This window comes from Streptomyces sp. NPDC048496 (assembly GCF_043200055.1).
Classification (GTDB): domain Bacteria; phylum Actinomycetota; class Actinomycetes; order Streptomycetales; family Streptomycetaceae; genus Streptomyces.
This window is the reverse complement of the sequence record NZ_JBICXB010000012.1, coordinates 1-55,120: the sequence shown is the minus strand read 5'-3', so window position 1 is coordinate 55,120 and position 55,120 is coordinate 1. Positions and strand designations below refer to the sequence as shown.

General features: G+C 70.2%; 52 protein-coding genes and 7 pseudogenes. 40 read left to right on the top strand and 19 right to left on the bottom strand.

Annotated features, from left to right (window positions below):
• Positions 1-195 precede the first annotated feature (195 nt).
• A complete protein-coding gene (locus ACGFSA_RS14875; RefSeq protein WP_393304136.1) occupies positions 196-912 on the top strand; it encodes a cupin domain-containing protein in 717 nt (238 codons plus the stop codon).
• 298 nt (positions 913-1,210) lie between these two features.
• On the opposite strand, the gene ACGFSA_RS14870 is transcribed toward ACGFSA_RS14875, so the two are convergent.
• A complete protein-coding gene (locus tag ACGFSA_RS14870) occupies positions 1,211-3,946 on the bottom strand; it encodes a SpoIIE family protein phosphatase (protein ID WP_393304134.1) in 2,736 nt (911 codons plus the stop codon).
• Positions 3,947-4,187: 241 nt separating this feature from the next.
• On the opposite strand from ACGFSA_RS14870, the pseudogene ACGFSA_RS14865 reads away from it, so the two are divergent.
• The 3 genes and pseudogenes from ACGFSA_RS14865 to ACGFSA_RS14855 all read left to right on the top strand — a co-directional run.
• Positions 4,188-4,538: pseudogene (locus ACGFSA_RS14865) on the top strand (glycosyl hydrolase); the annotation flags it as partial.
• Between the two features lie 31 nt (positions 4,539-4,569).
• Entirely contained in the window at positions 4,570-4,950 is a 381-nt protein-coding gene (locus ACGFSA_RS14860; RefSeq protein ID WP_393304132.1) for a hypothetical protein, read from the top strand.
• Positions 4,951-5,115: 165 nt separating this feature from the next.
• On the top strand, positions 5,116-6,186 hold the full coding sequence (locus tag ACGFSA_RS14855; protein ID WP_393304130.1) for an NADH:flavin oxidoreductase/NADH oxidase: 1,071 nt from the start codon (positions 5,116-5,118) through the stop codon (positions 6,184-6,186).
• 66 nt (positions 6,187-6,252) lie between these two features.
• On the opposite strand, the gene paaK is transcribed toward ACGFSA_RS14855, so the two are convergent.
• Together paaK and paaI are read right to left on the bottom strand one after the other, a co-directional pair.
• A complete protein-coding gene (gene paaK, locus ACGFSA_RS14850; RefSeq protein WP_393304128.1) occupies positions 6,253-7,599 on the bottom strand; it encodes a phenylacetate--CoA ligase PaaK in 1,347 nt (448 codons plus the stop codon).
• Complete coding sequence (gene paaI / locus ACGFSA_RS14845; RefSeq protein WP_393304126.1) at positions 7,596-8,078, bottom strand: hydroxyphenylacetyl-CoA thioesterase PaaI; 483 nt, start codon at positions 8,076-8,078, stop codon at positions 7,596-7,598. The genes paaK and paaI overlap by 4 nt, the downstream gene beginning before the upstream one ends.
• Positions 8,079-8,173: 95 nt before the next feature.
• On the opposite strand from paaI, the gene paaN reads away from it, so the two are divergent.
• From paaN to ACGFSA_RS14785, 12 genes and pseudogenes are all read left to right on the top strand, one after another.
• Positions 8,174-9,886 (top strand): phenylacetic acid degradation protein PaaN, encoded by a 1,713-nt coding sequence (gene paaN, locus ACGFSA_RS14840; RefSeq protein WP_393304124.1) that lies wholly within the window; start codon positions 8,174-8,176, stop codon positions 9,884-9,886.
• Positions 9,879-11,102, top strand: coding sequence for a thiolase family protein (locus ACGFSA_RS14835; RefSeq protein WP_393304122.1), 1,224 nt, complete (start codon positions 9,879-9,881; stop codon positions 11,100-11,102). Before paaN ends, ACGFSA_RS14835 begins: the two co-directional genes overlap by 8 nt.
• Positions 11,099-11,854 carry an enoyl-CoA hydratase/isomerase family protein gene (locus ACGFSA_RS14830; protein WP_393304120.1) on the top strand — a complete coding sequence of 252 codons (756 nt, stop codon included), beginning with the start codon at positions 11,099-11,101 and terminating at the stop codon, positions 11,852-11,854. The genes ACGFSA_RS14835 and ACGFSA_RS14830 overlap by 4 nt, the downstream gene beginning before the upstream one ends.
• On the top strand, positions 11,851-12,711 hold the full coding sequence (locus ACGFSA_RS14825; RefSeq protein WP_393304118.1) for a 3-hydroxyacyl-CoA dehydrogenase family protein: 861 nt from the start codon (positions 11,851-11,853) through the stop codon (positions 12,709-12,711). The genes ACGFSA_RS14830 and ACGFSA_RS14825 overlap by 4 nt, the downstream gene beginning before the upstream one ends.
• A complete protein-coding gene (locus tag ACGFSA_RS14820) occupies positions 12,702-12,926 on the top strand; it encodes a hypothetical protein (RefSeq protein WP_393304116.1) in 225 nt (74 codons plus the stop codon). Before ACGFSA_RS14825 ends, ACGFSA_RS14820 begins: the two co-directional genes overlap by 10 nt.
• Positions 12,927-13,054: 128 nt before the next feature.
• Positions 13,055-14,050, top strand: a complete 996-nt coding sequence (gene paaA / locus ACGFSA_RS14815) for a 1,2-phenylacetyl-CoA epoxidase subunit PaaA (RefSeq protein WP_393304114.1) — start codon at positions 13,055-13,057, stop codon at positions 14,048-14,050.
• Positions 14,047-14,349, top strand: coding sequence for a 1,2-phenylacetyl-CoA epoxidase subunit PaaB (gene paaB / locus ACGFSA_RS14810; RefSeq protein ID WP_358860600.1), 303 nt, complete (start codon positions 14,047-14,049; stop codon positions 14,347-14,349). The genes paaA and paaB overlap by 4 nt, the downstream gene beginning before the upstream one ends.
• A gap of 12 nt (positions 14,350-14,361) precedes the next feature.
• Positions 14,362-15,228, top strand: coding sequence for a 1,2-phenylacetyl-CoA epoxidase subunit PaaC (paaC, locus tag ACGFSA_RS14805; RefSeq protein ID WP_393304111.1), 867 nt, complete (start codon positions 14,362-14,364; stop codon positions 15,226-15,228).
• The gene (gene paaD, locus ACGFSA_RS14800) at positions 15,222-15,734 is read left to right on the top strand and encodes a 1,2-phenylacetyl-CoA epoxidase subunit PaaD (protein ID WP_393304109.1); all 513 of its coding nucleotides are present in this window, start codon (positions 15,222-15,224) and stop codon (positions 15,732-15,734) included. Before paaC ends, paaD begins: the two co-directional genes overlap by 7 nt.
• Positions 15,734-16,852 carry a 1,2-phenylacetyl-CoA epoxidase subunit PaaE gene (gene paaE / locus ACGFSA_RS14795; RefSeq protein ID WP_393304107.1) on the top strand — a complete coding sequence of 373 codons (1,119 nt, stop codon included), beginning with the start codon at positions 15,734-15,736 and terminating at the stop codon, positions 16,850-16,852. The genes paaD and paaE overlap by 1 nt, the downstream gene beginning before the upstream one ends.
• Positions 16,853-17,215: 363 nt before the next feature.
• On the top strand, positions 17,216-17,575 hold the full coding sequence (locus ACGFSA_RS14790) for a zinc ribbon domain-containing protein YjdM (RefSeq protein WP_393304105.1): 360 nt from the start codon (positions 17,216-17,218) through the stop codon (positions 17,573-17,575).
• Between the two features lie 229 nt (positions 17,576-17,804).
• Positions 17,805-18,212: pseudogene (locus tag ACGFSA_RS14785) on the top strand (helix-turn-helix domain-containing protein); the annotation flags it as partial.
• On the opposite strand, the gene ACGFSA_RS14780 reads toward ACGFSA_RS14785, so the two are convergent.
• The gene (locus tag ACGFSA_RS14780; protein WP_393304103.1) at positions 18,192-19,166 is read right to left on the bottom strand and encodes a LysR family transcriptional regulator; all 975 of its coding nucleotides are present in this window, start codon (positions 19,164-19,166) and stop codon (positions 18,192-18,194) included. The pseudogene ACGFSA_RS14785 and the gene ACGFSA_RS14780 sit on opposite strands and share 21 nt — an antisense overlap.
• Positions 19,167-19,512: 346 nt before the next feature.
• Between ACGFSA_RS14780 and ACGFSA_RS14775 the strand changes: the two genes are divergently transcribed.
• The 3 genes and pseudogenes from ACGFSA_RS14775 to ACGFSA_RS14765 all read left to right on the top strand — a co-directional run.
• Positions 19,513-19,686, top strand: coding sequence for a hypothetical protein (locus ACGFSA_RS14775; protein ID WP_393304101.1), 174 nt, complete (start codon positions 19,513-19,515; stop codon positions 19,684-19,686).
• 26 nt (positions 19,687-19,712) lie between these two features.
• Positions 19,713-20,735 carry an alpha/beta hydrolase family protein gene (locus ACGFSA_RS14770; protein ID WP_393304099.1) on the top strand — a complete coding sequence of 341 codons (1,023 nt, stop codon included), beginning with the start codon at positions 19,713-19,715 and terminating at the stop codon, positions 20,733-20,735.
• Between the two features lie 181 nt (positions 20,736-20,916).
• A pseudogene (locus tag ACGFSA_RS14765) lies at positions 20,917-21,033 on the top strand (SDR family oxidoreductase); the annotation flags it as partial.
• Here the strand turns inward: ACGFSA_RS14765 and ACGFSA_RS14760 are convergent.
• Entirely contained in the window at positions 20,980-21,720 is a 741-nt protein-coding gene (locus ACGFSA_RS14760) for a DUF6308 family protein (RefSeq protein ID WP_393304097.1), read from the bottom strand. The pseudogene ACGFSA_RS14765 and the gene ACGFSA_RS14760 sit on opposite strands and share 54 nt — an antisense overlap.
• A 619-nt stretch (positions 21,721-22,339) precedes the next feature.
• Between ACGFSA_RS14760 and ACGFSA_RS14755 the strand changes: the two genes are divergently transcribed.
• Positions 22,340-23,764 carry a hypothetical protein gene (locus ACGFSA_RS14755; protein ID WP_393304095.1) on the top strand — a complete coding sequence of 475 codons (1,425 nt, stop codon included), beginning with the start codon at positions 22,340-22,342 and terminating at the stop codon, positions 23,762-23,764.
• Positions 23,761-24,165 carry a hypothetical protein gene (locus ACGFSA_RS14750; RefSeq protein WP_393304093.1) on the top strand — a complete coding sequence of 135 codons (405 nt, stop codon included), beginning with the start codon at positions 23,761-23,763 and terminating at the stop codon, positions 24,163-24,165. Before ACGFSA_RS14755 ends, ACGFSA_RS14750 begins: the two co-directional genes overlap by 4 nt.
• 21 nt (positions 24,166-24,186) lie before the next feature.
• On the opposite strand, the gene ACGFSA_RS14745 is transcribed toward ACGFSA_RS14750, so the two are convergent.
• Together ACGFSA_RS14745 and ACGFSA_RS14740 are read right to left on the bottom strand one after the other, a co-directional pair.
• Positions 24,187-25,488: a hypothetical protein gene (locus ACGFSA_RS14745; RefSeq protein WP_393304091.1), complete on the bottom strand. Its 1,302-nt coding sequence runs from the start codon at positions 25,486-25,488 to the stop codon at positions 24,187-24,189.
• Positions 25,489-26,454: 966 nt separating this feature from the next.
• Positions 26,455-26,868: pseudogene (locus tag ACGFSA_RS14740) on the bottom strand (UvrD-helicase domain-containing protein); the annotation flags it as partial.
• 38 nt (positions 26,869-26,906) lie between these two features.
• On the opposite strand from ACGFSA_RS14740, the gene ACGFSA_RS14735 reads away from it, so the two are divergent.
• The 7 genes from ACGFSA_RS14735 (at position 26,907) to ACGFSA_RS14705 (ending at position 35,526) form a co-directional block, all read left to right on the top strand.
• Positions 26,907-27,062, top strand: coding sequence for a hypothetical protein (locus tag ACGFSA_RS14735; protein ID WP_393304089.1), 156 nt, complete (start codon positions 26,907-26,909; stop codon positions 27,060-27,062).
• 91 nt (positions 27,063-27,153) lie between these two features.
• Positions 27,154-29,682, top strand: coding sequence for a hypothetical protein (locus ACGFSA_RS14730; RefSeq protein WP_393304087.1), 2,529 nt, complete (start codon positions 27,154-27,156; stop codon positions 29,680-29,682).
• Positions 29,679-30,686: a phosphotransferase family protein gene (locus tag ACGFSA_RS14725; RefSeq protein WP_393304086.1), complete on the top strand. Its 1,008-nt coding sequence runs from the start codon at positions 29,679-29,681 to the stop codon at positions 30,684-30,686. Before ACGFSA_RS14730 ends, ACGFSA_RS14725 begins: the two co-directional genes overlap by 4 nt.
• On the top strand, positions 30,674-31,723 hold the full coding sequence (locus ACGFSA_RS14720; protein WP_393304084.1) for a phosphotransferase: 1,050 nt from the start codon (positions 30,674-30,676) through the stop codon (positions 31,721-31,723). The genes ACGFSA_RS14725 and ACGFSA_RS14720 overlap by 13 nt, the downstream gene beginning before the upstream one ends.
• Positions 31,724-31,773: 50 nt before the next feature.
• On the top strand, positions 31,774-32,124 hold the full coding sequence (locus tag ACGFSA_RS14715; RefSeq protein WP_393304082.1) for an acyl-CoA thioesterase domain-containing protein: 351 nt from the start codon (positions 31,774-31,776) through the stop codon (positions 32,122-32,124).
• A 44-nt stretch (positions 32,125-32,168) separates the two neighbouring features.
• On the top strand, positions 32,169-34,277 hold the full coding sequence (locus ACGFSA_RS14710) for a hypothetical protein (RefSeq protein ID WP_393304080.1): 2,109 nt from the start codon (positions 32,169-32,171) through the stop codon (positions 34,275-34,277).
• A 76-nt stretch (positions 34,278-34,353) separates the two neighbouring features.
• On the top strand, positions 34,354-35,526 hold the full coding sequence (locus tag ACGFSA_RS14705) for a hypothetical protein (RefSeq protein WP_393304078.1): 1,173 nt from the start codon (positions 34,354-34,356) through the stop codon (positions 35,524-35,526).
• Positions 35,527-35,702: 176 nt separating this feature from the next.
• On the opposite strand, the gene ACGFSA_RS14700 is transcribed toward ACGFSA_RS14705, so the two are convergent.
• Positions 35,703-36,440 (bottom strand): class I SAM-dependent methyltransferase, encoded by a 738-nt coding sequence (locus ACGFSA_RS14700; protein WP_393304076.1) that lies wholly within the window; start codon positions 36,438-36,440, stop codon positions 35,703-35,705.
• Between the two features lie 153 nt (positions 36,441-36,593).
• On the opposite strand from ACGFSA_RS14700, the pseudogene ACGFSA_RS14695 reads away from it, so the two are divergent.
• Positions 36,594-37,040 (top strand): annotated as a pseudogene (locus ACGFSA_RS14695) (DJ-1/PfpI family protein); the annotation flags it as partial.
• A gap of 76 nt (positions 37,041-37,116) precedes the next feature.
• Here ACGFSA_RS14695 and ACGFSA_RS14690 read toward each other — a convergent pair.
• On the bottom strand, positions 37,117-37,737 hold the full coding sequence (locus tag ACGFSA_RS14690) for a DinB family protein (protein ID WP_393304074.1): 621 nt from the start codon (positions 37,735-37,737) through the stop codon (positions 37,117-37,119).
• Positions 37,738-38,237: 500 nt separating this feature from the next.
• On the opposite strand from ACGFSA_RS14690, the gene ACGFSA_RS14685 reads away from it, so the two are divergent.
• Together ACGFSA_RS14685 and ACGFSA_RS14680 are read left to right on the top strand one after the other, a co-directional pair.
• The gene (locus ACGFSA_RS14685; protein ID WP_393304072.1) at positions 38,238-38,654 is read left to right on the top strand and encodes an acyl-CoA thioesterase; all 417 of its coding nucleotides are present in this window, start codon (positions 38,238-38,240) and stop codon (positions 38,652-38,654) included.
• Between the two features lie 174 nt (positions 38,655-38,828).
• On the top strand, positions 38,829-39,215 hold the full coding sequence (locus ACGFSA_RS14680; RefSeq protein WP_393304070.1) for an ArsR/SmtB family transcription factor: 387 nt from the start codon (positions 38,829-38,831) through the stop codon (positions 39,213-39,215).
• Between the two features lie 16 nt (positions 39,216-39,231).
• Here the strand turns inward: ACGFSA_RS14680 and ACGFSA_RS14675 are convergent, their stop codons facing one another.
• Both ACGFSA_RS14675 and ACGFSA_RS14670 read right to left on the bottom strand, forming a co-directional pair.
• The gene (locus ACGFSA_RS14675) at positions 39,232-40,614 is read right to left on the bottom strand and encodes an FAD-dependent oxidoreductase (RefSeq protein ID WP_393304068.1); all 1,383 of its coding nucleotides are present in this window, start codon (positions 40,612-40,614) and stop codon (positions 39,232-39,234) included.
• 78 nt (positions 40,615-40,692) lie between these two features.
• Positions 40,693-41,334, bottom strand: a complete 642-nt coding sequence (locus tag ACGFSA_RS14670) for a DUF305 domain-containing protein (protein WP_393304066.1) — start codon at positions 41,332-41,334, stop codon at positions 40,693-40,695.
• A 203-nt stretch (positions 41,335-41,537) separates the two neighbouring features.
• On the opposite strand from ACGFSA_RS14670, the gene ACGFSA_RS14665 reads away from it, so the two are divergent.
• On the top strand, positions 41,538-43,028 hold the full coding sequence (locus tag ACGFSA_RS14665) for an LVIVD repeat-containing protein (RefSeq protein ID WP_393304064.1): 1,491 nt from the start codon (positions 41,538-41,540) through the stop codon (positions 43,026-43,028).
• A 354-nt stretch (positions 43,029-43,382) separates the two neighbouring features.
• Here ACGFSA_RS14665 and ACGFSA_RS14660 read toward each other — a convergent pair whose 3' ends face one another.
• The 6 genes from ACGFSA_RS14660 to ACGFSA_RS14635 form a co-directional block, all read right to left on the bottom strand.
• A complete protein-coding gene (locus tag ACGFSA_RS14660; protein WP_358860614.1) occupies positions 43,383-43,562 on the bottom strand; it encodes a hypothetical protein in 180 nt (59 codons plus the stop codon).
• A gap of 78 nt (positions 43,563-43,640) precedes the next feature.
• Complete coding sequence (locus tag ACGFSA_RS14655) at positions 43,641-44,333, bottom strand: HAD family hydrolase (RefSeq protein ID WP_393304062.1); 693 nt, start codon at positions 44,331-44,333, stop codon at positions 43,641-43,643.
• A gap of 19 nt (positions 44,334-44,352) precedes the next feature.
• Positions 44,353-45,051: a phosphatase PAP2 family protein gene (locus tag ACGFSA_RS14650; protein WP_393304060.1), complete on the bottom strand. Its 699-nt coding sequence runs from the start codon at positions 45,049-45,051 to the stop codon at positions 44,353-44,355.
• 33 nt (positions 45,052-45,084) lie between these two features.
• Entirely contained in the window at positions 45,085-46,020 is a 936-nt protein-coding gene (locus ACGFSA_RS14645) for a M56 family metallopeptidase (RefSeq protein WP_393304058.1), read from the bottom strand.
• A gap of 86 nt (positions 46,021-46,106) precedes the next feature.
• Positions 46,107-46,706, bottom strand: coding sequence for a DUF5134 domain-containing protein (locus ACGFSA_RS14640; protein WP_393304056.1), 600 nt, complete (start codon positions 46,704-46,706; stop codon positions 46,107-46,109).
• Between the two features lie 152 nt (positions 46,707-46,858).
• Positions 46,859-47,245: a VOC family protein gene (locus tag ACGFSA_RS14635; protein WP_366693664.1), complete on the bottom strand. Its 387-nt coding sequence runs from the start codon at positions 47,243-47,245 to the stop codon at positions 46,859-46,861.
• 75 nt (positions 47,246-47,320) lie between these two features.
• Between ACGFSA_RS14635 and ACGFSA_RS14630 the strand changes: the two genes are divergently transcribed.
• On the top strand, positions 47,321-47,878 hold the full coding sequence (locus ACGFSA_RS14630; protein WP_393304053.1) for a GNAT family N-acetyltransferase: 558 nt from the start codon (positions 47,321-47,323) through the stop codon (positions 47,876-47,878).
• A 12-nt stretch (positions 47,879-47,890) separates the two neighbouring features.
• Here ACGFSA_RS14630 and ACGFSA_RS14625 read toward each other — a convergent pair whose 3' ends face one another.
• Positions 47,891-48,541, bottom strand: coding sequence for a glycerophosphodiester phosphodiesterase (locus tag ACGFSA_RS14625; RefSeq protein ID WP_393304293.1), 651 nt, complete (start codon positions 48,539-48,541; stop codon positions 47,891-47,893).
• Positions 48,542-49,096: 555 nt separating this feature from the next.
• Here ACGFSA_RS14625 and ACGFSA_RS14620 point away from each other — a divergent pair.
• From ACGFSA_RS14620 to ACGFSA_RS14605, 4 genes and pseudogenes are all read left to right on the top strand, one after another.
• A complete protein-coding gene (locus tag ACGFSA_RS14620) occupies positions 49,097-50,494 on the top strand; it encodes a DUF6421 family protein (RefSeq protein WP_393304051.1) in 1,398 nt (465 codons plus the stop codon).
• A gap of 26 nt (positions 50,495-50,520) precedes the next feature.
• Positions 50,521-51,288 carry an SDR family NAD(P)-dependent oxidoreductase gene (locus ACGFSA_RS14615; protein WP_393304049.1) on the top strand — a complete coding sequence of 256 codons (768 nt, stop codon included), beginning with the start codon at positions 50,521-50,523 and terminating at the stop codon, positions 51,286-51,288.
• Positions 51,285-52,346, top strand: coding sequence for a threonine aldolase family protein (locus tag ACGFSA_RS14610; RefSeq protein WP_393304047.1), 1,062 nt, complete (start codon positions 51,285-51,287; stop codon positions 52,344-52,346). The genes ACGFSA_RS14615 and ACGFSA_RS14610 overlap by 4 nt, the downstream gene beginning before the upstream one ends.
• A gap of 110 nt (positions 52,347-52,456) precedes the next feature.
• Positions 52,457-52,837, top strand: a pseudogene (locus ACGFSA_RS14605) (B3/4 domain-containing protein); the annotation flags it as partial.
• Positions 52,838-52,867: 30 nt separating this feature from the next.
• Here ACGFSA_RS14605 and ACGFSA_RS14600 read toward each other — a convergent pair.
• A complete protein-coding gene (locus ACGFSA_RS14600; RefSeq protein WP_393304045.1) occupies positions 52,868-53,590 on the bottom strand; it encodes a lysophospholipid acyltransferase family protein in 723 nt (240 codons plus the stop codon).
• 215 nt (positions 53,591-53,805) lie between these two features.
• On the opposite strand from ACGFSA_RS14600, the gene ACGFSA_RS14595 reads away from it, so the two are divergent.
• The 3 genes and pseudogenes from ACGFSA_RS14595 to ACGFSA_RS14585 form a co-directional block, all read left to right on the top strand.
• Positions 53,806-54,135, top strand: a complete 330-nt coding sequence (locus ACGFSA_RS14595) for a TlpA family protein disulfide reductase (RefSeq protein ID WP_393304043.1) — start codon at positions 53,806-53,808, stop codon at positions 54,133-54,135.
• Positions 54,136-54,331: 196 nt separating this feature from the next.
• A complete protein-coding gene (locus ACGFSA_RS14590; protein ID WP_393304041.1) occupies positions 54,332-54,838 on the top strand; it encodes a flavin reductase family protein in 507 nt (168 codons plus the stop codon).
• 201 nt (positions 54,839-55,039) lie between these two features.
• Positions 55,040-55,120, top strand: a pseudogene (locus tag ACGFSA_RS14585) (electron transfer flavoprotein subunit beta); the annotation flags it as partial.

Sequence of the window (55,120 nt, the reverse complement as noted above, 5' to 3'; positions counted from 1 at the left end):
AGGCATTTACGCAGGTCGGATGGCGAGTGCGGGGGCGGGCGGCGATCCGGCACCCGGGTCGCGGCCGACGCTGTCCGGCACCCTTGACCGCCGTCCCGGGCAGGCCGTAACTTCCTTGTAGAAAGCGCTTGCCCAATCGGTGGGCCCTCGATCGGCCCCCGAGGAACAGCCGACGAACCGGACCGAGGAGCGCCCGTGGTGACCTTCGAAGGACTGCCCGGCGCCGTAGCCGTCTCCCACCTCAGGGTCTACGACTGGCCCACTGAGGACGGACTGCGCGGCGGCACGCCCCACCTCCATCTCACCTGTTCCGAGGGGTATGTGGTGGTCGGGGGCACGGGCTCGGTGCAGACGCTCACCGTGTCCGGCTTCCGGCAGACGTCCCTGGCCGCCGGCTCGCTGGTGTGGTTCACCCCCGGTGCGATCCACCGGCTCGTCAACGACGACGACCTGCGTATCGTCGTTCTCATGCAGAACAGCGGACTGCCCGAGGCGGGCGACGCCGTGCTCACCCTCCCGCCCCGCTTCCTGACGGACCCCGACACGTATCGCGCGGCCGTTGCTCTGCCCGTCGACGGCTCCGAGCCGGAACAGGAAGGCGCCGCCCGTGCCCGCCGCGACCTCGCCGTCCAGGGGTTTCTGGCGCTGCGCCGGGCCACGGAGGCGGGCGACACCGAGGCGCTCGCCGCCTTCCACCGGGCGGCCGCCGCGCTCGTGAGGCATCGGACGCACGACTGGCGGGGGCGCTGGGAACAGGGTGCCGCAGCCGCGTCCCGGGCGACCGGCGACCAGCTGGCGGCCTTGGCGCAGGGGGACGGCGGCCATCTTGCGGCTGCCTGCGTGCATGCCCAACAGCCTTCGGCGTACGGAAAGTTCGGGATGTGCGGCCGTCTCGATGTCTACCGCGGCTGAGAGCCTGTCGGGTGACCTCTGATCGGGCGGCCACGCCCTGGCACGCACGCTTCCCGCGTTGCCGAAATGCCCTAGTAGCTCCTTCCCCAAGCTCTCAGCTTCGTTCGAGCAGGGGAGACCCCATCCGAGGACCTTCCAGCGCCTTGGAATCGCACGCACCAGACCGCGTCCGCTTTCCGATCGAAGGTCACCCGACAGGCTCTGAGTGTCCGTGGCCGCGGTCGCGGCAAGTGGACAGCGTTCCGTCCTCGCCGAGTTCGTGCCCCACGGCGTGGCGACAGCGCTCCTGGTGGCGCGCTCAGAGGCTCAGGGCCTCATCGGTCCACTCGAATGTCGGCGCGCCACTCGTGCCCGGTGTCTGTTCGGACCAGATGACCTTGCCCTCGGCTGTATAGCGGGTGCCCCAGCGATCGGCGAACTGGGCGACGAGATACAGTCCGCGGCCACCCTCGTCCGTCGTCGACGCATAGCGCAGATGCGGTGCGGTGCTGCTGGAGTCGGACACCTCGCAGATCAGGGCGCGGTCGTGCAGCATCCGGACCCGGATGGGAGGGACGCCGTAGCGGATGGCGTTGGTGACCAGCTCACTGAGGATCAGCTCGGTGGCGAAGGTCTCTTCCGCCAGCCCCCGGTCGATGAGCCACTGGGACACGTCCTTGCGGACCCCGGCGACGGCCGATGGGTCGGGCTCGACGTCCCATTCGCCGACACGGGAGGGGGCGAGGATGTGGGTGGCGGCCACCAGGAGGACGGCGTCGTCGCCCGGAGGTGTGGGCAGGAGCGCAGAGATCAGGTCGTCGCAGGTCTCTTCCGGAGTCCGGTGCTGTCCGGCCAGCGTTTCGCGCATCGTCTCAAGTCCGGTGTCGAAGTCCCGCTCGCGCGACTCGACGAGACCGTCGGTGTAGAACACCATACGGCTCCCCTCCGGCAGGGACAGCTCCACCGCCTCGAAGGGCAGTCCGCCGATGCCCAGGGGCAGGCCTGCGGGGACGTGGGGGAACTGCACCGTGCCGTCGGGCAGCACCAGGACGGGACCGGGATGACCGGCTCGGGCGGTGGAGCAGGTGCCGGCCACCGGGTCGTAGACGGCGTACAGGCAGGTGGCCCCCGTGATCTCCGCGCGCCCGCCGTCGGCGTTCTCCGTCCGGTCGATGCGCGCGATCACTTCGTCGATGCGAGCGAGGAGCTCGTCGGCCGGAAGGTCCAGCGTGGAGAAGTTGTGGACCGCGGTGCGCAGGCGACCCATCGTCGCGGCGGCGTGCAGACCGTGCCCGACGACGTCACCGACGACCAGCGCGACGCGGGCACCGGGCAGCGGAATGACGTCGAACCAGTCACCGCCCACCCCCGCCTGAGCCGGCAGATAGCGGTAGGCGACGTCGAGAGCAGCTTGTTCGGGCAGGCCGCGGGGCAGCAGGCTGCGCTGCAGCGTCACCGCCATCTCGTGCTCGCGGGTGTAGCGGCGGGCGTTGTCGATACAGACGGCCGCCCGGGCGACCAGTTCTTCGGCGAACGTCAGATCGTCCTCGTCGAAGGGGTCCGGATTCTCCGAGCGCCAGAAGTTCGCCATACCCAGGACCGCACCGCGTGCGTGCAGCGGAACGGAGATCAGGGAGTGGACACCGTACGCGATGATCCTCGCCGCCCGTTCGGGGTCGGCCCCCAGCCAGCCCGGTTCGGCGGACAGGTCCGGCACCAGCTTGGTGTGCCCACGGATCGGTCCCAGGACCGCCGGGCTGGTGGGAACGAACCCGACGACCCGTCCGATCGGGTAGAAGGGGTGGTCTGCGCGCATGCCTGCCGCAGCTGTACGCCGCATGTCCAGCACGGTGCCGAGTGGCACCGACGGTTCCTCACCGCGCAGCACGGGCTCGGCGAGGTCGACCGAGGCGAAGTCGGCGAAGCGGGGGACCACCACTTCCGTCAGCTCCTCCGCGGTCCGGGTCATATCCAGCGTCGTACCGATGCGCGCACCGGCCGTGTGCAGCAGAAGCAGCCGCTCCCGTACCTCTGCGGCCCGGTCGGCAAGTGCGGCCAGTTCCGTCGTGTCCCGCAGGGTCGCGACCGTCCCGGCAGGTCCGCCATGTTCGTCGGTGGGCCGCAGATTGACGGCCAGCAGCCGGTCGCCGGCCATGCGCACCTCGTCGGAGGCGCTGCGGCCGGAGGCGAGCAGTTCCGCGAGGGGAGGAGGCAGACCGATGTCTGTCACCGGAAGCCCCTCGACGTTCGCGGGCAGGCCCAGCAGCCGCCGGGCCTCGTCGTTGGCCAGGAGCAGCCGCCTGTCGCCGTCGATGATGAGAACACCTTCGCGCACGGAGTGCAGCACCGCGTCGTGATGCTCGTACAGCCGCGTCATCTCGGCAGGGCCGAGGCCTCGCGTCTGCCGCCGCAGACGCCGGCTGATCAGTGCCGTACCGCCGGAGGTGAGGGCAAGTGCGGCCACGGCGGCGCCGACCAGCACCGGCAGTTCGCGGTCGGCCATTTTGTTCACGTCATTGATCGTGATGCCCACGGACACCAGGCCGGCGGTCGAGCCGTCGGCCCTCGGTATGGGCACCACCGAGTTCACGGCCGGCCCCCGGCTCCCCACGAAGGTACGGGTGAAGCCATGCCCCTGAAGCGCCTCCTTGTACGGGCCGACGAGGTGCTTGCCGATCAGCGCGGGATCGCGGTGGGTGACGCGGATACCGTGCATGTCGGCCACGACGACGCTGTCGACGTGGGTGGTTTTCCGGATTTCGTCAGTGAGCGGCTGCAGCACTGCGGTGGGATCAGGGCTGTTCAGCGCCGCCACGATGCCGGGGGAGTGAGCGAACGTCTGGGCGACGGCGTACGAACCTCTCTCGGCTTCGTGAACGGCGGCGCGCCGGCCCTGCACCACGAGCGAGAACGCCGCCGTGGCGACGAGCAGCACCACGAGCACCAGCTCCAGCAGCAGGACTTCCCCGGCCACGGTGCGCACGCCGAGCAGGGTGCGGGAGCGCCCAGTGTTCGACCGTCGGAGTCTTGAAATAAATCCGCCAAAGCCTCCCATAGCTCCTGTTTACCCGCTATGTACATACAAAATGTCGCACGTGTGGTGCCGGTGCGGGGTCAGGCTGCGGCCTCCTCACCTGCCACGGCCCGTCGCCGGAAGCGGTGGGGCAACCCGCTGGCCGGTCTGGGCTCGCTGGTTTGACTCGACCTCGTGGTCGTGCCGCTCTGCACGCTGATCTCCGCGTCCCTGATGCATCAGGACGAGGCGCTCAACGGCGATCCGCCGGCGTTCCCCACGCCTGTTCACCGCCGGGCCGGTTACCGTGCACGCGTACCTGTCGCCCCGCAACAACACGCCGGCGTCCGACCGCCTCACGTACGCCGTCTCCTTCGACGACGACGTACCGCAGACTGTGAACGCCACGGCGGTGACGGGATCCGACGACGGCACCGTGAACGTCCAGTGGGCGCGCAACACCTCCGACAACGTCAATCGCACCCGTGCGGTGCACCACATCGGCCGGGCAGGTGTGCATGTGCTGAAATTCTGGATGGTCGACCCGACGGTGGTGCTGCAGAACCTGGTGGTCGACACCGGCGGCCTCACGCCCAGCTACCTGGGCCCGTCGGAGAGCCTCCGGCTGAAGTGAGCCGTGGGACGGGCAAGGAGAGAGCAGAGCGATGAAGAGTGAGACCGAGGACAGCGACGGACGCGGTGCGATCCTGGGCGTGACCCCCGTTGCGGCGGGGGTCGAGGTCCGGGCAGCGGGTCCGTCGGGGGAGCTCTCGCTGATCTGCACCCCTGCCCGGGCCCGGGAGCTGGCTGCGGCTCTCGCCCGTGCGGCGGACGAAGTGGAGAGCGCGCAGTCGGCTGAGCCCGTGACGGTCAAGGCGGGGGAGCTGCGTCGCGGCGATGTGCGGGACGGCGACCGGGCCATGACCGTGGAAGCGGTCAGGGTCGACGGGGCCACGGCCCACATCACCTGGAAGTCGGGCGCCGGCCGCAGCTGGACCCAGGGTTACGACGCCGATGCGGAGATCACGCTGCGGCGCCGCGGCTGAATCCTGAAGGACCGGCCCACACATGCATGGGGCCCCTCCCGGCTTCGGGAGGGGCCCCATGCATGTGTGGGCCGTTGTACGAGAACTTTCGTAATTTGACGAAGCTCGTACTACGAGATGTATCGTACTAGCGATCCTGTCGTTCCCGGTGAAACGGAGTCTGCCGTGAGTGTCCTGTTCGAGCCCTGCACCCTGAGATCGCTCGTCGTACCCAACCGGATATGGATGGCGCCCATGTGCCAATACTCCGCCGCCCCCGAAGGCCCCGAGGCCGGTGTCGCGCACGACTGGCACTTCGCCCACTATGCAGCCCGCGCCACCGGCGGCACCGGACTCATCCTCCTCGAGGCGACCGCGGTCAGCCCCGAGGGCCGGATCTCCCCCTACGACCTGGGCATCTGGAACGACCACCAGGCCGAGACCCTGCGCCGAATCACCGACTTCCTCAAGACCCAGGGCACCATCCCGGGAATCCAGATCGCTCACAGCGGACGCAAGGGCAGCACCGACCGCCCCTGGAAGGGCGGCGCCCCGGTCGGGCCCGACGCGCACGGGTGGCAGCCGCTGGGCCCCAGCCCCGTGGCCTTCGCCGATGGCCACCCGGTACCCATCGAGCTGACCACCGATGAAATCCAGGAAATCGTCGGGCAGTTCGCGGAAGCCGCACGCCGCGCGCTGGACGCCGGCTTCGAGGTCGTCGAGGTCCACGGCGCCCACGGCTACCTCGTCGGAGAGTTCCTCTCCCCCCATTCCAACAGGCGCACCGACGCCTACGGCGGCTCCTTCGAGAACCGCACCCGCTTCGCCCTCGAAGTCGTCGACGCCGTGCGTGCCGTCTGGCCCGACCACCTCCCGCTGTTCTTCCGAATCTCCGCCACCGACTGGCTCGAGGACAATGGCTGGACCGCCGACGACACCGTCCGCTTCGCCGCCCTGCTGAAGGAGCACGGCGTGGACCTCCTCGACGTCTCCACCGGTGGCAACGTCTCCGGCGTCCGCATCCCCACCGCCCCCGGCTACCAGGTCCCTTTCGCCGCCCGCGTCAAGAACGAGACCACCCTCCCCGTCGCCGCCGTCGGCCTCATCACCGAACCCGAGCACGCCGAGAAGGTCCTCGCCAACGACGAAGCCGACGCGATCCTCCTCGGCCGCGAACTGCTGCGGAACCCATACTGGGCCAGGCACGCCGCCCGCGGCCTCGGCGGCGACGTCCACGTCCCGGACCAGTACACCTAGCCACCGAACAGGAGAAGCCCCCCGGATCTATCCGGGGGGAGGAGTCACTGTGGCAAGGGCCGAGGGTCACCCCCGGCGCAGATCCTTGACCCGGCGGATCTTGCCGACCGAGCGTTCCAGGGACTCCGGCTCGACCACGCACACGTCGACGCTGAGGCCCACTCCGTCCTTCACACCCTTGGCGATCGTCTTGGCGGCCGCCTCGCGCTGCTCCGGGCCGGCGCCGGGACGGGCCTCGACGTGGACCGTCATGTGATCCATGCGGCCGCGCTGCGTCAGCTCGATCTGGAAGTGCGGGGCGACATCGGGCACACGCAGCACGATCTCCTCGATCTGGCTCGGGAAGACGTTCACACCCCGCAGGATGATCATGTCGTCGCAGCGGCCGGTGATCTTCTCGATACGGCGGAAGGCGGGCCGTGCGGTGCCGGGCAGCAGGCGCGTGAGGTCGCGCGTGCGGTAGCGGATGATCGGCAGGGCTTCCTTGGTGAGCGAGGTGAAGACCAGCTCGCCGCTGTCCCCCTCGGGCAGGACGGCGTCCATGAGCGGATCGACGATCTCTGGGTAGAAGTGGTCCTCCCAGACGTGCAGTCCGTCCTTGGTCTCCACGCACTCCTGCGCCACACCTGGGCCCATGACCTCGGACAGGCCGTAGATGTCGACGGCGTGGATGTCCATCCGCTCTTCGATCTCGCGGCGCATCGCCTCCGTCCACGGCTCGGCGCCGAAAATACCGATCTTCAGGGAGCTGGTCCGCGGGTCCACGCCCTGCCGCTCGAACTCGTCGAGCAGCGTCAGCATGTAGGAGGGCGTGACCATGATGATCTCGGGCTTGAAGTCCTGGATGATCTGCACCTGGCGCGCGGTCATACCGCCCGACGCGGGGATCACGGTGCACCCGGCCCGCTCGGCGCCGTAGTGCGCGCCGAGGCCGCCGGTGAACAGGCCGTAGCCGTACGAGACGTGGACCTTGTGGCCCGGACGGCCGCCCGCGGCGCGTATGGAGCGGGCGACGACGTCGGCCCACATCGACAGGTCGTTCTCGGTGTAGCCGACCACGGTGGGGCGGCCGGTGGTGCCGCTGGAGGCGTGGATGCGCCGGATCTCGGACATGGGGACGGCGAACATGCCGAAGGGATAGGTGTCCCGCAGATCGGCCTTGGTGGTGAAGGGGAACCGGGCCAAGTCGTCGAGGGAGCGGCAGTCATCGGGCTTCACGCCGGCCGCGTCGAACTTCTTGCGGTACAGCTCGACGTTGTCGTAGGCGTGTCGCAGAGTCGCCTGGAGGCGTTCGAGCTGAAGCTGCCGGAGCTGCTCGCGTGTCATGCGCTCGGCGCTGTCCAGCAGCTCGTCCGGGAGCGGCTCTCCCAGGCGGGGCCCCTGGTCCGCCGGGGCCGTCAGTTCGCTGCTCATTGCGACTCCTTCGTCTTCGTGCTTCGAATGCTGCGGCTGCGCCCGCGGAACTCCGCGATGACCTCGCCCGCCGCTGTCCCGCCGCCCTCGGTCGCCCGCGCTTCGCACGGACCGCCATGGATGCGCCGAACGGTCACGTCGTAGATCCCGCTGCGGCCGAACCGGGTGCGCTCGTCGGCCGTCGCCTCGAGGACGTCGCCCTCGTGGGCCGGGGCGATGAAGACGATGTCGGCCGCGGCCGCGACGGTCACGGGTCCGTGGCTGTTGCAGGCGCAGGCGAAGGCGGTGTCGGCGAGCATGAAGAGATAACCGCCGTGGGCGATCCTGTGCCCGTTGACCATCGCCGGCGTCACGGTCATGCGCAGCACGGCGGTCCCCTCACCATGCTGCACCAGCTCGATGCCGAGATTCCGGGAAGCCTGGTCCGCGGCGAACATCGTCTCCACCGGACCGCGAGCCACGTCAGTGGCCTGCGTCACGTTTTCCACCACCTTGTGTACCGACCGAACATTCGGTTAGCGTCGGAATCGCCAAGTAATCAAGCATCACCACTGCCTGTCAAGAGGTGGACCGCATGCCCCGCAACACTCCCGAGCCCATTGACTTCTTCGCTCGCCACCGTGAGCTGCTGGAAAAGGCCGTCGCCGCCACCGCGAGCCGGGACCATTGGACGCCGTATCCGGAGACTCCCAGCAAGTCGGTGTACGGCGAGGAGGCCGCGAAGCTCGGCGAGGCCGCCTTCCGGAATCAGCTGGGCAAGCCGTTCGAGCTGCCCGGACACCCCGGCGACGGGACCGTGCAGGCCACCGAGACCTCCCCCTACGGCTTCGCGCTCGGGATCACCTACCCCCGCGTCGCTCCGGAGGAGGCGGTGGCCGCCGCCAAGGCGGCCACCGGCCCCTGGCGCGAGGCGGGACCCGATGTGCGCGCGGGAGTCGCCGTCGAGATCCTGGCCCGGCTGAACGCGGCCAGTTTCGAGAACGCGCACGCCGTGCAGCACACCACCGGCCAGGCCTTCGTGATGGCGTTCCAGGCGGGCGGCCCGCACGCGCAGGACCGCGGCCTGGAGGCCGTCGCCTACGCCTGGGCCGAGCAGAAGCGGCACCCGGAGTCGGCCCGCTGGACCAAGCCCCAGCGCAAGGGCGCTGCGCTGGCGATGGACAAGAAGTTCACGCCCGTCGGACGCGGTGTCTCGTTGCTGATCGCCTGCAACACCTTTCCGACGTGGAACAGCTACCCGGGCCTGTTCGCCAGCCTGGTCACCGGCAACCCGGTCGTGATCAAGCCGCATCCGGGCGCCGTGCTGCCGCTGGCGCTCGCCGTGCGCACGGCCCGCGAGGTCCTGGGCGAGGCGGGCTTCGACCCCGATCTCGTCGTCCTCGCCGCCGAGGGGCCGGGCGAGCGGACCGCGGGCTTCCTCGCGCTCCACCCGGACGTCCGGATCATCGACTTCACCGGCTCCACCGAGTTCGGCGACTGGCTGGAGACCAACGCGCGCCAGGCCGCCGTGTACACGGAGAAGGCGGGCCTCAACACGGTCGTCCTCGACTCCACCGACGACTACCGCGGGCTGCTGGGCAATCTGGCGTTCTCGCTGTCCCTCTACAGCGGGCAGATGTGCACCACCCCGCAGAACCTGCTGATCCCCCGCGAGGGCATCGCCACCGACCAGGGGGTCAAGACGGCCGACGCGTTCGCCGCGGATCTGGGCGCCGCGCTGGACAAGCTGCTCGTCGACCCGGACAGGGCGGCCGGTACGCTCGGCGCCCTCGTCAACGACGGCGTGCGCGAGCGTCTGGAGAAGGCCTCGGCACTGGGCAGCACGGTCCACCCCTCGCAGCCGGTCGAGCACCCCGAATACCCGGAGGCCACCGTCCGTACGCCGTTGGTCGCGCGCCTCGACGCGGCGTCGGACGACGAGACGTACACCCGCGAGTGGTTCGGACCCGTCTCCTTCGTCATCGCCACCGACTCCACCGAGCACAGCCTGCGGATCTTCCGTGAGACGGTGCGCGCCCACGGCGCGCTCACCGCCGCCGTGCACTCCACGAGCGAAGAGGTCCTGGCCGCGGCCGAGTCGGCGGCCCTGGACACGGGAGTGCACCTGTCGGAGAACCTCACGGGCGGCGTCTTCGTCAACCAGTCCGCGGCGTTCAGCGACTTCCACGGCAGCGCCGCCAACCCCGCGGCCAGCGCCACCCTGTCCGATCCCGCATTCGTCACGGGCCGCTTCGCGACGCTGCAGTCGCGCCGCCCCGTCACCATCCAGGAGGGCACCCATGCCTGACGAGGTCTACCTGATCGACGGGGCCCGCACCCCGCAGGGCCGCTACGGCGGTGCCCTGGCCTCCGTACGCCCCGACGATCTGGCGGCGCTGGTGGTCGGTGAGGCCGTCCGCCGTGCCGCGATCCCGGCCGAGGCCGTGGACGAGGTCATTCTGGGCGCGGCGAACCAGGCCGGCGAGGACAACCGCGACGTGGCGCGCATGGCCGTGCTCCTTGCCGGACTTCCGCACACCGTGCCCGGCTACACGGTCAACCGGCTGTGCGCCTCGGGCCTGACCGCGGTCGCCTCGGCGGCCCAGGCGATCCGGTCCGGCGAGGCCGATCTGGTCGTGGCGGGCGGTGTGGAGTCCATGACCCGGGCCCCGTGGGTCATGGAGAAGCCGGGCACCCCCTGGTCCAAGCCGGGCGAACTGCACGACACGTCTCTGGGCTGGCGCTTCACCAACCCGCGCTTCGCCGCCGCCGATCGCGCGGTGCCGGCCGGGGCGGGGCCGGAGACGGTGAAGGTGACCTTGCCGATGGGCGAGACGGCCGAGGAGGTCGCCGCGCTCGACGGCATCACCCGCGCCGACTCCGACGCCTTCGCGCTGCGCAGCCACCGGCGTGCCATCGCCGCGCAGGAGGCCGGACACTTCGACCGCGAGATCGTGCCGGTCCCGGTGAAGGGCGGCCTCGTGGAGTGCGACGAGGGGCCGCGTCCGTCGACGACGCTGGAGAAGCTGGGCTCCCTGCGCACGATCTTCCGCAAGGACGGCATCGTCACCGCGGGCTCCTCCTCGCCGCTGTCCGACGGGGCCGCGGCCCTGGTGGTGGCGAGCGCGGCGGCCGTCGAGCGGTACGGGCTCACCCCGCGCGCCCGGGTCGTCACCTCCGCCTCCGCCGGTGTCCAGCCCCACATCATGGGACTCGGGCCGGTTCCCGCCACGGAGAAGGCACTCGCCCGCGCCGGCTGGCAGACCGCCGATCTGGACGCCATCGAGCTCAACGAGGCCTTCGCCGCGCAGGCGCTGGCCGTCATCCGCCGTCTCAAGCTCGACGAGGACAAGGTCAACGCCGACGGCGGCGCCATCGCGCTCGGCCATCCGCTGGGCTGCTCAGGTGCCCGTATCCTCCTCACGCTGCTGGGCCGCCTGGAGCGTGAGGACGCTCGCCGGGGCCTGGCCACGCTGTGCGTGGGCGTGGGGCAGGGCATGGCGATGCTGGTGGAGCGGGTGTGAGCGGGACGACGTACGAGACGCTTCTCGTCGAGGAGCGCGAGGACCGGGTCGTGGTCACCCTGCACCGCCCCGAGGCGCGCAACGCCATCAGCGGGCTGATGATCCGCGAACTGCACATGGTCTGTGACCTGCTGGAACGCGACCCGAAGCTGCTGCTGCTCACCGGCCACGGCGGAGTCTTCGCGGGCGGCGCCGACATCGCGGAGCTGCTGCGGCGCGGCCGGGAGGAAGCGCTGCAGGGGATCAACAGCCGTCTGTTCGAGCGGGTGCGCAGGCTGCCCATGCCGACGGTCGCCGCCGTCGACGGCTGGGCCTTGGGCGGCGGCGCCGAGCTGTCGTACGCCTGCGACATCCGGATCGCGGGGCCCGACGCCGTCTTCGGCAATCCGGAGCCGGGGCTCGGCATACTCGCGGCGGCCGGCGCCTGCTGGCGGCTTCCGGAGCTGGTGGGCGAGTCCGTCGCCAAGCAGGTGTTGCTCGCCGGGCGGAATCTGGACGCTCGGGCGGCCCTGGCCGCAGGGCTCGTCATCGACGTGGTGCCTGCGGAGAAGCTGCTGGACGAGGCGCACGCGCTGCTCGACCGCATGGCGCGCTCCTCGGCCGCGGCGCTGCGCCTGACGAAGCTCGTCGTCGATGCGCCGGGCGCGCACCCGGTCGCCGACGACCTGGCGCAGGCCGTGCTCTTCGAAGGCCAGGACAAGCAGGACCGTATGACGCGCTTCTTGGAGAAGAAGAACAGGAGCAAGGCATGAGCAGTTCGACCGTGCCCACCGTCGTGGGCGTGATCGGCGGCGGCCGGATGGGGGCCGGTATCGCGCAATCGTTCGCGGCCATCGGCTCGTCCGTGACCGTCGTGGAGGGCGGCACGGAGGCTGCGGCCGCCGCCCTGGACCGGATCGCCGCCGGGCTGCAGCGGGCCGCCGAGCGCGGCAAGCTCGCCGAGCCCGCCGAACAGGTGCTCGCCCGGGTCACGACCGTGGAATCGGTCGACAGGCTGCCTTCGGGCACCCAGCTGGTCGTCGAGGCCGTTCCGGAGAACGCCGCCCTCAAGGCCCGGCTGCTCGCCGCGGCCGAACAGGCGGTGGACAAGTCGACCGTGCTGGCCACCAATACGAGCTCCCTCTCGGTCACCGAACTGGCCTCGGCGCTGAAGGAGCCGGGCCGCTTCCTTGGCATGCACTTCTTCAACCCCGTGCCCGCCTCCGAGCTGGTCGAGATCGTCGTCGCACCGGACACCTCGCCCGAGGTCGTGCGGGCCGCCCTGGCCTGGACCCATGCGCTCGGCAAGAAGGACGTCGTCGTCAGGGACTCCCCGGGCTTCGCCAGCAGCCGCCTCGGCCTGGCGCTCGGCCTGGAGGCGATCCGCATGGTCGAGGACGGGGTCGCGGAGCCGGAGGCGATCGACGACGCGATGAGCCTCGGCTACAAGCACCCGATGGGTCCGCTGCGCCTCACCGACCTGGTCGGACTCGATGTCCGCCTGGCCATCGCCGAGTACCTGCACGCGACGCTCGGGGAGCGCTTCGCCCCGCCGCAGTTGCTGCGCGACAAGGTCGCCCGGGGCGAACTGGGCCGCAAGTCGGGGCAGGGGTTCTACACATGGCGGTGACCACAACGGGAGCGGCCGAATCCGAGGGGGCCGGGCCCACTGCGGCGTACGGCGAGGTCAAGGGACTGCTGCGGGACGCGGCGGCCGGGGCCGACCTCCGCGCCGTACTGGAGCGCGAGGCGGCAGTGCAGGAGCGCCTCGGTGCCACGCGGGACCACCGCGCCGCGGTGCGGTCGTTCCTCGCCAAGGAGAAGCCGTCCTTCGAGGGCCACTGAGCGTGGCGGCGGCCGTCGGCACCGACGGCCGCCCGTCGGTTCATTGATCCCGGTCCAGGGGTTGCTGGAGCTGGGAAAATTCGTCAGACTATGTACCGAACGAATGGTCGGTAGGGAAGCTGGTATCGATGACCACGTCACACGGCGCAGCGCCGGGCGGCTGCGGGGAGCCTGAGCTCCAGGAGCGGTTCGACGCGACGATCGCGAGGGACCAGCGGGTCGAGCCCCGGGACTGGATGCCCGAGGGCTACCGCAAGACGCTGATCCGGCAGATCGCGCAACACGCCCACTCGGAGATCATCGGCATGCAGCCCGAGGGCGAGTGGATCACCCGGGCCCCGTCGCTGCGACGCAAGGCCATCCTCTTCGCGAAGGTCCAGGACGAGGCCGGACACGGCCTGTACCTGTACTCGGCGGCCGAGACCCTGGGCGCCGACCGCGCGGACCTCACCGAGCGCCTGATCGAGGGTCGCCAGAAGTACTCGTCGATCTTCAACTACCCGACGCCGACCTTCGCCGACGTCGGCGTGATCGGGTGGTTCGTGGACGGCGCGGCGATCTGCAACCAGGTGCCGCTGTGCCGCAGTTCCTACGGTCCGTACGCCCGCTCGATGGTGCGGATCTGCAAGGAGGAGTCCTTCCACCAGCGTCAGGGCTACGAGCTGCTGATGACGATGATGCGGGGCACCGACGCCCAGCGCGAGATGGTGCAGGACGCGGTGGACCGCTGGTGGTGGCCGTCCCTGATGATGTTCGGCCCGCCCGACGGCGATTCCCCCAACTCCGCCGCCTCGATGGCCTGGAAGATCAAGCGGCACAGTAATGACGAGCTGCGCCGGCGCTTCGTCGACATGACCGTCCCGCAGGCCGCCAAGCTGGGCGTGACCCTGCCCGACCCCGAGCTGCGCTGGAACGAGGAGCGCGGCCACCACGACTTCGGCACCCCCGACTGGTCCGAGCTCCAGCGCGTGATCACCGGTGACGGGCCCTGCAACAAGGAGCGCGTCGCGCGGCGGCGGGCCGCCCACGAGGAAGGCGCCTGGGTGCGCGAGGCGGCCTCCGCCCACGCGGCCAAGCGGGCAGCCATGCAAGCCCGGAACATTCAGGAAGGAACGGTGGCATGAGCAACACCGAAGGCACGAAGGACAGCTGGCCGCTCTACGAGGTGTTCATCCGCGGCAAGCGCGGCCTGAACCACGTCCACGTCGGCTCGCTGCACGCCGCCGACGACGCCATGGCGCTCAGCCACGCCCGCGACCTGTACACCCGGCGCAACGAGGGCGTGAGCATATGGGCGGTGCGCTCGGAGGACATAGCCGCCTCCACGCGCGACGAGAAAGACCCCTTCTTCAAGCCCAGTGCCGACAAGGTCTACCGCCACCCCACCTTCTACGACATCCCCGACGATGTCCCCCACATCTAGGAGCAGGACGGCATGAGCGACGTCACTGACGACCACGTCTACCTGTCCCTGGGCGAGGAGCACGGGGACTCGGACGCCCGCTGGGCCTTCGGCACCGGTTTCGAGGACCCGCTGCACGGCGTCGACACGACCGTGCCCGCCGCGGTCGACCCCGCCGAGCTGGCCGCCTGCTGCCTGGCCCTCGGGGACGACGCCCTGGTCGGGGCCCAGCGCCTGGCCCAGTGGTGCACCCGCGCCCCCGAGCTGGAGGAGGAGGTGGCCCTGGCCAACATCGGTCTCGATCTGCTCGGCCAGGCGCGCCTGTTGTACGCGCGGGCCGGCCAGGTGGACGGCACCGGCCGGGGCGAGGACGCCTACGCCTACTTCCGTGGCGCGGAGGACTTCCGCAATGTCCGGCTCGCCGAACTCCCCAACGGGGACTTCGCGTTCTCCATCACCCGGCTGCTGGTCATGTCCAGCTGGCGCCTGGCCGTCTGCGAGCGGCTTGCGGCCACCGCGCAGGACCCGGTCCTGAAGGCCATCGCTGGCAAGGGGGTCAACGAACTCGCGTACCACCGCCAGTTCGCGGCCGACTGGACGCTACGGCTGGGCGACGGCACGGAGGAGTCCCTCCGGCGGATGCGGCAGGCGCTCGCCGATGTCGCCCCGTACCTGGGCGAACTCTTCACGCCCCGGCAGGACTTCGGCGTCGACCCGGCGCAGGTGCGGGAGGAAACGACGGCCGTGCTCCAGCAGGTCCTCGACGCCGCCGGGCTGCGCCTGCCGGAGGCAGGGGCCCTGCCCGGACAGGGCAGGGAAGGCGACCACACCGAGCACCTGGCCCCGCTGCTCGCCGAGTTGCAGAGCGTGGCCCGCGCCCACCCGGACGCGACATGGTGACCGCCCTGGACGAGCGCCGGGCGCGGCACGTGGCCGAGCAGGTCCCGGACCCGGAGCTGCCCATGCTCACCCTGGCCGATCTCGGCGTCCTGCGCGGGGTCGAGGTGCGACCGGACGGCACGGTCGTCGCGGGACTGACGCCCACCTACTCCGGCTGTCCGGCGATGGCGGAGATGCGCGCCGACGTGGCCGCACGGCTGCGCGCGGCCGGCTTTGCTCAGGTGGAGATCCGCACCGTCCTCGACCCGCCGTGGACGACGGACTGGATCACCGCCGAGGGTCGGCGCAAGCTCACCGAAGCCGGCATCGCGCCTCCTGGCAGCGCGCCCCGGCGCGCCGGCGGGCCCGTGCCGCTGGAGCTGTCGGTCACGCGCCGCGCGGTGGCGTGCCCCCGCTGCGGGTCGTCGGACACCGAGGAGACGTCCCGCTTCGCCGCCACCTCCTGCAAGGCGCTGTGGCGCTGCCGCAGCTGTCTTGAGCCGTTCGAGTACGTCAAGGAGATCTGATGGCCCCGACCACCACGACGGACACCCCCGCGTCCGCCGCCCCCGCGCGCACGCGCCGTCGCCCGGCCTTCCACCCCCTGCGGGTCGCCGCGGTGCAGCCGCTGTGTGCGGACGCCGCCGCCATCAGCTTCGACATACCCGATGAGCTGGCGGAGGAGTTCGCCTACCGGCCCGGCCAGTCGCTCACGCTGCGCCGCGAGGTCGACGGGCGCGACGAGCGACGCTCGTACTCCATCTGCTCTCCCGTCGGCGCCCGCCCCCGCATCGGCGTGCGGGTCGTGCCCGGCGGACTCTTCTCCTCCTGGCTGGTCAATGACGTACGCCCCGGGGACACGATCGAGGTGATGGCCCCCACCGGCGCCTTCACCCCCGACCTCACCGAACCGGGCCACCACGTCCTGATCGCCGCCGGCTCCGGCATCACCCCGATGCTGTCCATAGCCGAGTCCGTCCTGGCCGCGGACCCCCGCTCCCGGGTCACGCTCTTCTACGGCAACCGCCGCACCGACACGGTGATGTTCGCAGACGAACTCGCGGAGCTGAAGGACCTCTACCGCACCCGTTTCCAGCTCGGGCACGTCCTCTCCCGTGAACCGCGCGAGGCCGAACTGCTGTCGGGGCGCCTGGATGCCGAGCGCCTCGCCGCGCTCATCGACGGGCTCGTCGACGTCCGTGGCGCGGACCACTGGTGGCTGTGCGGTCCGCACGGCATGGTCCGGGACGCGCAGAAGCTCCTCGGGAACCTCGGTGTCCCCGCGGACCGCGTGCACCAGGAACTGTTCTTCGCCGATGACGCGCCGATCCGCACCGTTCGCCACGAGGACGCCACGGCCGACGGCCCGGTCAGCCACGTCACCATCACGCTCGACGGCCGCTCCACCACGTCCCCGCTCTCCCGTGAGACGACGATCCTGGACGGAGCGACGCGGGTACGCCCCGACATGCCCTTTGCCTGCAAGGGCGGCGTGTGCGGCACCTGCCGTGCTCTGGTCACCGACGGCGAGGCCGACATGCGCCGCAACTACGCGCTCGAACCTTCCGAGGTCGACGCCGGCTACGTACTCACCTGCCAGACGTTCCCCGTGTCCGACACCCTGACCGTCGACTTCGACAGCTGAAAGAGCGTCTTGTCCCGGCAGTCGCGTTCGGTTCCTGGTTCAGGTGTCGCGCCAGTTCGGGGTGGATCCGCGGGCGAGGCCCGCGGATCCACCCCTCGGCGAGGGGCGGCCGAGGTACGGGTGCTTCCCGACGTACATCGCGCTCGCCGTGGTCGACGGCCTCCGGCAGCCCGCGCGGCCGTACGACGGCGAAGGCCAGCACACCCAGCAACAGGACAAGCCACAGCGACTCGGCTGCGACGGTACTCAGCGCGCACTCCAGGCGACGGAAACCTCCCGGCCGGACGGCCACGGACCACCACAGGCCCGGGGCACCTGTGGACGCGGCAGGGGATCGTGCAGGAGTTCGGATATTCTGGCCGAATGCTTGAGAACCTCCCCCCGTGCCCGAAGTGCTCCAGCGAGTACACCTACGAGATGAACGCTCTGGTGGTCTGCCCGGAGTGCGGCAATGAGTGGGTTCCCGCCGCGGGCGGCGCGGACGACACGAGTGTCTCCGCGGAGCGGGTCGTCAGGGACTCCGTCGGGAATGTGCTGAGCGACGGCGACACGGTGACCGTCGTCAAGGCCCTCAAGGTCAAGGGCAGCCCCTCGGGGATCAAGGCGGGCACGAAGGTGCGCAACATCCGCCTCGTCGACGGAGTCGACGGCCACGACATCGACTGCAAGATCGACGGATTCGGCGCCATGCAGCTCAAGTCGAGCGTGGTCAAGAAGGCCTGACCCAGGACCGACTCGCGGCCGCCCGCGAGTACGGCCGACTCGCGGGCCGGATGGATGCGCGGCCAAAGGCGCGGCGCTGCGTAGGTGACTGGGCCTCGGCCTGGCTGCCCGGAGGCAACTCCTGGAGTACGTAACCCGGTTGGCCTGCGCCTTCGCTCAGCTCGGCGTGGCCGGCGGTGGCGGCGAAGCCGAGGCGGAGGTGGGCCACCGGGGGCTGGTGGCGAAGTACCTGGCCCTGCACCTGATCGCCACCCGTCACGGCCCCGTCGTCGCCGCGCGGGTGGCCCGCGACATGGTCGTCTAGTCTCGCCGCAACGGCCACGAACCGCAGGCCGGCGCGATGCTCCGGTACCGCTCCCACCTTGACGACACCGTGCACCGGGCCCAGGACCTGCTCGACGCCCGCTTCGATCAGCCACTGCCCCTGTCCGCCCTGGCCGCGGCCGTGGGTGTCAGCGAATGTACCCTCACCCGCCTCTTCGCCGGAGGCCTCACCCCACTGCGCTACCAGCAGACCCTCCGCCTCGAACGTGCCGAGCACCTCATCAGCCATGGCTCCACGGTCGACGCCGCCGCCCGCTCGGTCGGCTTCGAGGACCCGTGCATGCTGCGCCGCCTATGGGCGCACAACGTCTGAGCCTGGTCGCACCCCGCTCGTGCCCGGCAACCAGTCACGGGCGGGGTCGAACTCCAACCACCGTTTCTGGCGGGCTGCTTGGGCAAAGGCCTGCAGCAGATCACCGAGCACCGGATGCTCGTGTGCCGCGGCCACGGACCAGACCAGCGACCAGGCGTACAGCGGGGTGGGGGCGATGAGCGGGATGAACCGCACACCGGGCACGTCCCCGGAGACCGCGTCCGCGGGGAAGAGGGAGAAGCACGAAGGGTCGTCCCGGATGTGCGCCAGGAAGGGCGCGAGCCCGAGATTCGGGCCCCCGGTCCACCGTGAGACGCCGAACTGCTCGGCGAAGTGTGTGAGGAAGTCGAGGCGGTCCCCATCCGCCGGGTAGCGGAGCACACTGGTCCGAAGGTCCGACGGACGCAGTTCCGGGGCGGCGGCGAGCGGGTGGGCGGCACTCACGACGGCGTCGACTGGCTCGAGCCGTACGAGGCGGTGGGCCAGCTCGGCCGGGGCCCGCCCCCGCAGCGAAGGGACACGGCCGAAGCCGGCGCCCACCTCGCTGCGCCGCAACGCCTCGGTCACCGAGGGGAAGTCGCGTCCCGTGCCCGGTTCGACGTCGAGCCCCGGGGCCGCCGCGACGACCTGCGCGAGGGTACGCATCGGCCCGTACAGGTGCCCCCAGACATCGATCCGCAGCCGCCGCCGGGCCCCAAGGGCCGCCGCTACTGCGAGGTCACCCGCCGACAGCGTCTGACGGGCGGGCGCGAGGAACCGCTCCCCGGCCTCGGTCAGCCGGACCCCCTTGCCCTGGCCGCGCTCGAACAGCCGGACACCGAGCAGGACTTCGAGGCGGGCGATGCGCTTGGACAATGCCTGCTGCGTGATCCCGAGCCGGGCCGAGGCACTGCCGAAATGCAGGGACTCGGCGACGGCGGTGAAGGCGCGAACCTGTGCGAGGTCGAGGTCCATGCGCCTCACCATAGAAGACAACTGTTGGTTGTCGCTTACGGTGACGTGGTTGTTGGACCGCCAGGATTGAGGCGGGGTCTGCTGTAGGCACCTGACACACACACGACCCTCGAAAGGTGGTGCCTGCCGATGAAGGTACTCCTGCCCACGGGACGGAGGGACGCCCTCGTCACGCTCGCCGACGTTCCCCACCCCCGGACCCGTCCCCATGAGGCACTGGTCAAGGTCGAGGCGTTCTCGGTCAACCGGGGTGAGACATTCCAGCTGGAGCGGCAGCAGAAGCCGGAGTGGCGGCCCGGGAAGGACGTGGCGGGACTGGTCCGCGACTCTGCGGCACTTCCACTACATGGACTTCCCGACCACGTACGGAGAGGACCTGGCTGTTTTGGTCGGCCTCGTGGCGGCGGGGCGCCTGCACCCGGAGATCGGCCGGGTCGCCGGGTGGGCGGTCACCGCGTCCGTACTCACCGACCTGCGCGACCGCCGGATCCGCGGCAGCGCGGTCCTCACTGTGTCCTGACCCCCTTCCACGAAAGCCGCCCCCCGATGACCTCTTACCTCGACCTGCCCGACGTCCTCCCCGAGTTCGTGTTCCTCAACCGGTCCCGGACCGGCGCAGCAGGACTGGACCCCTTCGAGTACGAGCGCGTCACCGCGCAGCTCGGCTCCCTGTACGACTGGCCCGCGGCGTTCCACGCGGCCGGCCGGGCACACCTCGCCGCCGCCGAAGCCCACGAGACCCAGGGGCACATGGTGTCGGCGGGAGAGTCGTACCGCCTGGCCGCCCGGTGGTTCCACTGCGCCGTGCTGCTGCCGCATCCCGACCGAGAGCTAGCCGCGAGGGCCGCCGCCGAGTCCGACGAGGCGATGCGCAGGGCACACGCCCACCTCGACCGGCACGCGGTACGCATCAAAGGCTCCACCTTCACGGGCTGGCTGCGCGGCCCACACGGGGCGCCCGTCGTCATCGTCATCCCGGGCCTGGACTCCGGCAAGGAGGAATTCCACGGAGTGACGGAGGCGTTGCTCGGGCGTGACCTGGCTGTCTTCGCGATGGACGGCCCGGGGCAGGGCGTCCTGGCCGTCAAGAGCACCCCGCGCCCGGACTACCAGCACGTCATCACCGAGGTGATCGACACGATCGAGGCCCGCACCGTCGGCCTGATCGGTCTCAGCCTGGGCGGCTACTACGCAGCCGTCAGCGCCGCGCACGAGCCACGTGTCCGGGCGGTTGCAACGGTCAGCGGTCCTTCGTGGCTCGACTGGGACGAGCTGCCGGTCTACGTCACCGACACCCTGACCCAGCGCGCCGGCACCCCGGACGCCGCCCGGGAGTTCGCGCGCGGTGTCGACCTGCGGGGCGTGGCCGAACGCATCGCCTGCCCGCTGCGCGTCATCGACGGCGGAACGGACACCATCCCGGGCGTGGCCAACGGCAAGTACCTCGCCGCTGCGGGACAGCGCGGCGAGTACGTGGTCGTCCCGCACGGCGACCACCTGGTGGGCAACGCCCGCACCGAGTGGCTGCCCGGCACCGCCGACTGGCTCAGCGGCCACCTCACGCACTGAGAAGCGAGCATCCCCATGAACAGATGCACCGACAAGGTCGCCCTCATCACGGGCGGCACGAGCCGCATGGGCCACGCCACAGCACGTCGGCTCCTCGACGAGGGCGCATACGTCGTGACATCGACACCCGCATGTACCGGGATGCCCTCCCGAACCCGGAGGCCGAACCGAAACCAGGGCACAAGTCCCCCTGGGCACACTGGGCCAGCCCGACGAGGTGGCGGCCACCGTGGCGTTCCTGGCCTCAGACGACGCCGGCTACGTCACCGGCCAGGACATCGCCGTGGACGGAGGCCTCGTCAGCTCTGTCCCTGCCAAGATTCCACGCCACGACGTCGAGGACCCGCAGCAGTGACACATCCTCAGGAGCGTTGACAGCGATCACCTTCCACTGCTGAGGCTGTGAGTCGAGATCCGCGACCATGGCCTCGGCCAGGACAGCGAAGAACTCCACCCAAGTGCGCTTGCGGTCGGGACGGAGGGGGTGGTCGCCGGAGGTCCCGCAATAGCAGTCGTAGACACGCGAGTCGTACAGCGGAACGAAGTGAGGACGCTTGCGGTGCAGGATCTTCATGAGGGTGGTCCCGCGGACCCCGGGCACACCGCCGGGCCGGTCCAGAATCCGCACCAACGGCTCCAGCAGCGGCCGATGCACGCCATCCGCCACCGCCGACTGCAGCGTCAGGTCCAGCGGGACGCGGGTGAGGGCCGCCTCGAGTTCGGGGCGCACAGCCTGCAGGTTGAACACTGCTTTGATCGTTGGCCCAGCGTTCACCAGCAGCGGGGCCAGCAGATCCCCGTCGTTGAGCTCGTCGGGACCGCTGCCTGTGTCCATACGGTCGTACAGCGGATATGCGTACGGATTCCCACCCATCACAGAGGCGGCGTCCATGTTCGCCTTCTCGTCGAAGTAGCGGCTGATCCACGCGGCAGCCGTGGCGACCGGGATGCGGTGACCGCCCACTCTGATGTCGCGATCCGCCACGATGCCCCCCAAGCCCACCTGGACGGCTCGCCACCCCGTACGCGGTGCGGCCACCGGCCTCCACCCCCTGCGGGCGGATGTCGCGACAATACGCGCGGGCACAAACTCCCGGTTCCTTCTTTGCACGCCTGGTAAGGATCTCTGGGAGTGACCCCCGGCTCCGAAAGGTGCTCCGAGGCCGGAAACGCAGCCTTGCGCATCACGCCCTCTTCCCGAACCATGTGCTCCGCCCCGACTCTGTCACCCACCACACGGGAGTACGGCGGAGGGCGGGCGCATGGGTCTGGGAGCCGATTTCGAGCGGGTCGTCGACGGAGCGCCGGAGGCCGACACTCCGACCCGTCGTCGAGTTTCCCTGCACAAGCAGCCGGTCATGCCCCTCCCCGATCTGCCCTCACAGCCGAAGCCGAGTGACCCACAACATGAGGGCATATCAGATGTCACGACCTGGCTGTGCTCGGCCGCTTATCTGCGCGACGACCATGCCAAAGTGCTGGCTGCTGAATGCGCGGTATACGCGCCCGCTGTACCACGTCTGCTGTGGATCCTTCTCACCCGCAGAAAGCGAGGCGGGAAGCGAGAGCAGGCCCTCCAGGCCCTCCTTCGTGAACTCCGCCCGATGGACCGGCAATGGCCCGTGCCCCTCGGCCACGACTTCGTCCGCTGGATACGCCGCCGGGTCGCCCGGGGCCACCCGGTCCCACCCCATGGCTTTCACCTCACCCCCGTCCTGCAGCAGGCAGCCACCGCCGAGGTGCTTACCCACCTTCGTCGCGTCCTGCTGCTCGCCGTGATCGCAGTTGCCACTGTCGTCGGCCTCGCGCTCGGCCCCACCGGCGCCTTGTTGACCTTCCTCGCCAGCACCTGGGCGGTCTGCTATCTGGACCGTCTGCTCGCCTATGCCCGCTTGCGCAGAGCTCCTTGGGGTGAGGAGCGTCCCCCGCGCGACTTCCGCTGGTGGATTGGAGTTCGCCGTCGACGCAGGCTCCGTCAAGAACCACCGCAGCGCGACGGACTGGTCGTCCCGTACACGCTGCGCATGCGCGGAGGCGACCAGCCCCTGCACCACATGATGGGCGCGGGAACGGTCTGGTCCGATGACGTCATCGGAATCGATGTCGCTCCGACCGTGCCCGAAGAGACCAGGCGCAAGGAGACGGAGGAAGAGCGCCTCGTACGCCAGGCGTTCCGCAGCGCGGGGGACCTCATAGGGGGTAACAGCGGAACGGAGGGCATCATTCCGTTTACCCCCGACGACCTGCACCAGCACGTCGCTGCCGAACTACGTCGCCTGGTCGACCCGAAGCCCGGCTTCCACCCGGACAACCGGCTTGACGTCTTCGAGGTCGCAGCAGTCTCCGCGGAGCGCTGGCGCGACATCAGCGACGACGAGTGGACCTCTCTGGTGACCCTTGCCCGCGAGGGGACCGGTGCGCCCGGTGCGAGCACCGCGACCAAGGAGGCTCGCAGGTTCCTCTGTACCCGCATCGTCTCCTGGGACGGAGAGCTGGTCGCCTCCCTCTACGTGAGCTTTGCCTACGAGCACCACTTCCTGCGCGTCACCACCCGTCCCCACGTCATCAATCCCGTGCACCCCGCCCTGCGCACCGGCGTCCGTGAAGCCGAGCGTGGCGGAGTTGCCTGGCACAGCCGCAGTGCCCTAAACGCTCTTCTGGACGTGTTTGCGCTGCTCAATCGTCTGCGCGCACCGCTGCGGTCACGCCGTCCGCCCATGGATCCGGGCAAGGGCCCGGTGAGCCTGCGGGAGGTCTTCTCCTCCCACTTCATGGACGACATGCTCCAGTACGACGATGCCCGACGCTATCTCGACTGGATGCAACGCCGCGTCTTCCACGCGGTCCTCGACTTCCTGAAAGCCCATGACGTCGACATCAGCGCCTTCCTCAAGCAGGCCACCTACGTCCTCCAGAACAGCGGTGTCATCAACTCGGGGGTCATGGGCGATGTCCAGAACCAGCCGGGTGCCCGCAACTCCATGACCACCATGACCCGGACCATGCCCGACGAAGGAGACAAGAAATGACCATCTGGAATCGCCGGCACAACAACCCGTCCGCCTCCGCTCCGTCCAACTCGGGAGTGATCAACACGGGGTCAATGGGCAATGTCCAGAACCAGCCGGGCGCGATCGGATCGAGCCAGAGTCAGGCGAACATCGGTGCCGATCCCAGCACGGCCGCACGTTGGACCGATGCCCTCGATGCCCTCGACGTCGCTCTCACCAGGGACCGTAACCTCATCCCCGACTACGAGCAGTGCCGACTGCTCCTTGACATGGCTCGGCAGCAGCAGCTCACCGACCCCGACAGCCGCGGCGCCGCCCGGTCGATAATCGGCCAGATCTCAGCACGCTGCGGTGGCGCCCCCGGTATTGCTTCCCTTGTCTCATCGGCAATGACGCTGCTTGCCACAGGAGTTGACTGAGCTCGCCATACGCAGGATGACTCATCGCCCGCGATCGTGCGGGCGCACATAAGTCCAGCCCGCAGGCAGCTCGTCCTTGCCGACCAACCGCTTGAGCGCGCGGTCCTGGCGGAAGGCGTCCGCCGCCTCGACTGATGCGTCCCCCTTGATCATCCGCAAGTGACCACGCACCTCGTGCTTGTGCCGCAGGTGATCTGGGAACTTCTGGTGCCCGTCGGCACCGATACGCCGTACGGAGGCCGACGGTGTCCAGCAGACCAGCTCGACTTTGGACTCTCCGGCTCGTGCTGGGTAGCGAAGGAAGCCGGACCGGCTTCTGCTGCCCTGAGCAGTTGTCAGGCGTCGTGCTGCGAGCAGTTCCTGGACGGCTTGGCGTAGCTGCTGCACGGTCCGCGGGTTGCCGCGCGCCGAGCTCTCGTCCAGCACGTTGCGTACGAGGTCCTCTTCGGTCAACAGCGCCCTGCCCTCGAAGTCGAGGTACCCCAGGCCCCGCAGCGCACGAACGACGAGCTGTCGGTCGGACAGCCCGTCCAGGGCCCGGGGGCCCAGGCCCTCTCGTGTGAGCAGGCGCAGGTCGTACTCATGCGTGAGTACGCTGCCGTCCGCCTCGATGGGGTCCGGCAGGGCTCTGGTGGTGAACTTAAACTCCCAGCTGCTGCGTGCCCAGGAGCACGTCAACAGTGTGCCGGGTGCGAGTCCGGCGGGCCAGGAGATACGGGTGATGCGCTGAGGGCGCTCGGATGCGGGTGCTTGCACACGCTGTGCAGCCGGCCTGAGTCCGGCGGCAAGCCCTTGGTGGTGGACACGCAGCTGGAAGGTGCCAGCACGGTTGCGCAGGTCCCCGAGTAGGCCTTCGGTCAAGCTGGGCAAAGGGACCCAGCCTTCGGACAGGTGTTGGGCGCGCAGGGGTTGCAGCCACGAGACTTGCTCGTCCGTGATGCGCATGCCGAACGGCTGGCCGAGGTCTTCATCGGCGTGGAGAAGATCGGACTCGTCGACCCGCTCTGGGCGGGCGAAGACGCCTTGTTTCGGGTGCGCGGGTAGGCGGGCCTTCGCTGCGCTGCTTACCTCCCGGAACTGACGCGTCCAACGCCCGAAAGCGTGGACGGCCCCAACATCTGTAGCCGAATCGCGCAGGCATTCCAGTTGTTCGCGGGTATTGTTCGTGATCTTGTCGAAGGGCCGCTCGGTGCCGAGTTCTCCCCCCTCGATGATCCGTGTGGCGGCTCGGACCGCGAGTGGATCAATACTGGCGATGAGTACCGGATCTTTCGTCACGGATTCTGTAGCAGCAACCACGATTGCCAACAGTTCGGCGTCCACCTGGGAACCGGCCGGGAGTCGACGGGTTCGCACCACACCGTCTCTGCTCTGCCAGGCCACAGTCGCCGCCCGGCAGTGCTCACGGTAGATGCCTCGGGCGAACACCAGCCGCTGTCCGCTAGATGCCAACGACTCTGCCGTCGCGTGGCTCGTGGCAGGCGGTGAAGCCTCGATCTGCGGCAGTTGCACGGAGTGAAGGAGCGGTGCGAGGGACGCAGGATGACGCGTGGGCTCCCAGGGGCTGTCCTCCAGGTCAGCCAGAATCTCGGGCTCGCACTCGAGACAGGAGGAATCTCTTGCGTGATGGCCGGTCCTCTCTCGGTGTGCAGCAGCAGCGGCCTCGACACGCTGCCAGAGGTCCACGTCCTGCTCGACGGCCCGGCTGACGGCCACCGTCAGTCATGCCCACCATGCTTCTGCGAAACCGTCGTCCTGGACAGAGGAGCCGAGATCGAATCGAGCGCGCCAGAAACGAAGGACCGCCCGCGCCTCAGCGTTACGGGCCTCCACCCTCGCCAGGGCTTCAGTGGCGGTGCTACTCAGGACGTTTGCACCCCAAGCCGGACCACTTCGCCTGTCTGAGCGGCTCCGCGGCGGCGCAGCCGCCCGGCTCCGTTCCTCGACCAGCAAGGCGGAGATCCCCACGCGGCGCTCCAGCACGGCCGGGTGCGTCATGGCCTGGCTAGGTTCGTCGGCATCGCGAAGTGCTGCCCGACAGAAGTCTTGGTCCCCCAGAGCACAGAGCTTGCGGATGCGTGACGAAAGAGCACCGTTCAGCCAGCCGTTCTCCTTCGCCCAATCCCAGACCTTGCAAGTGGGCGGAGTGAAGGCATCTTCCCGCAACCTTCGCTCGGCGGCGATGGAGACCAACTCCCCCTCCAAGAGGGAGGGGTTCTTCCGCACAAAGACCCGCTGCTCCACTGACAGCCGTCCCTGCGCGGGCCGCGCCAGATCGACTGTGTTCTCGCGCTCGCAGTTCGAGCGGAGCTTCTGGATGACGTGCTTGTACTCCTGGGCGAGGAACTGCGTGGTACCGGTGAAGCCGGTGGCCCGGGCGGCCTGCTCCCAGAGGTGTTCCTCCTCGCCTCCGCGCAGGGGACGGCGCGAGGTGGAGACGACACGGCTGGCGAAGGCGTCCACGGTGGTGATGTCCACCCGGCCCCGCAGCTCCTCGTCCTCGACGGGGGCGGCCAGGCCCGCGCGCAGGGCGGCGACCAGGGCGTTGGTGTACGTCGTGAGCAGGATGCGGTCGCCGTCCCGCAGGTGCTTCAGCAGGTGCCGTACGCGGTGCAGGGCGACCACGGTCTTGCCCGTGCCGGGGCCGCCGATGACCTGGGCGGGCCCGGAGTAGCTGGCGCGGTAGGCGACCTTGTGCTGGGTCGTGGGCCCCGACACCCCGGTGTGGCAGCAGGCTGTTCATGTCCCTCGCGCACGTGGCGTGGTTCTCGGTCGTGTCCCTCGTCTTCTCCACCACCACCCTCCGCGACCGCATGCTCAAGGCCCAGAAGGCCTTCAACCGCACCATCGGCTCCGTCCTCGTCGCCCTCGGCGTCTCCCTCGGCCTCGCCCGCTGACCCCCGCCGTGCCGCTGACTCCCGTTCCGTGTCCCCTGGATGGGGGTACTCTCAGCACACAGGCGAAGAGTGATGTCGGGGGGGAGCCTTCATGCCGATTCGGCCGCAGTACCGGCGTGTATCGGCCCTGCAGAGGCAGTTCTTCAACCGGGAGGGGCTGCTCGCCGCGTACGACGAGGAGTTACGGGGGATCGGCGAAGGCCCCCGCGTCCTCAACCTGGTCGGCGTCGGCGGGATTGGCAAGTCGCGCCTGCTCCAGGAACTGCGCAACCGCACCCCGCACACCTGCCGCACCGCCCGGCTCGACCTGCAGCTGCCAGCCATGCGCCAGCAGGAGGACGCCCTGGCCGTGCTCCGCATGGAGTTCGGCGCGCAGGGCGTGCGCTTCGACCGCTTCGACATCGCGTACGCGGTGCTGTGGCAGCGGGTGCATCCCCAGCTCCAGCTGGACCGCCGGAACACGCCGTTCGCCGAGGAGAGTGACATCCTCTCCAAGATCCTCGACGACGCCATGGGCCTGCCGGTCTTCGGTACGGCGGCCGGACTGGTCCGGCTGACCGGCAAGGCGATCAAGAACCGGCAGCGCCGCCAGCGGATCGAGGCCGACGCCACCCTTCAGGAGCTCGACAGCCTCTCGAACGCCGAGCTCGGGCACGCCGTCGCGTACCTCTTCGCGCAGGAGATGCGCGCCTCGGCGGAAGAGCGCCCCTACGTCGTCTACGTGGACGCGTACGAGGCGCTGGTGCCCACACCGCTGCCCGGAGGCCGCAGCTTCGGCTCCGATGCCTGGCTGCGGGATCTGCTGGGGCAGCTGACCGGTGGGCTGACGGTGCTCGCCAGCCGGGAGCCGCTGCGCTGGACGGCGTACGACAGCGACTGGGCGCAGGCGATCCGCCGCGCCGACCTCAACGGGCTGCCGATGCCGGCCCGGCTCGACCTGCTCACCCAGGCGGGCATCACGGAGATCCCCCGACAGCGGTCGATCGCCGAGGCCAGCGCGGGTGTGCCCTTTTACCTGCACCTGGCGGTCGACACCCACTTGCAGAACCCGGCGCGCACGGGCCACGCGGGGACCGCGGAGGAGATCGTCCAGCGGTTCCTGCAGCACGTCGCGCCCGACGAGGTCCGCATCCTGGAGCTGCTGAGCGTGGCTCGCACCTTCGACCTCGGGGTGTTCCGGGAGATCGGCCGGGCCTTCGACCTGCCAGCGAACCTGCTGGCCTGGGAGTCGTTGACGGCGTACTCCTTCGCGTATCCGCTCCCCGACGGGTGGTACCGGCTGCACCAGCTGATGATCGGGGCGCTCCAGCGTCATCTCGCGCCTGCGGTGCAGCAGGAGGTGCACGCGGTGCTCCGTCCGTACTGGGAGGGCCTGGCGGAGCGGATGGAGAGCCGGTCCCGGCGGGATCCCGGCCACGCCCGGCTCTCGCCGCTGCGGGAGGCGGTCTTCCACGGTCTGCACGCCGGGGACATCACGCCGGAGGAGATCGGGAGGCTGGCCGACCGGGCGGTGGTGATGAGCGGCCGACAGGCGGTGGACGGCATGGTCAGGGATCTGCGCGATCACCTGGCGGAGGCCGGCGGCGCGGACGGCGCCGGTGCGGACGACGCCGGCTCGCAAGGCGCCGTGCTTGCCGGGATCCGGGACGCGGCCGATCTGCTGGAGGCCGAGTCGAAGCTGGAGCTGGGGGACGCGGCCGCGGCGATCGTTCTCACCCCCGTCCTGGAGCGTCCGGTGCGGGGCCTGGTCGCTGCTCGGCTCGCCCTGGCGGGCGCGAACGCGCGCCGCATCGCCGGGGAGAGCGCCCTTGCTGCGACGATCTTCGAACGGGTCTGGCGCGAGCACGAGGGCGCTGCCAGGCCGTCGGCCGGCTTCTGCGTCGCCGACATCCGCATGTGGCAGGGGGACTTCGCCGGTGCCTTCGCGCTGGCGGAGGAGGTGCACGGCATCTGCGGGCCCGGCGAGGGCGTCATCCGTGGCGATCTCAAGCGGCTGATGCACCTGGGGCACCGCTTCCTGATGGACTTCGACGGCGCGGCCCGCCTGATGGCCGAGGCCGAAGCGGAGTACCGGGCCGCCGAGTCCCTCGTCGGGCTGGCGAACATCCGCACCAACCAGGCCGAGCTGCTGGCCTTCACGGACCCGGCGGCGGCCGTCGGCGCGGCCTCGGCTGCCGTGGAGGTCCAGCGCGACCTCGGCGCCCAGCACGAGATCGGCAAGGCCTACACGGCCATGGCCATGGCCCAGACACGGCTGGGCCAGTACGACCGCGCCATGTCCTCGTACGAGAACGCCCACACGGCACTGGACCGGGCCGGCTACCGCTCGGGACGCGCCCGGGCCGACATGTTCCGATCCTTCCTGCTGCTGCGCCGGGGGGACCCGGCGGCGGCCCGGGCCCTGCTCCTGCACGCCGCGCAGGAGTTCGAGCTGTGCGAGGTCTATCCTTCGCTGATCCTGGCCATCCACCGGGCGGCCGAGCGGCTCGGCTGGCACGAGCCGGAGCTCGCGGCCGCCGCAGGGCGGGCCCGGCCGACCGTACGTCCGCTGGGTGCGCCGACGGACCTTGCCCGGCGTACGGAATTTGTCCTGTCGATGTTCCTTGAGGTGGCCGCGTGAACTGGCTGGACCTGTACCGCAATGCGCTGGAGTCCCCCGAGGCGGCGGCCGGGTACTACAATCGCAACGTGGGCGTGCCCACCCTCGACGGCAGGGTCAACGTGCGCATCCCGCTGCCCGCAGCCGACACGATGGACGTCCGGGTGTGGCGCGAGGAGGACGTGCTGGCCTGCATCCGCCCATACGTTGGCCAAGCCCCGGAGCTGCGCCACGTCTCGCACGATCCGCGCTTCCAGGTGCACCACTTCATCGAGGGCCGGGTGCTCGACAGCTTCTCCCCGCGCGGCAGCTCCGTACCCGGGCACGTCCTGGGCGATGTCGTGGCGGTCATGGACCAGCTGGCGCGCATCCCGCAGGAGAAGGCACCGGCGCTGCCCGCGCACTGGCCCGCGTCCGGTGACAGCGCCGGCTTCGGTTGCCTGCTCGCCGACCTGACGCGTCAGGTGCACGCGACGTACGAGGACGAGTACGCTGCGGTTTTCGCCGAGCTCGGGATCCCGGAGCGGCCGCTGGCGGTGGTCGACGCCCGGTGGGCCGAGCTGGCTTCGCGGCCCTTCGCAGTGCTTCACGCCGACCTGCACCGCAAGAACATGATCGTGGCCGGTGGCGTTACCTGGTTCCTCGACTGGGAACTGGCCCTGTGGGGCGATCCGATGTACGAGATCGCGATCCACTTCCACAAGATGGACTACCCGGACGACCAGCGCGCGGAGGTGCTTCGACGCTGGTGCGAGCGGCTGCCGGCCGCCGCGACCGCGGGCCCGGTCTCCGACCTGGACCTCTACCTCGCCCACGAGCGCCTCAAGTCGGCCATCGTCGACACCGTCCGCTACTCCAAGCAGCTCGCCGCGGCCGCCCCGCCCGAGCGGGAGTTCCTCATCGGAAGGCTGGCGAAGAAGCTGAACGCGGCCCACCGGGTGTGGGGCGAGGCGCCGGACATGACGCCGGAGCGGGTCGCTCGCGCCCTGGCCCCCTGGTTAGAGAGGCGTACATGGATGCCGTAGCGCTCTACGAGGAGGCACGCGCCCGCGACACCGCGCTTGCCGGCTTCTACAACCGTAACGTCCGTGTGGAGGGGGACGGCGGGCCGTTCCTGGTGCGGATTCCGGGGGCGGAGACCGAGACGATGGACCTCACCCTCTGGCCTGAGTCCGCACTACTGGAGGCTATCGGCCCCCACCTCTCCCCGGCACCACACGCCTCCCCGGACCCGCACATGTCTCCGGGCCCGTACGCGCTGGCCCCGCGGCTGGTGCACGCCAACGCCGATCCGGCCTTCCAGATCCACGAGTTCGTCGAGGGCCGCCGGGTCGACGAGCTGGCTCCCGACGGCAAACCGCTGCCCGAACCCGTACTGGACGGCATCGTCCGGCTTTTGGGGGCCCTGCTGGCCGTCCCGGTGGCCGCGCTGCCAGCCGTCCCGGCCGACTGGCCGGCCGATGGCGATTCCCCGGCCTTCGCCGAGCGGCTGCTGGCCCTCGTACGGGCCATCAGGGGGCGGGCGGACGAGCGGGTCGAGGGGCTCTACCGGGCCCTGGGGGTGCCGGTCGACCCGTGCTCGCGGCTGGCGCGGAGTGCCGACGTCGTCCTGGTGCAACGGCCGTTCCGGCTGCTGCACGCGGACCTCCACCGCAAGAACATGATCCTCACCGAGGGGGGCCAGGTGGTCTTCCTCGACTGGGAGCTGGCCCTGTGGGGCGACCCGGTGTACGAGCTGGCCGACCACCTGCACAAGATGGCTTACACCCAGGCCGATCGGCAGCGGGTGACGGCGGGCTGGGAGAGCGCCGCTCCGCCGGAGTGCCTGGCGGGCTGGCGGGAGGGCCTGGCCTTTTACCTCGGCTACGAGGAGATGAAGTCGGCGGTCGTCGACACGGTTCGGTGGGCTAGGCGCATCGCCGTGGCGCAGGGCGACCGCGAGCGGCGGATCCTGGCGGCGGAACTGCACGCGAAGCTGCTGGCCGCGGCGCCGCACTGGGATGGCGGCGCGCCACCGGAGCCCGCCGGCATCGAGGCGGCCGTGGCCGCCTGGCTGGGCTGAGCGGCGCCGGGCTCTGGATCGAGAGGGCTACTGGTGGGTAGCCCGCGAGGATGGCTGAGGGGATCGAGGGGTTCTACGAGCGGGTCGGGGCCGGGCGGTACGTGGCCGGGGAGTACACGCGCGGGCCGTGGGACGCGCGGGCGCAGCACGCGGGGCCGCAGGCGGCGCTGCTGGGGCGGGAGATCGAGGAGCGCGCCGAGGCCCGGGAGGACATGCGGCTGGCCCAGGTGACGTACGAGATCCTGCGCCCGGTGCCGATCGGGCCCCTGCGGGTGACCACCGAGGTGGTGCGGGCCGGGCGCGGGAGTCGTGGAGCGGGCCGGGCACCGCTGAAGCCGGGGGCTTGTGCCGGACCGATTCTGCGGGGCAGAGCCACGCCGTGGTGCGGGGCGGCTGGGTAGTGTGGGGGCGGTTGCAGGTCCATTGAGGTGAGGTCGTTCCGTCCATGCGTATGTTCTTCGAGCCCGACGACGAAGAGGAATTTGCCGCCGCCTGCGAGCAGCTCGCCCGCCGCGTCACGGACTGGAGCCGCACTCAGGGCGGGGGCGAGGCGGACCCGTTCGTCGTGGAGTCGGCGCTCGAGTACCGGCATCGCGGGACGGTGGACGGCCGGCTGGGCCTGTGGCAGGCGCGGCATGTGGAGGAGTTCCTGCTGGACTGGATGCCGCGGACGCTGACCCGGCTGCCGGGCGAGCCGCTGGTGGACGCGCCGGGCGGGCTGCGCGCACTGCTGCGGTACATGGACGCCAGGGGCTTGGCGGACCCGCGCGGCGATGCACTCGACGTGGTGGAGCGGGCTGTCGATGCCGCCGCCGGACAGTTCGAGGCGGCGATGGCGGACCGTACGCGCTGGGGGATGGCGAAGTTCTGGGCGACGACCGCCGCCGAGCAGGGCGTGGACGTCGGCGACCAGACGGCGATGATGCGTTTCGCCGAGCGTGCCCAGCGTGACGAGGTGCCGTACGACCGCGACTCCCTGGACGTGATCATGGCGCGGCACCTGCGCACCGGCCCGCCCGGATCCGAACGGGCCGAGCCCCAGCTGCCGGTTGTCCTGCCCGGCGAGGACGGGCTGCGGGCGCAGGCCGCCGAGGTGCCGCTGCTCCGGCAGCTGACCGGGCTCGCCGACTGGGCGGGTCCGCAGGGGAGGGAACTGACCAAGACCGGCCGGCTGCGGATCGCCGACGCCAGGGAACTCGTCGCCACCCTGGAGACCGGGGACCGACCCGGCTCCCCGCGCACGAGCGCGGAGCTGCCCCGGCTGAATCTGATCTTCGAGTGGGCGAAGAAAGCCCGCCTGATTCGGGTGGCGAAAGGACGTGTGTACGCGGTCGCCAAGGCGCGCCCGCTGCTCGCCGACCCGCTCGCGCTGTGGCAGCGCGCCTTCGAGACGGTCTTCGAGCTGCGCGAGCCCCTGCTGGGCGACGTGGACGGCTATCGGCTCACCTCGCTGCTGTACGACGTGTTCGAGGACGTACTGCCCGACGTCCTCAACACCCTCTACAGCCTTCCGTACCCGATGCCCTGGCCGCAGCTCCGGGACTCCGTGCACGTGGCCTACCGGATGAGCTTCGACCTCACGCAGGGGACGGCGGCCCAGCAAAGGGGCTGGCTGCTGTCCGCCGACCACGACCTGCGCCACGTTCTGGACGCCCTGGAGCGTCTCGGCGCGATCAGCCGCGAGCAGGGCATGGCCGACCCGGCCTTCCTGGAACTGCCCGCCCCCGAAACCACCCTCGGCCCGGCCCCGCAGCTGCCCGCCGGAATGCCGCCCGAATTCGCCGATCTCCTCGGTGGCCTCCCCACTGCCCCCGACCCGCAGGCCGAGGCGAGCGCGAAGCGGCTGCGCGCGGAACTGGCCGACGGGCCGGTGGAGTTGATCCGCCTCACCGGCCTCGGTACGCATGCCGTACGGCAACGCCTCCTCGCGGAGGGACGCAGCGCACCGCTCGTCGGCGAACTCGCCCACGCCCCCGCCGCCGGGCTGCTCGGCGTACTGGCCGAGCACTACGACCCCGACAGCGCCCGAGCCGAACTCGCCGCCTGGACCACCGCCCACGGCGGTTGTGAAGCCGCCCACAGCCAACTTCTGCAGGCGGTACGGGAGATGCCGTTCCGCACACGCGCCGCCGCGATGCTCGACACCCTGGCCACAGCGCTGCCCGAAGGAGGCGGCGAGAAACTGCTGCGCTCCCTGCGCGCCGACCCGGAACTGGCCCCGACCGCGCTCAGCGTCCTCACCGTCTGCGACATCCTCGCCCCCGACGACCTGACCGAGGCCGAAGCGCACCTCATGGTCGCGGAGAGCCTGCTCCAACTTCTGGAGACCAGTGGAGAGGACGCCTTCCTCAACGCCGTGCTGTCCGGCGGGCGGAGCCAGGCCGAGGACGCGATCCGGGCCGCCCTCACCTCAGGTCACCCGGACCACACCGGACTCGAGCAGCTCCGACGGTTCGCGCAGGGACCGCTGCGCGCCAAGTCCGCGCAGCTGGGACGGCTCAACGCGGCCCGCGCCCGTGGCCGCACCAAGCCCAAAGGCAAGCGCCGCCGCTGACCCCCGCCGCCCCGAGCCCTGCGGTCCGCCCGGCCGCAGGCGCTCCTGCGAGATCCTCCCCGGTACGCTGCGGGCCGTGAGCGAGTACCAGTACTACGAGTTCCTGGCCGTCGACCGCCCATTGAGCGAGCAGGAGCTCGACCAAGTGCGTGCGCTGTCCACCCGGGCCGAGATCACCACCACGAGCTTCACCAATGAGTACCACTGGGGCAACTTCCGCGGCGATCCGACGAAGATGGTGGAGCAGCTCTACGACGCCCACCTCTACTACGCGAACTGGGGCAGCCGCCGCCTCGTCCTGCGCCTGCCCGACACCCTGCTGCGGGCCGAGACCGCCGCCCAGTACTGCGCCGAGGAGTCGTTGCAGGCCTGGACGCGCTCCGGGCACACACTGTTGGACTTCTCCCTCTCCCCGGAGGACGGCGGCGAGTGGGACTTCGAGACCTCGCACACGCTCTCGGCCTTCGTCGGCCTGCGCGCCGAGCTTGCCGCGGGCGACCTGCGGGCCCTGTACGTGGCCTGGCTCGCCGGACTGACCGTCTGGGAGCTGATGGACGAAGACGAGGAGGAGTACGCCCGCGAACTCGAACCCCCCGTGCCCGCCGGACTGGCGACGCTGACCGGCCCGCAGCGGGCGCTGGCCGACTTCCTGCGCGTGGACCGTGATCTGCTGGCTGTCGCCGCGGAGACCAGCGGGCCCGCGACCGCGACGGCCGTGGACAAGAAGGCCCTGGCGGCCTGGATCGCCGCACTGCCGGCCGCCGAGAAGGACACGTTGCTCCTGAAGGCCGCGCTCGGCACCGCACCGCAGCCCGGCCTCCGCCTGCTGGCCAGCTACCGCGACGCCACGATCCCCAGCCCCCGCAGCACGGGTGAACGCCGCACGGCTGCCCAACTCCTGGACGCCGCCTACCGCCACCGCACCGAACGCGAACGGCTTCGGAAGGAGGCCGAAGCGGCGGCCCAACGAGCCCGAGCGTTGGAGATGAGCAAGGCCCGGGACGCACACCTGACCCGGCTCGCCCAGGACACCGAGCAGGCATGGCGGGATGTCGACAACCTCATCGCACAGAAGAAGCCCGCCCAGTACGACATCGCCGTCACCCTGCTCAAGGACCTCCAGGAGATCCACGTCCGGGCCGGGACCAGCGCCGAATTCCGCCAGCGCGCCGCCGGACTGCGCGAGACCCACAGGGGTAAGCCCGCCCTGATGCGCCGCTTCGACGATGCCGGACTCCCCAGCTCCTGACCGTCTCTCCGGCCGGCTGCCACGACACGGGACCACGAGATCGGACCGGTACGGGAACGATCCAGGGTGCTGTACTCCGTGGACAACCAGCAGCCGTGATGTCTTCGACGTCGGCGACGGTGGCCGCATACTCCGGCGATTGCCCGGGCGGTGAGACCTCGCCGCAGTTCGGCTTCCTAGCTGAGGCCCCGTCGTGCCACGACGAGGCGGCACCTCGAGCTGCCGTCCGGTCGTCGGCCGAGCTCCTCCAGCGGCAGCAGCTCCACCTCGAAGCCCGTCTCGGTCAGGTCCTCCAGCACATCGGGGAGACGGAACGTCCGGTAGTACATGACGAAGTGCGGCCGCCACAGGGCGTTGCGCACACGCATCGTCGTGTCGAAGCCCAGCAGGGCCCAGTACAGCGGGGAGCCCATCCGAGGCGGGGCGCCGATCGGGAAGGCGAAGCGGCCGCCCGGGCGGAGTGCCGCGTACACCTGGGCGAACAGGCCGGGGCGTTCCTCGGGCAGGAAGTGGCCGAAGGCGCCGAAGCTGACCGCGAGGTCGAAGGCCGGCTGGAAGGGGAGGGCGAGGGCGTCGGCTCGTACCCAGTCCAGGGCCGGGCCGCCTGACGGCGTGGGCGGGTGCGCGGAACGGCCCACGGCCAGCATGCCGGCGCTGAAGTCGACGCCCGTGACCCGTTCCCGGCACAGGCGCCGCAGGACGTCCATCCCGGCGCCGGTGCCGCAGCAGAGGTCGAGGCCCCTGTCGAAAGGACCGAGGCGGGTGAGGGCGTGCTCGACCGCCTTCAGAACGCGGTCCGGGGTACGGAACGGAGTGCGGTCGAACTTCTCGGCGAGCAGGTCGTATCCGCGCTCCGTGGAGGACAGCGCCTGAACCGCGAGTTCTCGGAGGGTGGGTCCCTGTGATGTGAACATCACCGCCCAGGGTAGCCAGTGGCCGGTGGTGCGGTAAGTCCCTTCCATGGGGATCGGGGCCCGCCCCGGTCCACCGACACCTGCGGTCCTGCACCCTGGTGCGGTAGAGCCAGAGCAGCACCACCCCTGCGAGGATCGCCAGCACGATGCCGACTGCTGGACCTGGCCGGCCCCGCGCAGGTCTTCTCCACGGCCCCGGACTTCGGGCACCCGTACACCCTCAGCTACGTCGCCGAGCAGCCGCAGGTGCCCACGGCGCAGGGCCTGCCGCTGGTCGCCCGGCTGGACTGGCCCGACCTCGGTCCCGACGACCTGATCGTCGCCCCCGGCTGGCGGGCGCTCACCCTGGCCGACAGCCCCGCCGTCGGGGACGCGGCCCTGCGGGCCCTCTGGGACCACCACGCCAGGGGCGGCACCGTCGCCAGCGTCTGCGCCGGAGCCGAGGCGCTGGGCCGGGCCGGACTGCTCGACGGCCGCCGCTGCACCACCCACCACGACGTCCAGGAGGAACTGGCCAGGCGCCACCCCGAGGCGGCGGTCGTCCGGGACGTCCTGTACACCGCGGACGACCGGGTGGTCACCTCGGCCGGCATCGCCGCCTGACACGACGAGCCCCCGCCGGACATCCGGCGGGGGCTCGTTGCGTTGCGGCCGGGTTGCCGCGCAGGGCTCCGCGTCAGCCCCGCCGTGCGCGATACAGGTCGCGGATCATGGCGATCTCGGCCCCATGGTGCAGTAGTTCCTGATTGACCCACCAGACCGTTTCGATGAACGGATCCTCCGGATCGCTGCCATGCGGGTACGTGCTGTGTCCCACGGTGTCGAGCGCCGCGTCGTCGGCGCTGAGCAGCGCCTCGCGCCAGGCGGTGGCACTGGTATCGAAGTCGGCGATCGCCCCTGCGACGTCACCGGCGACGTGGTAGTCGTCCCGGGTCAGGGCGTGGCTGCCGTTCGTGTGGTCGGCGCGGATGGCCAGCATCTCGCTGACATGGCTCAACCGCCAGGCGAGGGTGGTGAACGGCGGCGGTGTGGGGTGCGGCGCGTGCGACGAATCGCGCCCCCAGTCGCCCGCACCGACCAGGAGGGTCGCGCCCTTCCCGGGTCCGTCCGCGCGGCGGCGCACCGACCAGCAGTCCGGTACCGGCTCCCAGAGGTACTCCGCGTCGGTCATGGGCGGGACTTCGATGTCCGTGCCGTTGCCGCTGTCCATGACGGGGCCCGTCATGCGGTCCGCGAGGCGCCCCCGCGCGAAGTCGAACTGCTGAAGCAGGGGGATCAGGCGGGGTGGTGTCGCCATCGGACGCTCCTGTGGTGGCCCGGCGGGGCCTCGGGGACAAGGGCTGAATTGCTCAATCGGGGTGAGGGTGTCACAGCGCGCGCGAGAGCGCGCCCCCTTTGTTCCGGACGGGAGCGTCCCGGTGGCAGGCGGACGTGCGTCCCCATGCCGGATGCACACGGGGCCACGGGGATGGCGCGTGTGAGCCGGCTCGGAGGTGACGGGCGTGCTGCGCGCCCGCCCGTCACCCCGTCCGGTGGCGTGGCTACTTCAGACAGGGACTGTCGGAGCCGATCTTGCCCGGCGCACGCACTGCCCGGACTCACCGTCATCTTCACCCGGTCCGTGCACGCGGCCTCCATCTGCACACCGAGCACGATGGTCCAGGAGCCGTCCGTGCATGACGGATACGTAAAGAGCTGTGGCGACGTCGCTCGTGTACATGCGGCGTGTGCATGGGAGTTGGCGGGAAAGTGTGCCAAGCGGGGAATGGTGGATTGCGCGGCGACGTTACGGCGACCATGACCTTCTTCGTTGACGTGACCGTGCGCGGCTATGAGCTCGACACGCAGGGGCACCTGAATCAGGCCGTCTATCTGCAGTACGCCGAGCACGCCCGGTGGGAGTTGCTGCGAGCTGCCGGGCTGCCGCAGGAGAAGCTGCTGGCCAGCGGGGTGGGACCGGTCGCGCTGGAAGTCACGGTGAAGTTCCGGCGGGAGCTGCGCGGCGGCGAGCGCGTCCGGGTGACCTGCCAGTTCGTGTACAGCGCGGGGAAGACCTTCGAGGTCGTGCAGAGGATCCTCAAGGAGGACGGCACGGTCGCGGCGGAGGTGACGGGCGTGGCAGGCATGCTCGACCTGACGGCCCGCAGACTGATCGCCGACCCGGCCGGGCATCTCGCCTCGCTGGCCGAGAGGCCGGACCTGCTCAGCGGCTGACCGGCTTCCGGACCGAAACCGCGTTCGCGCCGTCGTGGAACTCGCGTCAGGGGGTGACGGCCGCACCGGGAGCTGTACAGGGCAGAAGCTGTCCTGACGCCTCAGCCGTGCGGCAAAGTATGATGGGTCTCGTACCAAAAGGTGCCCGTCCGACACGACGTAAGGGGAGTCACCGTGCCCGCCACCAGTGCGGCCGCCGCTCGTGTCACCGACGCCCCGGGCGTAGGCGCCCGTGTACTCGCCCACCCCGCACGCGAGGAGATCCGTATCGAGGCGGTGCTCCACGCGCTCTCCGACCCGATGCGGCTGCGGGTGGTCCGCGAGCTGGCCGCCGCCGAGGACGAGCTCGCCTGCTCCCGTATCGAACTGCCGGTGTCCAAGTCCACGACCACGCACCACTTCCGGGTGCTGCGCGAGAGCGGCATCGTCAGTCAGACCTACCGGGGCACCGCCAAGATGAACGGGCTCCGCCGCGACGATCTGGACACGCTCTTCCCGGGGCTGCTCGACGCGATTCTCGCCGCCGCGAACCAGCAGGCGGACCGGCTCGGCGAAGACTGACACCACCCGGAGCGGTTCAGCGGCGGTCGCCGTGTGCGGCCTGCAGGAGCCCCGCCCAGTCCGGGATCTTCACCGGCCCTCGGCCGAGCGACTGCCCGAGGGCCGCCTCGGCCCGCTCGATCGACAGCCAGCCGTCCCATTTCACCGGCCGTAGCCCCCACGCCCGCAGCGCGGCCACCGGATCGGGGGCCGACGGCCGCCCCTCGAGCAGTGGCGCATCGTCCAGCAGCGACGCGACCGTCTCCTTCGCGCACGGCCGGTTCGAGCCGATCACTCCGGTCGGCCCCCGCTTGATCCACCCGGCGACGTACTCCCCGGGTGACGGCACGCCGTCCCGCAGCACCCGCCCCGCCAGGTGGGGCACGGTACCGCGGGCCGGATCGAACGGCAGACCGGGCAGCGGCAGCCCGCGATAGCCGACGGCCCGCAGGACGAGCTGGGCGTCGATCTCCTCGTACGTACCGGTGTCCTGTATGCCTCCGCTGCCGTCCGGCGCGGTACGTGCGAACCGGACCCCGGCGACCCGCCCGTCCCGTTCGAGGAGCTCGACGGGACGCAGAAAGAACCGCAGGTGGATCGTGCGCATCGGGTCCGGCCCGGTGGCAGGGACACCGGCCTCGGCCCACCCGCGCAGTACCTCGATATTGCGCCGTACCACCGCCGGCAGCGGCACCGGTGAATCCGCCGGCGCCCCGACGGGGGCGTACACCGGATCGCGGGCCAGCTCCGCCCCGTCCACCACGACCCGCGCCCCCGGCAGCCCGCCCAGCTCGCGCAGCTCCTTGGTGGTGAACCTGGCCTGCGACGGTCCCCGCCTGCCCGCCATGTGCACCTCGCGCACCCGGCTGCCGGCCAGCGCGCCGAGCGCCGGGTGGGGCACATCGGTGGGCCGCAGTTCCTCGGCGCCGCGCGAGAGGATCCGCGCCACGTCGACCGCCACATTGCCGACCCCGATCACCACGGCCGAACGGGCCTGCAACGCAAAGCTGTTGGCAGCAGCGTCGGGGTGTGCGCTGTACCAGGAGACGAACTCGGTCGCCGAGTGGCTGCCGGGCAGATCCTCGCCGGGAATGCCGAGACCGCGGTCGGTCGCCGCCCCGACGCAGTAGACCACGGCATGGTAGAGCTCGCTCAGCCGCTCGGGTGACAGCCCGTCCCCGCCCACCTGGACATGGCCGAGAAAGGTGATCCGCTCGTGCTCAAGAACGGTCCGCAGACTGTTCTGCAGCGACTTGATCTTCTCGTGGTCGGGGGCGACGCCGTACCGAACCAGGCCGTACGGGCAGGGCAGCCGGTCCAGCACGTCCACCCGGACATCGGGCACCCGGGACTGCTCGACCAGAGATTGGGCGGTGTAGACCCCGCTGGGTCCGGAGCCGACGACGGCGACATGGAGCACGGTGCACCTCTTCCCGGAGGGTGACTCCAGCATCCCACCGGTCGGCGGGGCAGGGGAGAGGTGCGGCCGCGCGGCGCGTCAGGAGGACAGTGCGCGCATCCGGTCGATCTCGACCGTCTGCTGGGCGACGACATCGTCCGCCATCTCCTCGACCTGAACGTTGTTCCCCTCCGAGAGGGCCTCGGTCGCCATTGTGATCGCTCCCTGGTGGTGGGTGATCATCAGCTGCAGGAACAGCTTGTCGAAGGCCTTGCCCTCTGCAGCCCGCAACTCCTTCAGCTGCGCCTGGGTCGCCATGCCGGGCATCCCGGCGTGGTCGTGACCGCCCGCGTGTTTCTCGCCGCCGTTGTGCGTGAGCCATCCCTCCATGGCGCCGATCTCCGGCTTCTGCGCTGCGGAGATGCGCTCGGCAAGTCGCTTGACCGGGGCGGACGAGGAACGGGACGGTACCAGGGCGGTCAACTCCAGTGCCTGGGCGTGGTGCTGGATCATCATCTGTACGTAGCGGAAATCGGCCGAGTTGGGGGTGTCTTTCCCGGCAGCCTTCGCGGCTTCCTCGACGGACAGGGTCTGCGCGGGCTCTCCCGGCTTCCCCGGTGCCACGACCGAAGGGCCGTTTCCTGCACGCGCGTTGGCGTCATGGCCGCCACCGCCCGCGTCGCACGCGGCAAGGGAGAGTACGGCGGTCGCCACGGCAGTGACGACTACGGATCTGTGCACATGCGCGACCTGACGGAAAATCAACAAGGCTGCCTCCAGTGCCACATGAGGTCGTAGCGGATCATTTGGCGCACATCGGCAACCTCAGGGGTCGGTAACTTTCATTACGTTCCTGTTGCCATCTGTTGGGATACCCGTGAGAAGGACGATACTGCCGGGGTCAGTCAACCGTTCAGCCACGCTTTGGTACAGGGGAGGACGCAGTGACTTCGTTACACATCACCCAAGTGCGGCGCAGACGTCTGGGTGTGGCGGCGGCCGCCGCCGGACTCTTCGCCACTCTGCTGACGGCCGGACCGGCGGCCGCAACGCCCGACCCCGGTGATTCACCCGCCACCCGCACCAGTCTCTCCGCAAGCCAGGAGGCCGCCGCCACTGCCGCCATCAAGGACAGCGAGATACCCGGTGTGGACGAGATCGTCCACAGCGACAACATCACCCAGCTGGCCAACGTCCCGAAGGACGCGCTCAAGGGTCTCAACACGGACCTGGCCTTCCAGGGGAAGTATGCATTCGCCGGAAATTACGACGGCTTCCGGATTTACGACATCAGCAACCCGAGTTCGCCGCAGACCGTCGCCCAGGTGCTCTGCCCCGGATCCCAGAACGACGTCTCGGTCTCCGGGAACCTGCTGTTCCTGTCCACCGACTCCTCACGCAGCGACAACTCGTGCGCCAGCACCACCCAGCCCGCCACGGAGAAGTCCTCCTGGGAGGGCATGAAGATCTTCGACATCAGCGACAAGCGCAACCCGAAGTACGTCGCCGCCGTCGAGACCGCCTGCGGCTCGCACACCCACACGCTGGTTCCGGAAGGCAGCAACGTATACATATACGTCTCCTCGTACTCGCCGAGCGAGGCGTTCCCGGACTGCCAGCCGCCGCATGACGGGATCTCCATCATCAAGGTGCCCCGCAAGGCGCCCGAGAAGGCCGCGGTCGTGAACTTCCCGGTGCTCTTCCCGGACGGCGGCAACCCGGGCGCGCCCACCAACCCCGGGGTCTCGAAGACGAGCGGCTGCCACGACATCACGGTGCTGCCGTCGAAGGACCTGGCCGCCGGTGCCTGCATGGGGGACGGCCTGCTGTTCTCCATCAAGGACCCGGAGAACCCGAAGATCATCGACCGGGTTCAGGACAATGTGAACTTCGCGTTCTGGCACTCGGCGACGTTCAACCAGAAGGCGGACAAGGTTGTCTTCACCGATGAGCTCGGCGGAGGTGGCGCGGCCACCTGCAACAAGGAGGTCGGGCCGAAGCGCGGCGCCGACGGCATCTACGACATCGTCGGCAAGGGTGACCACCGCAAGCTTGTCTTCCGCAGCTACTTCAAGATCGACCGCCCGCAGGCCGCCACCGAGGTCTGCGTCGCCCACAATGGTTCGATCATCCCGGTCAAGGGCCGCGACCTGATGGTCCAGGCCTGGTACCAGGGCGGAGTCTCGGTATGGGACTTCACCGACTCCTCGGCGCCCAAGGAGATCGCGTTCTTCGAGCGCGGTCCCGTCAACCTGGACGCCGTCACCACGGCCGGCCCCTGGTCGGCGTACTACTACAACGGATACATCTACTCCAACGACATCGCCAAGGGCTTCGACGTCCTGAGGCTCGACGACCGGCGGACCGACCCGGCGAAGCGCGTGCGGATGCCGGAGCTCAATGTGCAGACGCAGCCGGACTACTTCGACAACTGATCCGGCTGTGCGGGTATCGCCGGACCCGTGCGTTCACGGCGCGTTCCCGCCGGGCGGATCCTCGCCCGGCGGGACACGGCGAGCAGCCTGGACCGTCCTTGTGCGCCACTCGCCGGCAAGCAGCTACCAGCCTCCTGCGTTGACCGGTTCATGCCGTCCGTCATCAACGCGGCCCCCGACCGATGCCCGACGGGCCAGGCCGACCGGGGTGGCTGCCTGGTTCCGGCGGCGCAGGGGATCGCCGGGATCGGTCGTTCGGGGGAGAAGTCAGGCCTCCGGGGGTGCGACGTGCCGGAGGTCGCCGCACACGGACTGGCCGAGCCGGACGGGGAGCGGTATGCCGCCCCGTACCGCTTACGCGGCAGACCTCGCGCTCCCGCCGGTCACCGCGGCCCACTCCACCAGGAGTCGCTGGTACTCCTCCTCGTCGTCCGGGGACAGGCATCCGCCGGAACGCTGCCACAGGTCGCGAATCTCTTCATTCACCACTGCGGCGGAGCGCACGGAATCGGATGAGCGGGGAGAACGGGACATGCCACCAGGCTAAGGCCACGGTGTGACAATCGGACCCATTGGGCGTCAGGGACATCTCTCACATGTCCCTCCGCGGGATCACGGAATGAGCCCGAGTGCCCGTAGCGCGCCCGGCCGTTCCTCCACCGGCAGATGGTCGACGAAGCGCACGTCACACCCCAGTGCGGCCGCTCCGCCATCCGCGTGTCGATCGTCACCCACCATGACCACATCCTTCGGATCCTGGCCGATAAGTGTGCAGGCGGTGTGAAAAAGATGTGGGTGCGGCTTCTGGATCCCGTGCTCGTACGACAGGACATAGGCGTCGACCAGGGCGTCGAGACCGTGAGCGCGGAAGATCGGCCGCAGGTCCCAGCCGACGTTGCTGACCACGCCGACCCGGGTCCCGCCGGCACGCAGCGCCGCCAGCACCTCCGCCGCGTCCGGGTACGGCCGCCACGCCGCCGGCGACTTGTGCCGGTCGTAGAGCGCCTCGTACAGCCCCGGATCCGGCAGGGCGACCTGGCGGGCCAGCCCCATGTACGCCTCACGGTGCCGTTCCGTACTCTCGTCGCGCGTGGCCCACGCCGCGGCAAGCCGGTCGGGAACGCGCTGCGGATTCGGGCCGCCGGGCAGCGCCCCGGCGGCCGTCAGGTCCGCCACGTACTGCTCGAAGTCGGCATCGGTCACGGTTATGTTCCGCTCGGCGAGGACCGCCGAAAGCCAGGACCGGACGGGTTCGATACGGAAGAGGGTCCCGGAGAAGTCGAAGAGCACGCCCTTGATCATCATGGGTCCGATCCTCGCGCGTTCAGGAGCGGTGCGGCAAGGCCGCCCGTTCCCGTCCCTCGTACCGGGCGAACGCGGCGATCGAGAACGCGACCACCGCCGCACCCAGCAGCCAGCCCCCCAGTACATCGGTCATCCAGTGCACCCCCAGATAGAGCCGGGTCACCCCCACGCCGATCACCGATGCCCACGCCACCGCGAGCGCGGCGTGCCACACCCGCCGCCGGACGCCGTGCCGGCGCAGCAGCCACAGCAGCAAACCACAGCTCACCACCGCCGTCATGGCGTGACCGGACGGGAACGCCGCGTAGTGGGCCGAGTCCACCGGGTTCGGCCACTGAGGGCGCTCCCGGCCGACGGCGGACTTCAACCCCTGCTGCAGCAGGGTGGCGAACAGGCTTGTCGCGGCCACCCACCCCGCGAGCATCCGGACCCCGCGCCACCACAGCCACACCACGGCGACCGCGATCAGGGTGCGCATCGTCCAGGGGTCCCACACCCAGTCGGTCAGGATCCGGTTGATGTGCACGAGGCCCGGCTCCGCCACCGCCCGCCGATGCAGCGCGTCGGCGACCGTACGGTCCAGCGACATCAGCGGGGACCAGCGCAGGGCGACCAGGATCAGCAGCACCAGGGCGAGGGACCCGCACACGATGCCGGCTCCGAGAGCAGGCGAGCGCTCCGGCGGGGAAAGGGGCGGAGGCGGGGCTGGGGAGTGCATGGGGTGATCCTTGCGGACGGACCACGACACCGGCTATCCCAGCGCGCTGAGTCCCGGCACGAAGGCCACCAGAAGCGGGACCACCGGCACCAGGGCGGCCGCCGCGGTCAGCCGCAGCCGCCGCCCCGCGGTGAGCCGCTCGACAGGAGACAGCAGCCGGTTCACGCGCAGTGGCAGCTCCGCGTCCGGCGTCGGGCAGGGGCCGAACACGCCCCGGTCCTCGTTCAGTTCGACCAGGGCGAGAGCGATCGTCAGCCGCCCGAAGCGCCGTGACGCCACATCGTCCGCTGCCAGTTCGACGAGCCGGTGCATCTCGTCGCGGAAAGCGGCGAACACCGGTACCTGGGGGAACCCGTTCGCCAGCGCTGCGGAGCAGTGCAGCAGCCAGTCGTGCCGCGCCTGCGCGTGCCCCTGTTCATGGGCCAGCACAGCATCCAGCTGACGGCCTCTCAGTCTTCCAAGTGCCGAAGTGGTGATGACCAGTTGAGGTGCCGCTCCGGGCAGCCACCAGGCGTCGGGGCGCTCACCCTCCAGCACCACGAGCCGGCCGTTGCCGGGCTCCTCGCCGGGCATCAACGGGGAACGGACCAGCAGTTCGGCCCGGCGCCGGCTGCGCCGCACCTGCGCCCGGCGGATCTCCCGCGTCAGCATTGCCGCGCTCCAGATACCACCCAGTGCCAGCAGAACGGCCATGACGGCGGACCACGGCCCGTACGCGCCCAGCGCGTACGCCTCCACCACGGCGTGCGGTGCGTGTCCGAACACCTGCCCGCGCACCGCCTGCCAGGCGGCGGCCGCGCTGAACGTCATGGAGAGTCCGAAGGACAGCAGTACCCCGGCCACCACGCACTGCCACACCCACAGCGCCACCACGGGCTCGCGCTCGGGCCACTCGGCCCGCGCCATCATCCGCGGGGTCACGACGGCGGCCAGTGCACCGAGCAGCAGCAGCACGAGGGAGACCAACATGGCGTCAGCCTATGAGTGGCGCGGTACCCGCGGGTATGGCTGTGCTCGGCAAGTGATGTACGCCACGGTTGACCACACCCGCTGTCTCACAGTGTGAGCAGCATCGCGAACATGGCGATCCCCATCGTCAGCCGGCAGGCCAGTGCCAGTTCCGGCCGTGCGCCCCAGCCGCCTCCCGTCGTCCCCTCGGCCGGACCCGCGGCGGCGGCCGGAATCAGCCGCGTCCCGGACCGCAGCACATAGGCCGCGTGATAGACCAGCAGCATCCCTGTCAGCAGCGGCACTCCACCGGCGACCTGCACCATCTGATGTCCGCCGTGCGCACCCTGCACACCGCCCGCACCGTGCGCTGCCGCACCGCTGCCCGGCGTCATCACCAGCGCCATGTAGACCATCGCCAGTGAGCCGACCAGATGGTGCAGATGGTGCCCCTTGCGGCGGGCGAACCAGAGGGCGCGCAACGCGGCCCCGCCGAACAGCACCACATACACAGCCCATCCCCACACGGGCGGCGGGAAGACCGCGGCGGGCGCCGCCATCGCGGCCATGCCGAAGCCCATGACCGCCTCGGCGCGCGCCGTCCTGCGCTCCTCCTCCGTCCCGCTGCGCATCCGCAGCAGGCAGTACGCGCCCGTGACCCCGCACAACGCCATCAGCAGCCAGCCGGACATCGCCGGTCCGTGCACAGCGCACCTCCCCAGGACGTACGACGTCGGTGTCGACTAGTCGATGCCCCGGCCCGGCAGGTCGTACGCGGCGCATTGATGTACGAGGGGAGCGCGTGGAGGAAACCCGCAGAAGGACGCGGCCAGTTGTGCGCCGTCGCGGGTCACTGTCCTCAGGGCCGATAGCGCAGCGGATGGTCCTCCGGCACTTCGACGACGGCGATCCGCACCCCGTCCGGATCGGAGATCCACATCTCCACGAGCCCCCACGGCTCGCGCACCGGCTGCCGTTCCACCTCGACGCCCCGGGCCGACAGCTCCTCGTACGCCGCCCGGACGTCCGCGACCTGCAGCCACAGCCGCAGCCCGGGCGAGGGCGGTGCGACGGAGCGCCCGGAGACCTCCAGAAAGCCGCCGCCCAGGAAGTACACCGTCCCCCGCTCGGGGCCGGTACCGAACTCCCGGTACACCGGCAGCCCGAGGGACTCTCCGTAGAACGTCCGTGACCGCTCGGGGTCGGTAGGGCTCAACAGGACCCGACTGCTCAGCACATGAACCATGGTCGAGACATTAGGCGCGGACCAGCGGGTTACTCTGCTGCGGCACGGACCAGCAGAGAAAAGGAGAGCTCCACCATGGACACTGCCCCGCCCCGCGACTCGGGACAGCTGACCTTCCGCGACGCGGCGGACGCCGATGTGCCCGCGCTCGTGACGCTGGTCGAATCGGCGTACCGGGGCGACTCCAGCCGCGCGGGGTGGACCACCGAGGCGGACATCCTGCAGGGGCGGCGGACCGACCCCGACGGGGTCCGCGCGGTGGTCGAGGCACCCGGCAGCCGACTGCTCGTGGTGGAGCGGGACAGCGAACTGATCGCCTGCTGTCAGCTCGAACACCGCGGGGAAGCCGCCTACTTCGGGATGTTCGCGGTCCGCCCCGAGCTGCAGGGCGGTGGCCTCGGCAAGCTGATCATCGCCGAGGCCGAACGCACCGTCCGGGAGAGGTGGGGCGCCACCGAGATGCACATGACCGTGATCTCGGTCCGTGAGGAACTGATCGCCTGGTACGAGCGTCGCGGCTACCGCCGTACGGGAGAGCTGAGCCCCTTCCCCTACGGCGACGAGCGCTTCGGCGTTCCGCAGCGCGACGATCTCGCCTTCGAACTGCTGATCAAGGACCTGAAGGAGGGTTAGCCCTCCCCGCACCTACGCGGTGAAGCGGCCGGCGCGGCGGATCTCCGGGAAGTCGGTGGTCGCGCCGTCCAGCCCCAGGGCGCGCACGAGACGCAGATGATCCTGGGTGTTCACCACCCAGCCGATAACCTTCACTCCCTCGGCGTGCGCCTGCTCGACGACCTCCAGCGTGAGGCGGCGGATGTTCAGCGCGAGCGTCGCCGCGCCCACCGCCTTCGCCCGGTCCACCACATCGCTCTTCCACCGGCTGGCGATGAGCACGGTCCGTACCCCCGGCACCAGTTGAGCGATCTCGGCGACGGCCTCGTCGTGGAACGACGACACCTCGACCCGGTCGACGAGATCGCGCTGCCGCATCACCTCGGCCAGCGCCCGGGCTGCGGCCGCATCCTTGATCTCCGCCTGCAAGGGGGAGCGCACGGCATCGAGCACCTCCTCGAAGACGGGCACCCGTTCGCCCTGCCCGGCATCGAGTTCCCGCAGCTCGGCCAGGGTCTTCTCGGCGATCGGGCCGGTGCCGTCGGTCGTCCGGTCCACCTCGGCGTCGTGCATGACGGCGAGTGCGCCGTCCTTGCTCAGATGAAGGTCCAGTTCGATGGCGTCCATGCCGGCCTGCTCGGCGTGGACGAACGACCGCAGGGTGTTCTCCGGCTCGACACCCATCACCCCGCGATGACCGATGGTGAGAAAAGTCAAGGCAATCTCGCTTCCGTCGACGGCGTCTCCCCGCGTGCTGCTCCTGCCCACGCGGCACTTCGGTACTCGGATTACGGCAACTCGGCAGCCTAGTGGCCCGGACCCGGGAGAGAGCCGGTCACGCGCGGGTGAGTGGCGCCGTGTCCCTGAACGTCGCCGACACCGAGCAGGACTCCGGTGATGACGGCTGCGACAAGGACGGCACGGATACTCAAGCGGCGGTCTCCAGACGGGTGGGAGGGAGGCGGATGGCACCCCGTCCTACCGGTAGCGCCGGCGCCCGGCGAGCTGTGTCACCCGTACGTGGGCGCGCCGCGCACGGCCTGAGCGCCCGGGTGTTCGACCGTCGGCGGTCCGTCATCCCCCGGAACCGACGGAAGGAGTCGCGCAAGCGGAATGCGACAGGAAGAATCGCGGTGACCATGGGGGGTCGGCAGGATAATTTTCTGATGCTCACTTGTCTCGAAGAACCACACATGGATACGGTTGCTTGACGCGAGGTTCTCCCGTGGAGGAAGTGTGATGACGGAAATTCTTGTGCACGACGCCGAGGTCGGCGCGATAGCTACTGCCCAACGGGTGGTCGAGCAGCCTGCCTGGCCTGCGCTCAGGGATGCCGTGGAGGAGATCCGGCCCTGGCAGGCGAAGGACGGTTCGATCGACTTCGACGCCGACGGCGCCCCGTCGCCTGCCACCGTCCTGGTGACGCTGGAACGCGTGATCGCCGCGATCGAAGAGCTTTCCCCGCTGCTCCCGCACGATGCCGCGTACCACCGCGCCCTCGTCATGGACCTGCGCCGTTGGGCGGCGGACGGCTTCGGTGTGCCGGACTTCCTGGACTCGCTGCTCGCCTTCCAGCCCGCCAAGAACCGCACCGACGGCCTGCAGCACCTGGTCGTCTTCGCGATGTACACGCAGAACGGCAACCCGGACCGCAATCTCGAAGCGGTCGTCCTGCGGATGGTCTGGCCCGAATGGCTCGCCGAGCTCGAAGCCACGCGCTACGACAACCCGCTCTTCTGCGGCATCACCTTCGAGGGCTTCACCTCCGGTTACGACACCAATTCCGCGGTGCTCTTCCCGGAGACGATCGCCGTGCGCGAGGCCCCCGAGCGCTTCAGCTGGGGCGGCATCTTCTGCGACCGTGAGGCCGCCCGCTTCCGCCGCGTCACCGAGGCCTCCGTCGAACTCCTCGGCGTGGAGCTGCCCGAGGACATCCGCGGGATGGTCGGCGACCAGCAGCGCTGCGAGCAGGCATTCGTGCTCTGGGACATGGTCCACGACCGCACCCACAGCCACGGCGACCTGCCGTTCGACCCGTTCATGATCAAGCAGCGCCAGCCGTTCTGGATGTACGGACTGGAGGAGCTGCGCTGCGACCTCACCGCCTTCAAGGAGGCCGTGAAGCTGGAGGCCGACGGCTTCGCGCAGGGCCGTGACGTGCAGTACGCCGTGCTGTTCGACCGGATGTTCCGCTTCCCGGTCACCGGCGAGCGGGTCCGCAACTACGACGGTCTCGGCGGCCAGCTGCTCTTCGCGTACCTCCACAAGCACGATGTGATCCGCTGGACCGACAACACCCTGAAGATCGACTGGGACCGGGCCCCGCAGGTCACCAACCAGCTCTGCGGCGAGATCGAGAAGCTCTACCGCGACGGCATCGACCGCCCCAAGCTGGTCCACTGGTTCGCCGCGTACGACCTGGTCTCGACCTACCTGGCCCCGCACCCCGGCTCCCTCTGGGCCAAGGGTCCGGACGCCCTGGACCTCTCGCAGCCGCCCCGCAAGCTCGTGGACGACGTGCTTCCGGACGAGTTTCCGCTGAGCATGTTCTATGAGGCGCTCTCCAAGAAGCTGAAGAATGTGATCGCCTCCACCAAGGGGATCACTGCGGCGGACGCCGAGCAGGCAGCCGCATGAGCGCTCGTTCCAAGGAGGCAGTGGCCATGAACGCAAACGGCACGGGCAATGGGAACGGCGCGCTGGAAGGCGCGGTGATCGCCGTTGCCGGAGCCGCCGGACCGGCCGGCCGGGCGACGCTGCTCAGGCTCGCCGAGGCCGGTGCGATCGTCGTCGCCTCGGACGCGGACGCCACCCGCCTGGCAGAGGCCGTCGACGCCGCTCGGTACGCCCACGGCGGCGCCACCGTCACCGGCGACACCGTCGATCTGCTCGACCTCGCCGCCGCCCGGGAATGGGCGGACAAGACCGAGAAGGAGTTCGGCCGGATCGACGGCCTGGTCCACCTGGTGGGCGGCTGGCGCGGCAGCGCCACCTTCGCCGAGACCGACCTCGCCGACTGGGATCTCCTGGAGAAGCTGCTGATCCGCACGGTTCAGCACACCTCGCTGGCCTTCCAGGGAGGGCTCCAGCGCAGCGACCGCGGCCGCTATCTGCTGACCAGCGCGGCCGGGGCGAGTAAGCCCACCGAGGGCAATGCCGCCTACGCCGCGTCGAAGGCGGCCGCCGAGGCCTGGACCCTCGCGCTCGCCGACGCCTTCCGCAAGGCGGGGGGCGAGGAAGGGCCGAAGGCAGCGGCTGCGATCCTGATCGTCAAGGCACTGGTGCACGACGCGATGCGCGCCGAGCGCCCGAATGCGAAGTTCGCGGGCTTCACCGACGTCAAGGAGCTGGCCGAGGCCATCGCCGGCGTCTGGTCCAAGCCCGCCTCCGAAGTGAACGGAAAGCGTCTGTGGCTGACCCCGCAACCATGAGGACCGACGCGCGACGTCACCACGATCCGCAGATACGCGGATTCGCCAGTGACAACTACGCGGGCGCCCACCCGGAGATCCTCGCGGCCATCGCCCTCGCCAACGGCGGTCACCAGATCGCCTACGGCGAGGACGACTACACCGTGAACCTCCAGCAGATCGTCAAGGGGCACTTCGGCCCCACCGCCGAGGCGTTCCCGGTCTTCAACGGCACCGGGGCGAATGTCGTCTCGCTGCAGGCGATGACCGATCGCTGGGGCGCGGTCATCTGCGCCGAGTCCGCGCACATCAACGTGGACGAGGGCGGCGCGCCGGAGCGCGTGGGCGGCCTCAAGCTGCTCACCGTGCCGACCACGGACGGCAAGCTCACCCCCGAGCTCATCGACCGGCAGGCGTACGGCTGGGACGACGAGCACCGCGCGATGCCCCAGGTCGTGTCGATCGCCCAGAACACCGAGCTCGGCACCGTCTACACGCCCGATGAGATCCGCGCCATCTGTGAGCACTCCCACGAGCGCGGCATGAAGGTTCACCTCGACGGGGCGCGGATCGCCAACGCCGCGGCGTCGCTGGGCGTCCCTGTGCGTGCGTTCACCACCGAGGCCGGCGTCGACGTCCTCTCGTTCGGCGGCACCAAGAACGGGGCGCTCTTCGGTGAGGCCGTCGTCGTCCTGAATCCCGATGCCGTACGGGCCATGAAGCATCTGCGGAAGCTGTCGATGCAGCTCGCATCGAAGATGCGCTTCGTGTCGGTGCAGCTGGAGGCGCTGCTCGCCGGTGACCTGTGGCTGCGCAACGCCCGGCACGCCAACGCCATGGCCCAGCGGCTCGCGGAGGGTGTCCGGGCGGTGGACGGCGTGGAGATCCTCTACCCGGTCCAGGCCAACGCCGTCTTCGCGCGTCTGCCGCACGACGTGAGCGAGCGGCTCCAGAAGCGCTTCCGTTTCTACTTCTGGGACGAGGCCGCCGGCGATGTGCGCTGGATGTGCTCCTTCGACACCACGGAGGACGACGTGGACGCGTTCGTCCTCGCGCTGAAGGAAGAGATCGCCAAGTAGCATCAAGCTGCGCATGAATATGCGACCGACCGGAAAGTCATTGCTTTCCGGTCGGTCGCTTCCGTACGCTCTCCATGCATGGAGCTGACGCGGCAATCCCCGGATGTGGCGACGCCTACAACGCGATCAGTGTCGCCCATCTGATCGCGGTCGGCGGTGAGGACGCCGACCGCATCAAGGGCGCCATGCGCCTTGTACGCGCCACGGGCCGGGAACCCTTCCCCACGGCCGCGGGCGGCGAGGAGGGCGTGGAGCACCCGGATCCCGGCGAAGTCGTCTGGTGCGACGACGAGGGCGTCACCTGCCGCCGCTGGATCTGGCGGCAGGGCGTACGCACCCGGCTCACCGACGAGTCGGTCAACGCCGTGTTCCTCCTGGAGAGCCTCACCCCGATGACGGTCCGCGAGCTCGAAGCCGCGGGCGCCCAACTCGCCGAGTCGCTGGAGAAGCTGAGCCCCGGAGCGCGGATCACCGTCCGCACCCCGGAGTGACGTTTCAGCCGTGGTGGTGAACGGGCCCGGTCAGCTGGTCCCGCGCACCTCGGCGGGCGTCGGAGCCGTACCGCCGAGGTGCGCGGGCACCCACCAGGTGTCGCTCGCGTTGCTCGGCCGCACCGGGTAGGCGCGCTGCGCCGCTTCGAGGAGCTCCTGCACCCCTTCCCGCAGGCGTCGGGTGATCGCACCCGCGTACTGGTCGGTGGGGGCCTCCACCGGCGCACCCACCCGGATCGTCACCGGGATGTGGCTGCGCTTGAGGTTGCGCGGCCGCCCCTTGGTCCAGATCCGCTGTGTGCCCCACAGGGCCATCGGGATCAGCGGTACGCCGGCCTCCTGGGCCAGCCGGGCCGCGCCCGACTTGAAGCTCTTCAGCGTGAACGACTGCGAAATGGTCGCCTCGGGGAAGACGCCGATGATCTCGCCGGAGCGCAGTGAGGCGAGCGCGTGGGCATACGCGTCCTCGCCCTGCTTCCGGTCGACCGGGATGTGCTTCATGCCACGCATCAGCGGACCGGAGACCTTGTGCCGGAAGACCGACTCCTTCGCCATGAAGCGGACCAGCCGCTTCTGCGGCAGCGCCGCGAGCCCGGTGAAGATGAAGTCGAGATAGCTGATGTGGTTGCTGACCAGTACCGCACCGCCGGTCTTCGGGATGTGCTCCGAACCCTGAGTGTCGATCTTCAGGTCCAGCGCCTTGAACAGGGTGCGAGCGGCGCCGACGACCGGCCGATAGACGAGTTCTGCCATCTGGGGAAGACCCTTCTTCAGCGCCTGAGGAGGGTTCTCCCGGCGGAAGTTACGCAGCCGTAGGTTTTCGGCATTGCGCCGATCGTGCCCCATGTCCGTCGCGGTGGCCAGTCTCGGCGGGCGCGGGGCGCGAGATTCTCGTCACGTGGAGCCGGCGGGAATGACTCCGTGACCGACGGTGCTGACCCTTTGAGAAGGGCTCTGACAGGAGGCGGATGGTGGACGGGCAGGCACGCGCGAACAGGCTGGATGCGGCCCAACTCGGCGCGGAATTGGGGGAGCGCGCGACTCTCGTGCAGTTCTCCAGCGCCTTCTGCCAGCCCTGCCGGGCCACCCGCCGCACCCTGGGCGAGGTGGCCGGAATGGTCGACGGCGTCGCGCATGTCGAAATCGACGCCGAGGCGCATCTCACTCTTGTACGCGATCTCGACATCAGCCGCACGCCGACGGTGCTGGTTCTCGACGCGACCGGCCGGATCGTCCGGCGGGCGGCCGGGCAGCCCCGCACCGTCGATGTTGTCGCCGCGCTGGGGCACGCGATGTGACGGACCGTGATGCATCTCCCACATTGCGGAACCCGCTTGACTGCGGCCACCACGCATCGTCAGTCTGACGCTATGCCGCCGGAATTCCTTCTCTACAGCCGGGTCCATGTGGACCTCGCCCGCAACGCGAGTGCGCGCCGTCCGGGTGCCTGAGCACCCACGGCCCCGTACGCCTCCCTCGCAGAAGGACATCTCCATGACGGCTTCGCCCGAGCTCTCCAGCGCCCGCACGGCTTCCCCCGATCTCCTGCGCTCCGTCTTCCGGCAGCACGCCGCCGGTGTCGCGGTGATCACCGCCGCCGGTGACCGGCCGGTCGGCTTCACCGCGACTTCCCTCAACTCCGTCGCCGCCGAGCCGCCGCTCATCTCCTTCGGCGTGGGGACCTCGTCCTCCAGCTGGCCGGTCGTGGCGGAGGCCGAGCACATCGGCGTACACATACTCGGCGAGCACCAGCAGGAGCTGGCCGCCACATTCGCGCGCAGCGGCGCCGACCGGTTCGGTCCGTCCACCTATTGGCGCAGTGGGCCGGAAGGTGTCCCGGTGCTCGACGGAGTGCTTGCGTGGCTGGTCTGCCGCGTGGTGGCGCGCATCCCGGCGGGGGACCACCGGATCGTGATCGCGGAGGCCGTCGTCGGCGATCCGGCCGGGGGCGGCCGCCCGCTTCTCTACCATCAGGGTCGTTTCACGGCGTTGCGGGACTGAGAGTTCCCAGGTGGCGCACGGGCGCCGGGCGCCGGCCAGGTCACAGTGCAAAGCGCTTGCTCATGGGTAACGTACTGGGTGTACTGGCGAGTAATATTTCGCTCGGAGCGGCGGTCACCCCGACCGGAATCCGCCCCATCGGGCGCCTATGCTGCGTGCATCAAGGCAGCCCAGAAATGACGATGCAGTAGGAGAGCCGGCGTGAGCTTGAGGATCGTTGTCTGTGTGAAGTATGTGCCCGACGCCACCGGTGACCGGCACTTCGCCGATGACCTGACGCTG

Excerpts from the sequence above, each read along its gene's own strand:
- ACGFSA_RS14870 (WP_393304134.1), bottom strand. The coding sequence starts at position 3,946 with ATGGGAGGCTTTGGCGGATTTATTTCAAGACTCCGACGGTCGAACACT.
- ACGFSA_RS14860 (WP_393304132.1), top strand. The coding sequence starts at position 4,570 with ATGAAGAGTGAGACCGAGGACAGCGACGGACGCGGTGCGATCCTGGGC.
- paaK (WP_393304128.1), bottom strand. The coding sequence starts at position 7,599 with ATGAGCAGCGAACTGACGGCCCCGGCGGACCAGGGGCCCCGCCTGGGA.
- paaN (WP_393304124.1), top strand. The coding sequence starts at position 8,174 with ATGCCCCGCAACACTCCCGAGCCCATTGACTTCTTCGCTCGCCACCGT.
- ACGFSA_RS14835 (WP_393304122.1), top strand. The coding sequence starts at position 9,879 with ATGCCTGACGAGGTCTACCTGATCGACGGGGCCCGCACCCCGCAGGGC.
- ACGFSA_RS14825 (WP_393304118.1), top strand. The coding sequence starts at position 11,851 with ATGAGCAGTTCGACCGTGCCCACCGTCGTGGGCGTGATCGGCGGCGGC.
- ACGFSA_RS14820 (WP_393304116.1), top strand. The coding sequence starts at position 12,702 with ATGGCGGTGACCACAACGGGAGCGGCCGAATCCGAGGGGGCCGGGCCC.
- paaA (WP_393304114.1), top strand. The coding sequence starts at position 13,055 with ATGACCACGTCACACGGCGCAGCGCCGGGCGGCTGCGGGGAGCCTGAG.
- paaB (WP_358860600.1), top strand. The coding sequence starts at position 14,047 with ATGAGCAACACCGAAGGCACGAAGGACAGCTGGCCGCTCTACGAGGTG.
- paaC (WP_393304111.1), top strand. The coding sequence starts at position 14,362 with ATGAGCGACGTCACTGACGACCACGTCTACCTGTCCCTGGGCGAGGAG.
- paaD (WP_393304109.1), top strand. The coding sequence starts at position 15,222 with ATGGTGACCGCCCTGGACGAGCGCCGGGCGCGGCACGTGGCCGAGCAG.
- paaE (WP_393304107.1), top strand. The coding sequence starts at position 15,734 with ATGGCCCCGACCACCACGACGGACACCCCCGCGTCCGCCGCCCCCGCG.
- ACGFSA_RS14790 (WP_393304105.1), top strand. The coding sequence starts at position 17,216 with ATGCTTGAGAACCTCCCCCCGTGCCCGAAGTGCTCCAGCGAGTACACC.
- ACGFSA_RS14780 (WP_393304103.1), bottom strand. The coding sequence starts at position 19,166 with ATGGACCTCGACCTCGCACAGGTTCGCGCCTTCACCGCCGTCGCCGAG.
- ACGFSA_RS14775 (WP_393304101.1), top strand. The coding sequence starts at position 19,513 with ATGGACTTCCCGACCACGTACGGAGAGGACCTGGCTGTTTTGGTCGGC.
- ACGFSA_RS14770 (WP_393304099.1), top strand. The coding sequence starts at position 19,713 with ATGACCTCTTACCTCGACCTGCCCGACGTCCTCCCCGAGTTCGTGTTC.
- ACGFSA_RS14755 (WP_393304095.1), top strand. The coding sequence starts at position 22,340 with ATGGACCGGCAATGGCCCGTGCCCCTCGGCCACGACTTCGTCCGCTGG.
- ACGFSA_RS14750 (WP_393304093.1), top strand. The coding sequence starts at position 23,761 with ATGACCATCTGGAATCGCCGGCACAACAACCCGTCCGCCTCCGCTCCG.
- ACGFSA_RS14735 (WP_393304089.1), top strand. The coding sequence starts at position 26,907 with ATGTCCCTCGCGCACGTGGCGTGGTTCTCGGTCGTGTCCCTCGTCTTC.
- ACGFSA_RS14730 (WP_393304087.1), top strand. The coding sequence starts at position 27,154 with ATGCCGATTCGGCCGCAGTACCGGCGTGTATCGGCCCTGCAGAGGCAG.
- ACGFSA_RS14720 (WP_393304084.1), top strand. The coding sequence starts at position 30,674 with ATGGATGCCGTAGCGCTCTACGAGGAGGCACGCGCCCGCGACACCGCG.
- ACGFSA_RS14715 (WP_393304082.1), top strand. The coding sequence starts at position 31,774 with ATGGCTGAGGGGATCGAGGGGTTCTACGAGCGGGTCGGGGCCGGGCGG.
- ACGFSA_RS14710 (WP_393304080.1), top strand. The coding sequence starts at position 32,169 with ATGCGTATGTTCTTCGAGCCCGACGACGAAGAGGAATTTGCCGCCGCC.
- ACGFSA_RS14700 (WP_393304076.1), bottom strand. The coding sequence starts at position 36,440 with ATGTTCACATCACAGGGACCCACCCTCCGAGAACTCGCGGTTCAGGCG.
- ACGFSA_RS14690 (WP_393304074.1), bottom strand. The coding sequence starts at position 37,737 with ATGGCGACACCACCCCGCCTGATCCCCCTGCTTCAGCAGTTCGACTTC.
- ACGFSA_RS14685 (WP_393304072.1), top strand. The coding sequence starts at position 38,238 with ATGACCTTCTTCGTTGACGTGACCGTGCGCGGCTATGAGCTCGACACG.
- ACGFSA_RS14660 (WP_358860614.1), bottom strand. The coding sequence starts at position 43,562 with ATGTCCCGTTCTCCCCGCTCATCCGATTCCGTGCGCTCCGCCGCAGTG.
- ACGFSA_RS14655 (WP_393304062.1), bottom strand. The coding sequence starts at position 44,333 with ATGATGATCAAGGGCGTGCTCTTCGACTTCTCCGGGACCCTCTTCCGT.
- ACGFSA_RS14650 (WP_393304060.1), bottom strand. The coding sequence starts at position 45,051 with ATGCACTCCCCAGCCCCGCCTCCGCCCCTTTCCCCGCCGGAGCGCTCG.
- ACGFSA_RS14645 (WP_393304058.1), bottom strand. The coding sequence starts at position 46,020 with ATGTTGGTCTCCCTCGTGCTGCTGCTGCTCGGTGCACTGGCCGCCGTC.
- ACGFSA_RS14635 (WP_366693664.1), bottom strand. The coding sequence starts at position 47,245 with ATGGTTCATGTGCTGAGCAGTCGGGTCCTGTTGAGCCCTACCGACCCC.
- ACGFSA_RS14630 (WP_393304053.1), top strand. The coding sequence starts at position 47,321 with ATGGACACTGCCCCGCCCCGCGACTCGGGACAGCTGACCTTCCGCGAC.
- ACGFSA_RS14625 (WP_393304293.1), bottom strand. The coding sequence starts at position 48,541 with ATGGGTGTCGAGCCGGAGAACACCCTGCGGTCGTTCGTCCACGCCGAG.
- ACGFSA_RS14620 (WP_393304051.1), top strand. The coding sequence starts at position 49,097 with ATGACGGAAATTCTTGTGCACGACGCCGAGGTCGGCGCGATAGCTACT.
- ACGFSA_RS14615 (WP_393304049.1), top strand. The coding sequence starts at position 50,521 with ATGAACGCAAACGGCACGGGCAATGGGAACGGCGCGCTGGAAGGCGCG.
- ACGFSA_RS14610 (WP_393304047.1), top strand. The coding sequence starts at position 51,285 with ATGAGGACCGACGCGCGACGTCACCACGATCCGCAGATACGCGGATTC.
- ACGFSA_RS14600 (WP_393304045.1), bottom strand. The coding sequence starts at position 53,590 with ATGGCAGAACTCGTCTATCGGCCGGTCGTCGGCGCCGCTCGCACCCTG.
- ACGFSA_RS14595 (WP_393304043.1), top strand. The coding sequence starts at position 53,806 with ATGGTGGACGGGCAGGCACGCGCGAACAGGCTGGATGCGGCCCAACTC.
- ACGFSA_RS14590 (WP_393304041.1), top strand. The coding sequence starts at position 54,332 with ATGACGGCTTCGCCCGAGCTCTCCAGCGCCCGCACGGCTTCCCCCGAT.